Source organism: Brucella sp. GW823-FHT04E01 (assembly GCF_058796175.1).
Map to the genome: position 1 here is coordinate 1 of NZ_JBXAIK010000006.1, position 57224 is coordinate 57224.

Sequence of the window (57224 nt, forward strand, 5' to 3'; positions counted from 1 at the left end):
CTCTCCTTCTCCCAGATAAGGGATCATAAGTGGAAAATTCCAGTTCTGAATGGCCTAATTTATTGGGAGCACGTCACCTGTCCGCGTGGGACGGACATCAGGTATCGCCCGAAGATGTAAAGGAAATGACGCCAGCAACTGCCACGCAAATCTATCAGGCGCAATTCTGGAACAAGATCGACGGAGACAACCTGCCTTCGGGTCTCGACTACGCCCTGTTCGACTTTTCTGTCAATTCAGGTCCCGCACGCGCGGCAAGGATGCTGCAAGGTATTCTGGGCTTGCCCGAAGATGGAATAATTGGAGCCCAGACGGTTGCGGCCGCCAATATGCGATCTACCGACGAGGTCATCAATGCTTTGTGTGATGCACGCGCATCCTGGCTGGAAAGGTTGTCTACAGCCTCGACCTTCGGGAAAGGCTGGCTCGCCCGTGTCGAACGGGTGCGTTCTCGCGCTCTGGCGCTCGCTGCCAACGCGCCCATCATCCATGCCGCAGGACCGACGAATGATATCTCACCCAAGGCCCGTCAGGGCGATATGGCCGTCACATCTGTTTTGAAGCACCCGGAAGCTTTGGGGGCAATGGGGAGCGTGACATCAGGCCTCGTGGCAATTGCATCGGGGAATGGCCCGGTGCAATACGCACTGGCAATTGTGATGATCGCCTGTGCTGTGGTTGGTCTTTGGTATTTTGTGAGACGCGTCAGAAACGAACCCTAGCCCAGTTGTAATAACTCAGTTTTGAGAATATTTCCAAAATTAGAGTTTGTCTTTATGTTGCGCTTCGCATGTTACGCGCCTTATATGCGGTTTTGAAAGCTCGGTGACTATGAAAGTAATATGACTTTCCCTGTCACCGGAAAAACGCTAGACACGCGCAAACAGTCAGATGCGTGCCAACTGTGGCACCGCCATGAATAAAGGAATCGAAACTTGTCCTCTACTTTTGACAAAGTCGCCGACATCATCGCCGAAACCAGTGAAATCGACCGTGACACCATCACGCCAGATAGCCACACCATCGACGATCTGGGCATCGACAGCCTCGACTTCCTCGACATCGTCTTCGCCATCGACAAGGCTTTCGGCATCAAGATTCCGCTTGAGCAGTGGACCCAGGAAGTGAACGAAGGCAAGGTTCCGACCGAAGAATATTTCGTTCTCAAGAACCTCTGCGCAAAAATCGATGAGCTGGTTGCAGCCAAAAAAGGCTGATCCGGCACATAATATGGCGGTATTGAGGGGTGAACAGAAATGTTCGCCCTGATTCCGTTTCTGGTAGCGCGAATTTTTCGCGTGTCAGAGCAGTCTCAGCATCGACGGACAAACGGGACCCATGCAGAACAATAAAGTCGTCATCACAGGTATCGGCATCATCTCCTCGCTCGGCGAAGGGGTCGATGTGCATTGGAACGCTTTCTCGAAGGCTGGCACTGAGCCGCGCCTCGAAAAGGAAGCCTTTGCGCCTTACACTGTTCATCCATTGGGTGAAGTGGACTGGAGCCTGCAGATTCCAAAGCGTGGCGATCAGCGCCAGATGGAAACCTGGCAGCGCCTTGGCACCTATGCCGCAGGGCTTGCTCTGCAGGATGCTGGCATGAAGGACGACGAGGCGCTTTGCGCGACCATGGATATGGTCGTGGGTGCCGGTGGCGGCGAACGCGACATCACCGTCGATATGCAGATTCTGGATGAAGGCCGCACCCGCAACGATCGCGGCGTCATGCTGAACGAGAAACTCTCGACCGAACTGCGCCCGACCCTGTTTCTGGCGCAGCTTTCCAACCTGCTCGCAGGCAATATTTCGATCGTCCACAAGGTGACCGGTTCTTCGCGTACCTTCATGGGCGAGGAAGGTTCCGGCCTTTCGGCTATCGAAACCGCAGCCGCGCGCATTCGCACGGGTCAGAGCACTCATGCGCTGGTTGGCGGTTCCTACAATGCCGAACATTTCGACATGATTCTCGGTCACGAGCTTGGCGGACTGCTCAAGCATGATGGCTGGGCACCGCTCTGGCAGCGTGACGGTTCGGCTGGCGGCGGCATGATTTCCGGTTCCGGCGGCGTGTTCCTTGTTCTGGAAAGCGCTGACCACGCAGCCAAGCGCGGTGCACGCGCTTATGCGGAAGTTGCCGGCATCGAAAGTGCACAAATCCGACGCGACAGCGCAGACCTCACAAACACCATCCGCGAACTCATCCTTGCAGCCAATGGCGGCAAGGATCCCTCCTATGTTGTTTCCGCTGCTTCCGGCGCCCATGAAGCGACCGGCGCGGAGAAAACCGCATTGGACGCTCTGTCAGCCACTTATCGCGGCATTTCCGGCCTGACCGGTCATTTGCGCGAAGCGCAGTTCCCGCTGGCGCTGGCACTTGCGGCCATATCCGTCTGGAAAGGCGAGGCTTTTGCACCGCTGGATGCATCCGAAAAGGATGCCAGTGGTCCAATCAGCGAAGCAATTGTCACCGCAGTCGGAGCGACTCGTGCCGAAGGCGCAGCAAAGCTGGTGAGAGTATAAGATGACGAAATATACAGACCATCTCGGCCGTCCCATTGTCGCCATTACCGGAGCAGGTGTGGTTTCCTCGCTCGGTCAGGGCAAGGAAGACAACTGGGCTGCATTGACCGGCGGAAAATCGGGTATCCATGCCATCACCCGCTTTCCAACCGACAACCTCAATACACGCTTCTCCGGAACGGTTGATTTCCTGGCCGAAAGCGATGTGGGCGCATCGGCGCTCTCCGAAGCGCTGGCCCGGCTCGCAGGTGAGGAAGCTCTTGCCCAGTCCGGTCTTTCGTCTACCGATTTCGGCGGTCCGCTTTTTCTGGCAGCTCCTCCGGTCGAACTGGACTGGAAAAGCCGGTTTGCACTTGATGCGACCGTGAAGAATGAAGGTCCGGCAAGCTATCAGCTCCTGCTGGAAGCATGCCGCCGCGCCCGTCAGAATGACCTCTTCAATACGACCCAGTTCGGCTATATCGCTGAACGCCTGTCGGAAGCTTTTGGCACGCGCGGCCTGCCGATCACGCTTTCGACCGCATGTGCCTCGGGTGCGACTGCGATCCAGCTTGGTGTCGAAGCCATCCGTCGTGGCGAAAGTGATCGGGTTCTTTCCATCGGAACTGACGGCTCCGTCTCTGCCGAAGCCCTGATCCGCTTCTCGCTGCTTTCGGCCCTTTCCACCCAGAACGACAAGCCGGAAAAGGCTTCCAAGCCTTTCTCCAAGGATCGTGATGGTTTTGCCATGTCGGAAGGTTCCGGCGCGCTGGTGATGGAATCACTCGAAAGCGCTGTTGCACGCGGCGCCAAGGTTCTGGGCATTCTGGCCGGTTGCGGCGAAAAGGCCGATGATTTCCACCGCACCCGTTCCAAGCCGGATGCTTCACCTGCCATTGGCACGGTGCGCGCCGCATTGGCCGATGCCGGTCTGACCGAAGAGCAGATTTCCTATATCAACGCCCACGGCACCTCGACGCCGGAAAACGACAAGATGGAATATCTGGCGCTTTCGACCGTATTCGGCGACAAGCTTGCCTCAATCCCGGTTTCCTCCAACAAGTCGATGATCGGCCATACGCTGACCGCTGCGGGTGCAATCGAGGCAGTCTTCTCGCTGCTGACGATCCAGACGGGTACCCTGCCCCCGACCATCAATTATGACAATCCGGACCCGGCTATTCCGCTTGATGTCGTGCCGAATGTAAAGCGTCAGGCGGAAGTTTCTGCCGTGCTTTCCAACTCGTTCGGTTTCGGCGGACAGAATACGAGCCTTGTTTTGGCGGCAAATCCGAATTAATCGGTCCGACAAATACGAATTTTCCCATGATCCCGGACGGTTCGCCGTTTCCGGGATTATGTCTTGAAAAGGATTACTTCATGCGCGCCTTGCAGCTTCTCGACGATCGCCGCCTTGAAATCACCGATATCGCACCGCCGCCTGCCCCCGGCATTGGCGAGGTAACCGTGAAGATCAAGGCCGTTGCGCTCAACCACATCGACGTGTGGGGCTGGCGCGGCATGGCGTTTGCCAAGCGCAAGATGCCGCTGGTTATCGGTGCGGAAGCTTCAGGCGTTGTGGATGCTGTCGGCCCCGGCGTTTCCAATCTCCTGCCCGGTCAGCTCGTCTCGATCTATGGTGCGCGCACCTGTGGTCTTTGCCGCGCCTGCCGCGAAGGCCGTGACAATCTGTGCGAACATGTCGGCGGCGTGCATGGTTTCCATCTCGACGGCTTTGCGTGCGAGGCAGTGAACCTGCCTGCCCGTCTTCTCGTTCCGGCACCTCCCGGTGTGGATGCCATCGGCGCCGCCGTCGCCCCTGTAACCTTCGGTACGGTCGAGCATATGCTGTTCGACAATGCCAAGCTTGAGCCCGGCGAAACCGTACTCGTACAGGCTGGCGGTTCCGGCATCGGTTCAGCCGCCATCCAGCTTGCCAAGAAGATGGGCTGCACGGTCATCACGACAGTCGGTTCCGACGACAAGATCGAGAAGGCCAAGGCACTCGGCGCCGATCACGTCATCAACTACCGGGAAGACCGCTTCGAGGGCGTGGTGCGCAAGCTCACCAAGAAGAAGGGTGTGGACGTGGTGTTCGAGCATGTCGGCGCGGATACCTGGGCCGGTTCGATGCTTTGCATGAAGCGCGGTGCACGTCTCGTCACCTGCGGCTCGACCTCCGGCGTCTCGACCAATATGAACCTGATGCAGCTCTTCCAGCAGCAGCTCAAGATTCTGGGTTCGTTTGGCTGCCGCATGGAAAACATGGCAGACGCCATGCAGAAAATGGCGCGCGGCATCGTGCATCCGGTCATCGACACCGTGGTCGGCTTCAACGATATCGATACGGCGCTGAAGCGCATGGAAGGCCGCGACGTCTTCGGCAAGATCATTCTCGAGATCGACTGAGTCGCCCACGTCCATGATGTTCAAGCTGAAACTTCTGCTCTTCCGCTGGACCCGCAAGCTGAAGCAGTTCAACTACTGGCTCTGGGCGCAGGCCGTCTTTCTGCTGCTTGGCCTGTTGCGCCTTTTTCCGGCGAAGGCTGCAATCAGCTTTTCAGCCAAGGTGGCCCGTCTGATCGGGCCGCTGACGCCGCGCCACAAGGTTGCCACCGATAATCTGCGTCAGGCTTATCCTGAGAAAAGCGACGCGGAAATCGAGGAAATCGCCCGCGAAATGTGGGATTCGATGGCGCGCCTCTTCGCGGAATATATCTTCCTCGATGCTGTTTTCGATTTCGATCCCCATTCGACGAAACCGGGACTGGTCGAAGTGGAAGGCATTCCGATTTTTGAACGCCTGCGCGACGAGAAGAAGCCGCATATCTTCTTTACCGCCCATACCGGCAATTTCGAACTTCTACCAATCTGCGCCGCCACCTTCGGTCTGAACGTTACGGCGCTCTTCCGCCCGCCAAACAATCCCTATATCGCCAACAAGGTTCTGAAAGCCCGTCGCACCAATATGGGCCATCTGGTGCCGTCGAAAGCCGGGGCCGCGTGGTCGCTTGCGCATATCCTCGATGAAGGCGGCAATGTCGGTATGCTGGTGGACCAGAAATTCCGCCGCGGTGTGCCTTCCACCTTCTTCAACCGCCCGGTGAAGACCAATCCACTGTTGGCCAAGCTTGCGCGGCAATATGATTGCGACGTCTATCCGGCACGCTGTATCCGCCTTCCCGGTGGACGCTATCGTCTCGAACTTTATGAGCGCATGGAATTGCCGCGCGACGACAAGGGCGAGATCGATGTTGCCGCAACCGCACAGCTGTTGAACGATACCGTTGAGACGTGGGTGCGCGAATATCCTGGCCAGTGGATGTGGTTCCACAAGCGCTGGGGATAGGATTCTTGCCCCTCATGTGCTAGGGGCTGGCCAAAGTTACGGAGATCACATATGCGCCCCATCGCCATCGCCCCGTCCATTCTTTCCGCCGATTTCGCCCGTCTTGGCGAAGAAGTCGATGCCGTGCTGGAAGCCGGTGCCGACTGGGTGCATATCGACGTCATGGACGGGCATTTTGTACCGAATATTACTTTCGGCCCGCAGGTGGTGAAGGCGATCCGCCCGCGCACCAAGGCATTGTTCGATGCGCATCTGATGATTGCGCCCTGCGACCCGTATCTGGCACCGTTTGCCGATGCTGGCTGCGATCTCATCACAATTCACGCCGAAGCCGGTCCGCACACGCACCGTTCTCTGCAGTCGATCCGCGCTCTGGGCAAGAAAGCCGGTCTGGCGCTTAACCCGGCAACGCCCGCCGAAGCGCTGACGAACGTCATCGATGATGTCGATCTCGTCCTCGTCATGACTGTCAATCCCGGTTTTGGCGGCCAGAAGTTCATCACGCCGATGCTCGACAAGATCAAGCGCGTCCGCGAAATGGTTGGCGACCGCCCTATCGATATCGAAGTTGACGGCGGTATTACACCGGAAACCGCAGGCTCGGTCGTTGCAGCAGGCGCCAACATTCTCGTGGCCGGTTCTGCCGTTTACAAGGGCAACTCCGTCGAGAGCTACCGCGCCAATATCGACGCCATTCGTGCTGCGGCTGAAGCTGCCCGCAATCGTTAAACTCCCACTTTCTACAGGATGCACCCATGATCCCGCGCTATTCCCGGCCTGAAATGGTCGCCATCTGGTCGCCCGAAACGAAGTTCCGCATCTGGTTCGAGATCGAAGCCTATGCCTGCGAGGCGCTGGCGCAACTCGGCGTCATCCCGAAGGAAGCGGCCAAGACCATCTGGGAAAAGGGTAGCGTGGCGAAGTTCGACGTCGCCCGTATCGACGAAATCGAAGCCGTCACCAAGCATGACGTCATCGCCTTCCTGACCCATCTGGCGGAATTCATCGGCCCGGACAGCCGCTTCGTGCATCAGGGCATGACCTCTTCGGACGTGCTCGACACCACGCTCAACGTCCAGCTCGTACGCGCTGCCGATCTGCTGCTTGCCGACATGGACCGCGTTCTGGAAGCCCTGAAGAAGCGTGCTTTTGAACACAAGGATACGGTCCGCATCGGCCGCAGCCACGGCATCCATGCCGAACCGACGACCATGGGCCTTACCTTTGCGCGTTTCTATGCCGAAATGGCGCGTGGCCGTGCCCGCCTCGTTGCGGCGCGCGAAGAAATCGCAACCGGTGCCATTTCCGGCGCTGTTGGCACGTTCGCCAATATCGACCCACGTGTGGAAGAATATGTCTGCGCCAAGCTCGGCCTCGAAGCAGAGCCGGTTTCGACGCAGGTGATCCCGCGTGACCGCCATGCAATGTTCTTTGCAACGCTCGGCGTCATCGCCTCTTCGATGGAAAACATCGCCATCGAAATCCGCCATATGCAGCGCACGGAAGTTCTGGAAGCGGAAGAATTCTTCTCGCCGGGCCAGAAGGGTTCGTCGGCCATGCCGCACAAGCGCAACCCGGTTCTGACCGAAAACCTGACCGGCCTCGCCCGTCTGGTTCGCATGTCGGTAACGCCTGCGATGGAAAACGTGGCTCTCTGGCACGAACGCGATATTTCGCATTCGAGCGTCGAACGTGCCATTGGCCCGGACACCACCATCACGCTCGACTTCGCGCTCAACCGTCTGGCTGGCGTGATCGAAAAGCTGGTCATCTACCCGGATAACATGCTGAAAAACATGAACAAGTTCCGCGGTCTGGTGCATTCTCAGCGCGTACTGCTGGCGCTGACACAGGCTGGCGTATCACGCGAAGACGCCTATCGTCTCGTGCAGCGCAACGCCATGAAGGTCTGGGAACAGGGTGCCGACTTCCTCGAAGAACTGCTCTCCGACGCGGAAGTACGCGCGGCCCTTTCCGAAGAACAGATCCGCGAAAAGTTCGATCTCGGCTACCACACCAAGCATGTAGATACGATTTTCAAGCGCGTCTTCGGTTGAGATTTCGGCTCTGACGGCCTGCAAATCGCGTCTTACTGCGCTTCCGGTGCTCACGTAGTTATTCTATTCGCATGATCTTGTCCGAAAAGTCTGCAACTTTTCGGGACCATGCGTGAAGCACACTGCGCTCCGGTTCTCGCAAGCCACGATTTTCGGCACGTCATAACCAAAATCTGCGCCCCCCTTTAGAGCGCGTTTCGATCTGATTGAATCAGATCGAAACGCGCTCTAAGTTATTATATTTCAAGCATAATCTTATCGATCCTCGTTTCACTCCGGTCGGATTATGCTCTAATTGGTTCATAATTTGAATCCGAAAAAAGCCCCATGTTTATGAAAACATGGGGTTTTTTACATTCTGGAGATGGGCTGGTTACGCCTTGGTCTTGATCGTATTGACCACGTTGCCCCATGGATCCACGAAGGTGCTGTTGTTACCGCCACGCGTGTCTTCCAGCTCAACCCAGCCGAGGCCGGTCCGATCTTCGTCACGCTTGCCCGCACCGGCACTCTGCCAGGCATTGGCAGCGATATGGTGATGGTAGCGCCCGGTGGACATGAACACAGCCCGGTCACCATAGGTTTGAACGGTTTCAAGGCCGAGTTCGTTATGCCAGAAGGTTTCGGCTTCATGGGCATTGCCGACGCGCAGATGAACGTGACCAACCACGGTGTTTTGCGGTGCGCCGTCCCATTCTCCGCCCTCGCGCTTGATGACATCGAGCAGATTGCTGACATCGAGCGGATCGGTGCTCATGGCAACACGGTCGCCATTCCATTGCCACTCATTATTCGGACGATCTGAATAGATTTCGATACCGTTGCCCTCGGGATCGGTCAGATAGATGGCTTCGCTTACCTTGTGATCCGATGCACCGCTGACCGGCAATTGCTTGTCGATGGCGCGGCGCGACCAGCGCGCAAGGTCGCCACGTGTCGGCAGCAGGAACGCGGTGTGATACAGACCGGCGCTGCGCGGATCGTCCGGCCTGGCCGCCGAAAACTGTTCAATTTCCATCAGTTCGCGGTCGCCGGCGCCGAGTACAATCGACGCGCCGCGACGCGTCATCTCACGCAAGCCGACGACATCGCGATAATATTCAGCCAGTGTTTCGGCATCGCGCGCCTTCAGGCCAACGCGAGCCACACGCATTGGCGTGGTCATTGCGAATGGAAGCGGAGCAACCGTACGTTCGGTTTCGACTGCGGTTGCTCTCAAATGCTGTGTCATGTCGCCCTCCTTCGACGGCATTTCTGCGCGAACAGGAAGAATGTTGGCCATGACAGCAGTCCCGGCAGCGCCGAGGATATTACGTCTGCTGATTGTCATGCCAGTCTCTCCGTCGTGTTTCAAATCTTGCCTAAACATCACCATTTGGGACATGTTTCACAAGATCACGATCAGCGAACAGGCTGTTCATCATTCGCATGCCTTCTATACCAAGCATACAACAAGCACGGCTTGAAGAAGTTACAAAGCCTCTCTAAATGGGAAGCCATGAAAGTCAAAGACGCAGATATCCTCATCATCCCCGGCTATACCAATTCCGGCCCCGACCACTGGCAGACCCGTTGGGAGAGCAAACTCTCGACGGCGCGGCGCGTCGAGCAGGCCGAGTGGACCAAACCTGTTCGCGAAGACTGGATTGGTGAAGTGGTAAAGGCCGCCAATGCGGCGACCAGGCCGATTGTTCTCGTCGCGCATTCGCTCGGCGTTGCAACTGCAGTTCATGCCTTGCCGCATTTTCAGCACAAGGTGGCTGGAGCCTTTTTCGTGGCGCCTCCGGATGTTTCCAACGACAAGATCCGCCCCAAGCATCTGATGACGTTCGGCCCCTACCCGCGTGAACGTCTGCCATTCCCCACGATCACCGTGGTCAGCCGCAACGATCCCTTCTCCAGCTTTGAAGCTGCCGAAGATGTCGTGAAGGACTGGGGTGCAATGCTGATCGATGCTGGCGAATCCGGGCATATCAACTCGGAATCCGGGCATGGACCGTGGCCGGAAGGCTCGATGGTGTTCGCCGAGTTCATGACGCAACTACAGGCGCCCAAGCATCACTGATGTTTATTCATACAGCATGAAAAAGGCGGGGCATTAGCCCGCCTTTTCTTGTTCAATATCTTGCAATGGAATTAGTCGCGAACCGCTTTGGTCAGCGTTTCTGCTGCGAGCCGGATATAACCGCCATCGTTGCTGAGTGTCAGGAAGCGGAAACCAAGCGGAATGTAGCGACGCGCAAACTCCGGCGAAGGTGAATAAATACCGGCGATCTTTCCTGCCGCAGCGGCCTTGCGGGCAATATTGCCGATAGGTTCCACAATCGCATCCGAATTCGGATTGGCCTCACGCCCGTTGCTCCACGCAATGGAGAAATCCGCAGGGCCGACGAAAACGCCGTCGATGCCGCGAACATCCAGAATGGCATCCAGCGCATCGTAGGCATCGCGCGTTTCAATCATCGCGAAGGCAAGCGTATCGTGATTGGCGGTGGTCAGATAATCGTTGGAACCCGGTGCGCCGTAATCCGCATTGGCCCGGAATACGCCCCATGAGCGTTCGCCCACCGGCGGATATTTCATGGCGGCTGCAAACCTGCGGGCATCCTCGACGGAATTGATCATCGGAGCGATGACCGCCTGCGCACCAAAATCCAGCGCACGGCTTGCCATGTCGAAGCGTCCGACAGGAACGCGCACGACCGGCGGCTTGCCAGCGTTCAGGATAAGGCCAAGAGAGCGAAGAACACTCGCCTCGTCGTGGCCGCCATGCTGCATGTCCAGCGTTACGGCATCGAAGGCGCTATGGGCGAGAATTTCGACCGTCAGGGGTTCGGGAAGGGAGGACCATGCAGAAAGCACTGTTTCCCCGGCGCGAAGGCGCGAAGACAACGACATTCGAATTTCCTTCATTTCAAAAGGATCAGGGCGGAAGTGCTATCTATCCTTCCGCCCCGAACCATCCATCAATCCTGCTTTACCTGGCGGATTGCCTCTTCAAGGAAAGCAAACATCTTCTCACGAATAACTTCGTCTGCAACGCTTACACTTGCGGCATCGAAGTCGGCGCGCACCTTGCGAAAAACATCCTCATCGCCAGCTTCTTCAAAGTCGGCGGCAACGACTTCCTTGGCATAGGCTTCGGCATCCGCATCTTTCTTGCCAAGCTGGTCTGCGGCCCAGAGTCCCAGAAGCTTGTTGCGGCGTGCCTCCGCCTTGAAGCGCAGTTCCGCATCAAGCGCGAATTTCTTTTCAAAAGCGTCGCGGCGATCATCCATGCCAGTGGTCATTCATAAAGCTCCCAGACTTACAAGTTAGAAGAGATCGTCATCCGTTCTCTTGCCTAAAGCTGGCAAGGGGAGCAAGATTATACAAGAGCTAAAGACTACTTTCTTGCGACTCATGCATAAACTTGCATCAGAAACAGCGAAAACGGGGGAACGGGCACAAAGCAGGATTGTTAAAAGCCCACAATTGCTATAGGTAGCCCGCGAGAATAGCGGCTTAGAGCCGATCACCATAAATATGGAAATCCGAGAAAAGCCATGAACCGTCGCCGCCGTATTTACGAGGGCAAGGCCAAGATTCTTTATGAAGGCCCTGAACCCGGTACGCTCGTCCAATTTTTCAAAGATGATGCAACCGCTTTCAATGCAAAGAAGCATGAAGTCATCGACGGAAAAGGCGTGCTGAACAACCGCATTTCCGAGCATATTTTCACCCAGCTTAACCGCATTGGCATTCCAACGCACTTCATCCGCCGCCTCAACATGCGTGAGCAGCTGATCAAGGAAGTGGAAATCATTCCGCTTGAAGTGGTTGTGCGCAATGTCGCTGCCGGTTCGCTGGCAAAGCGCCTTGGCCTTGAAGAAGGCACCGTGCTGCCGCGCTCGATCATCGAGTTCTATTACAAGGCCGACGCACTCGACGACCCAATGGTCACCGAAGAGCATATCACGGCTTTCGGCTGGGCAAGCCCGCCGGAAATCGACGACATCATGGCGCTCGCCATTCGCGTCAACGACTTCCTGACCGGCCTGTTCCTCGGCATCGGCATCCAGCTTGTCGATTTCAAGATGGAATGCGGTCGCCTGTGGGAAGGCGACATGATGCGCATCGTCGTCGCCGACGAAATTTCTCCGGACTCTGCGCGTCTTTGGGATATCACCACCAACGACAAGCTCGACAAGGACCGTTTCCGCCGCGACATGGGCGGACTGGTTGAGGCCTATCAGGAAGTGGCTCGCCGTCTCGGCATCATGAACGAGAACGACACGCCGCGCCCGGCTGGCCCTACGCTTGTAAAGTAAAATGATCCGCCCAGCCCGGAAGGGCACGATCCCGGAAAGTCGACACGGTTTTCGGGATCATGCCAAGTTAAGCCTTCCGGGCTGTTTCATTCGTTCTAAAATTGCAGGAACTACAGAGTGATCAAGGCACGCGTCACCGTTACACTGAAAAACGGCGTTCTCGACCCGCAGGGCAAGGCAATCGTCGGCGCGCTCGGCAGCCTCGGTTTTGACGGCGTCAACTCGGCCCGTCAGGGCAAGGTTTTCGACCTCGAACTGAATGGCTCCGACAAGAGCAAGGCCGAAGCCGACCTGAAGGCCATGTGCGAAAAGCTGCTCGCCAACACGGTGATCGAAGACTATTCCATCGCCATCGGCTGATCAGGCAAAGGACAGAGACGCTCATGAAATCCGCAGTCATTCTCCTTCCCGGTCTCAATCGCGATCGCGACATGATCGCAGCACTCACCAAGATCACCGGACAGGCACCGGTGACCGTCTGGCAGACCGATACGAGCATTCCCGACGATGTGGACCTGATCCTGATTCCGGGCGGCTTTTCCTACGGTGACTATCTGCGCTGCGGTGCGATTGCAGCCCGTATGCCGGTGATGCAGGCCGTTCGCGAGAAGGCCGATAAGGGCGTCATGGTCATGGGTGTCTGCAACGGCTTCCAGATCCTCGTCGAAGCCGGGCTTCTGCCGGGCGCATTGATGCGCAATGCTTCGCTGAAGTTCGTCTGCCGCGAAGTAAAGCTCGAAGTAACCAACGCCAACACGTCGTTCACGCGCGGCTACAAGCCGGGCCAGATCATCCGCTGCCCGGTCGCGCATCATGACGGCAATTATTTCGCCGATGCCGAAACGCTGAAGCGTCTCGAAGGCGAAGGCCAGGTTGTGTTCCGCTATGCCGAAGGCACCAATCCGAACGGATCGGTCAACGACATTGCCGGTATCGTCAACGCACACGGCAATGTGCTCGGCATGATGCCGCATCCTGAAAACCTGATCGAAGCCGCGCATGGCGGTGATGACGGTCGGGCGCTCTTCGCAGGCGCGCTGGGCCTCGCTGCATAAGCTGGCACACAGATAAACGGAAAAGGCGGCTCGATTGAAGCCGCCTTTTTTATTGCGCCTGCTCTGACGCCTCAGCTGCAAAACTGCACTGGCAAAGCGTCTATTTTCGTGGCAGCTTGACTTCGGGAGGGTCCTGATCAGGAGGAATCGTCGGGATCGCCCCATATTTGTTTCATGCGCTATCCAGGCAGGAGCGTTCACACTTTTGCTGGAAATGCCTCGCACATTTTAGCGATAACGAATCAGGGGAACTTCATTCATGCAGCTTTATTCCAGACCTCTTTCCCCTTACTCGGCCTTTGTCCGCGGGGTTCTTTACCTGAAGGACCTGTCGTTCAAGCCGATGAACATGCCCTACCCGTTCCCAGCCGATTTCGGCAATATCACACCGCTCCGCCGCGTTCCCGTGCTGATTACCAGTTCCGGAGAAACGCTGTACGAAGGGACGGTGCTCGCCGAATATCTCGAAGATCATTTTCCGGAAATATCCGTGCTGCCCGGAACGCCGCGCGAGCGCGCACTTATTCGCCTCCTTGCCCGCGTGACGGAACTGGACGTGCTTGGACCCGCGATGAAGCTTTTCATCCTTTTGAGCAAGCCCGAGCGCGACAATGCAAGCATCGAACGCCTGTTCGAAAAGATGCATACCGGGCTGAAAGTGGTCGAAAGCCGTCTCTCGGACAAAGCCTATGCCGCCGGAGACGAGCCGACTCTTGCGGATTGCTGGCTGTTGCCGGTGCGTTTCCTGATGGAACCGTTGAAGAAACTCTCGGGCAAAGCGGATTTGCTGGACGAATTCCCGAAATTCGATGCATATGCAGCCAAGGCAAAACAGCATCCGGTTTTTGAGCGCATCTGGAACGAGATGGATGACGGACTGAAAGCTTTCATGCCGCAACTAGTGGATTGAATTTGACGTTTGAATGCCTACTGAATGAGATGCTGTTTCAAACGTCAAATTCGAAAAATCCACTAGATACATAAAGTTGCTAGTGGTCTTTGCGATTCCGACATTTGCTCGGCGCCTGTATCAGAGGGACGCAAATGTCGGAATCAGACCACTAGCCTGACACTGTTTACCCCCACCTCTCATGCGTGCCCTTTGAAGGCACGCACCATCGGAGCCCCTCCTTGAAGACCAAGACTTTCGCTCTTCTGGCCCTCCCGGCCGTTGCATTGCTTGCAGCCTGCACTTCCAGCAAACCCACGGGGCCCATCGCCGTCGACGCCAGCAAGGCGGCACTGCCAACCATGGAGCGCATCGCGCTGGCAGCAAATAGCTGCTGGTTCAAATCCAAGGACAAGGATTTCCGCGGTTACTCACTCGCGCCGGAACTGAATTCCTTCACCGGACGTCCGCGCATTCTGGTCGTGCCCGCCCGCAATCCGGCATTACGTCCGCTGCTCGTCGTGCAGGCGCAAGGCAATCCTGCACGCGTCGAGGCTTTCGGTCCCATGATGCAGGAAAGCCATGGCGGCAGGATCGCCGCCGACGTCAACCGCTGGGCTTCAGGCCAGAGCGGTTGCCAGTAATCAAGCTGTCGCGGAAAGCTGCTTTCCGCGACATGCTTCAACGCAAGTGAAAACGCACCTTACGCGCTTCGCGCTCTGCTTCGTCGCGCTGTAGTCCGATATCGCGCAACTGATCGTCGGTCAGTTCGCCGAGGGCGATCCGACTGCGCCGCAGCATCATTCGATAAGACATCCAATCCAGAGCCTTTCCAGCAAAAGTGCGAAGCGTCTTCGCAGGGAAATCAGTCCGCTGGACTGATTTCTTTTCCAGCTTCGATGCGTCGGACAATGCGTAAGAACAAAAAGAGACAACGCGCCGTACATATCCGATCTGCGGTTGGGACGCCGCCATCAGATTGACCTGCAAAGCTTTTGGCAAATCCGTAATGCTATCAGCCACGGGCACAGGAAGAATTGTATCTATTGTCTCGGTCTGCGGTCTAAAGTAAAACATTGGCTCGGTCCATTTCATTGCCAGTTGGGCCAGTTGGGAGCTGGGAAGCAGTCGAGACAAACCTTATGTTTAGCTCGATGTCTGCATTGTCACCAAGTAGCGACGAATTGACTCTACAATTGACTTGGCAATAGGTACAATTTATAAGTTGTCACCATGACAAATTGGATTCCAGACCTTGCCGGTAAATCCGGTCCATTTTACCTGCAGCTCGCCGATGCCATCGAAGAAGCCATCGGGAATGGTGGATTGCCAGCGGGTATCAAACTTCCGCCACAGCGCAATCTCGCATTCGACTTGAAGGTGACAATCGGCACAATCGGTCGCGCCTATGCGCTGGCCCATGAACGCGGTCTCGTGACGGGCGAAGTCGGTCGAGGAACTTACGTTCTGGGCGAAGAACCGGCAGACAACGCGCTGACCGCCTCTGGCATTGCCGGTACAAAGCCTGCTGATGTCCCTTCCGGGAAAATACGTTTCGACACGACTGCGGCGCCGGATGTCGGCCAGCATGAAGTTCTGGCCAAAATCAATGCCGACATTCATCGGGATTTTCCGCAGGATATTGCGAGCTATTCGCGCTATTTTCCGCAGCACTGGCTGGAAGCCGGGCAGAAATGGCTTTCGCGGGCTGACTGGCGACCAGATCTTGACAGCATTGTCGTTACCAATGGGGCGCAGGCTGCGAGCATCGCCATCATCACGGCCTTCACGAATCCGGGCGATCGCATCCTGTTCGAAAATCTGACCTATGCGCAGATCAGCCGCTCCGTGCGCCTTCTCGGGCGCCGTACCATTCAGGCCGGTCTGGATGAATACGGTCTGATCCCGGAAGAATTCGAACGAGCCTGCCGCCAGCAGCATCCGACCCTCGCCTTTTTGATGCCGACGCTGCACAATCCTACCCTGTCCGTCATGCCGGAAGAACGCCGTCGTGCAATCGCCGACATCGCAAGGCGTTACAATGTCTGGCTTATCGAAGACGATATCTATGGCATCATGTGCGACAGCCAGATTCCACCCTTGGCAAGCTTTGCGCCTGAACGAACATTCGTCGTCTCCGGTTTGTCAAAGGCCGTTGCCGCAGGCATACGCAGCGGATGGGTCGCCTGCCCTGCGCATTGCGCCCAACGCGTGAAGGTAACGCACAAGATGGTCACAGGCGGCGCAGCATTCCTGCTCGCTGAAACCGGCGCTCAGCTGGTGTTGTCCGGCGAGGCAGACGCCATTCACAGCAAATGCCGCGAAGAAACGGGCATTCGCCAAAAGATGGCGCGAGAAATCTTCGACGGTTTCGATTTCGTATCCCGTCCGACAGTTCCATTCCTGTGGATGGGACTGCCCGAGCCGTGGCTTTCGGGCACGTTCAAGGCCGCCGCCTATGAAAGCGGAATCCTGATCGACGACGAAGATGAGTTCAAGGCCGGACGTGTCGATCAGATCTATCACCGGGTCCGCGTTGCCTTCTCGTCTCCGGCTGATCGCAGTGTCGTCGAAAGCAGTTTTCTGACACTCCGTCGCCTGCTCGAAAACGAACAGGCGGGATATGAAGGGAGTGTCTGACCGCGTGCGCTTGCGTGCGATTATTATGGATATTCGATGAAGGGCTGGAAAAGCGGTATTTTCCTGTCGCACTTCGTGAAAACATAGGTTAAAGAGGCGCCTTGAAACCTTAGGCGACCGTCCCTTAGGCACAGGGCGTCGGACGCCGCAGCCTGCGACGGGGTTCCCCATTTCCATGACTATTTCCAATACGCGAGACATCACGCCGGAATTGATCGAAGCGCATGGTCTTAAGCCGGACGAGTATCAGCGCATTCTTGATCTGATCGGACGCGAGCCCACCTTCACAGAGCTCGGGATTTTCTCGGCGATGTGGAACGAGCATTGCTCCTACAAGTCCTCCAAGAAATGGCTTCGCACGCTTCCGACAACCGGACCGCGCGTTATTCAGGGCCCTGGCGAAAACGCAGGCGTGGTGGACATCGGCGATGGCGATTGCGTCGTCTTCAAGATGGAAAGCCACAACCATCCGTCCTACATCGAGCCCTATCAGGGTGCAGCGACCGGCGTTGGCGGCATTTTGCGCGACGTGTTCACCATGGGCGCGCGTCCCGTCGCGGCAATGAATGCGCTCCGCTTTGGCGAACCGGATCATCCGAAGACCCGCCATCTGGTATCTGGCGTCGTGTCGGGCGTCGGCGGCTATGGAAATGCCTTCGGCGTGCCGACCGTTGGTGGCGAAGTGAACTTCGACAAGCGCTATAACGGCAATATCCTCGTCAATGCCTTTGCTGCCGGTCTTGCCAAGCATGATGGCATCTTCCTGTCGGAAGCCAAGGGCGTCGGCCTGCCGGTTGTCTATCTGGGTGCCAAGACGGGCCGCGACGGTGTCGGCGGCGCGACCATGGCATCGGCTGAATTCGACGAGTCGATTGAAGAAAAGCGCCCCACCGTTCAGGTCGGCGATCCATTTACCGAAAAGTGCCTGCTCGAAGCCTGCCTTGAGCTGATGGCCTCCGGCGCGGTTATCGCCATTCAGGATATGGGTGCGGCTGGCCTCACCTGTTCGGCTGTCGAAATGGGCGCCAAGGGTGACCTCGGTATCGAACTCATTCTCGATCATGTTCCGGTGCGCGAAGAGAACATGACGGCCTACGAAATGATGCTGTCGGAAAGCCAGGAGCGCATGCTCATGGTTCTGAAGCCGGAAAAGGAAGCCGAAGCGCAGGCGATCTTCCGCAAGTGGGGTCTCGACTTCGCTATCGTTGGCAAGACGACTGACGATCTTCGTTTCCGCGTCATTCATCAGGGTGAGGAAGTCGCCAATCTGCCGATCAAGGATCTGGGCGATGAAGCACCGGAATATGATCGTCCGTGGATGGAGCCAGGCAAGCACGCGCCGCTTCCCGCGAGCAATGTGCCGCAAGTGGAAGATTACTCCACTGCCCTTCTCAAGCTGATTGGCTCGCCGGATCTTTCATCCCGTCGCTGGGTCTATGAACAGTACGATACGCTCATTCAGGGCAACTCGTTGCAGGTTCCGGGCGGCGATGCCGGTGTGATCCGCGTCGAGGGCCATGACACCAAAGCTCTCGCCTTCTCATCCGACGTGACCCCGCGCTATTGCGAAGCCGATCCATTCGAGGGTGGCAAGCAGGCCGTGGCCGAATGCTGGCGCAACATCACTGCGACTGGCGCTGAGCCGCTGGCATCGACCGACAACCTGAACTTCGGCAATCCTGAAAAGCCGGAAATCATGGGTCAGCTCGTCAAGGCCATCGAAGGCATCGGTGAAGCCTGCCGTGCGCTGGATTTCCCGATCGTTTCGGGCAATGTCTCTCTCTATAACGAAACCAACGGTCAGGCCATTCTGCCGACGCCGACCATTGCCGGCGTAGGCCTCATCCCTGACTGGACACAAACCGCCAAGATCGGTGGCATGCAGGATGGTGACACGCTGGTTCTGCTTGGTGGCGATGGCACACATCTCGGCCAGTCCATTTACCTGCGCGATCTGTTTGATCGTGCCGATGGTCCTGCCCCGACCGTCGATCTTGCGCTTGAAAAGCGTAACGGCGAGTTCGTCCGCTCGGCCATCCGCAACGGTCAGGTCACGGCATGTCATGACCTCTCCGATGGCGGCCTGGCGATTGCCGTCGCGGAAATGGCGATCAAGTCCGGTAAGGGTGCAGAGCTCGATGCCGGTGACGGTCTGCCGCACGCAGTTCTTTTCGGTGAAGATCAGGCGCGCTATGTCGTCGCGGCTACGGCGGAAATGGCAAAGCTCATTGCCCTCAATGCTGAAGGCGCAGGCGTTCCGTTCCGCGTGCTCGGCACGGTTGGCGGCGACAGCCTGAAGATTGGCAACGTCGTCGATGTCAGTGTTGCCGATCTGACTGACGCCTTTGAAGGCTGGTTCCCGGGCTTCATGAGTGGCGAACCGGTCAGCGATAACTGATCGTATTTCTTACACCTGAACTCTTTGTTTTACGCATTATCCGACGCAAAGCCGCTTCGCATTTTTGCTGGAAATGCTCTAATTGCCGCCCGGATGGAACCCCTGTCCGGGCGGTTTGCTTGTCGGCTGTTTAAGCGTTAGACAGATGTTAGTTGACGTTCCACGATGGTGCGTTACGATTCGATAAAATGAGAAGAAGAAGCCGGAAACGGCGGGAGATTTTGCATGGCTATGGACGCACATGAGATCGAAAAACTGATACGCGAGGGGATTCCCGACGCAAAGGTGACGATCCGCGACCTTGCCGGAGACGGAGACCATTATGCCGCCGAGGTTGTCGCGGAAAGTTTCCGCGGCAAGTCCCGCGTGCAGCAGCACCAGATGGTCTATGATGCGCTGAAGGGTAATATGGGCGGTGTGCTGCACGCACTCGCCCTGCAGACCAGCGTACCGGAATAACGGAAGGCCGTTCTGGGGGAGCCCCATCTCGAGGAGCAAATCCTGCTGCGGCAAGATGCAGCTCCCCTTGATACGGATTTCTTGAGCATTTGACTTGCATTCGCCCCAACGGGGTGGTTACCAGCATTCAAATGACTATATTGGGAAAGACCTCCCTGTTTGCGTCGAAATTTGCCTCGACGTATTTGTTTAGCGCATAATCCTGTCCGAAAAGTCAGGCGACTTTTCGGGGTTATGCTTGGAAAGGACCGCAAATGACCGGCATCAACGATTTCATCGCGAATGAAGTGAAGACCAACGACGTCGTGCTTTTCATGAAGGGCACGCCGGGTTTCCCGCAGTGCGGTTTCTCCGGTCAGGTCGTGCAGATCCTCGACTATCTCGGTGTGGAGTATAAGGGCGTCAACGTTCTGTCTTCGGATGAACTGCGTCAGGGCATCAAGGAATATTCGAGCTGGCCAACCATTCCTCAGCTTTATGTAAAGGGCGAATTCGTCGGCGGCTGCGATATCATACGCGAAATGTTCCAATCGAGCGAGTTGCAGGCACTTTTTACCGATAAGGGTATTGCCACAAAGGCAGCTTGAGGATTAATTGCCGGTTATACGGCTTCAGCCTCACCTTTTTCCAAAGGCGCCGTTCTACGGCGCCTTTTGCATTTGCTAGAGCGGTTCCAGTTAAAACGGAGTCGCTGGAATCGCTCTAAGTATTTTTCCGTCGCATTATCCTACGCAAAACCGCTTCGCACTTTTGCTGGAAATGCTCTAGATGCTGCAACGACAGATTTTCATCTGTCTGCTTCTGCTTTCTAAATTTTGTCTTTCGTATCGTGTCTCGCGACGCGATGCGCCACTTTGCCAAGGAATGCCAGTCATGCCGCTCGACATCAAGAACGGTTCGTCGGACCAGAAGACTTCCATGCGTGGACGCGGCGAATTCATCGCGCTCATCGCGGCGATCATGGCCATCAATGCGCTGGCGGTCGACATCATGCTGCCCGGCCTGCCGCAGATCGGTGCAAGCCTCGGCGTTCAGTCGGAAAACCACGTCCAGTTCGTGATCACTGCCTATCTGCTCGGGTTTGGCGTTTCGCAGCTCTTCTACGGCCCCTTGAGCGACCGCTTCGGCCGCAGGCTGCCGCTGTTCGCCGGGCTCGTCATTTATATTCTGGCAGCTCTGGGAGCGGCCATCGTCACCGATTTCACGACGCTTATCATCCTGCGTGTCTTGCAGGGGCTTGGCGCTGCTGCCACGCGCGTGATCGCCGTATCCGTCGTTCGCGACAAGTTCGCCGGGCGTCAGATGGCCGAGGTCATGTCGCTCGTCATGATGGTTTTCATGATCCTGCCCGTTGTTGCGCCCGCAACCGGCCAGCTCATCATGCTTTTCGGCGAATGGCACCTGATCTTTCTGTCAATGGCTTTCATGGCATTTGTCATCGGTATCTGGGCGTTTCTTCGCCTGCCCGAGACCCTGCCTGCTACCAACCGGCGCCCGCTGACGGTCAAGAGCGTGATTGGCGGTTTCGGCATCGTTCTTTCGAACCGCGTCGCCCTGTTTTATATGCTCGGCACCTCGTTCATTCTCGGCGCGCTGTTCGGCTATATCAACTCGGCTCAGCAGATTTTCGTCGACATCTACAAGCTCGGCGCCTTGTTCCCATTGGCTTTCGCTGCCGTCGCCATGACGCTGGCGCTCGCCTCGTTCATGAACTCGCGCCTGGTCGGTCGTTACGGTATGCGGCGAATTTCCCAGACCATGTTGCTGGTCTTCACCAGCTTCAGCCTTTTGTGGATGGTACTTTCGGTCACGATGGAAGGCCCTGTTCCCTTCCCGATCCTGATGGCGATCTACATGACCATCATGTTCTCGTTCAGCCTCGTGACCGCCAATTTCAACGCACTGGCGATGGAGCCTCTCGGCGAAGTAGCCGGAACAGCCTCGTCCGTTCTGGGCTTTGCTCAAACGGTGATCGGTGCAGCATTGGGCGCGATTATCGGTCAGGCCTTTGACGGCACCACAACGCCGGTTGCAACCGGCTATTGCGTGCTCGGATTCGTCGCGCTCGGCTGCGTTTTGATAGCCGAACGCGGACGGTTGTTCAGGGTGCAAAACCCGCCCGCAGAACACGTGATCTGATCGATTTCGCGATGCCAAAACAATGAAGGCCCGCCGATGTAGCGGGCCTTTCGTATTGGATAATACTCTGACGGTTTTATTCTTCCCAGAGCGCGGCGTGAATGGATTGCCAGCTGTCCTTGCTGGGCGCAGCCAGAATGCCGCCGCCGGTATGTGACGGCAGATAATCGCTTCCATCCCAGCGCGCGAGATAGCCACCGGCTTCCTGATGGATCAGCGCACCGGGCAGATGATCCCACGGCATCAGCTTGTTGTAGACCACGAAATGCGCGCCGCCTGTGGCGAGGATGCGATATTCGTGCGCTGCACAGCGATAGCCGATCTGGGACAGAAATTTCGTATGATTACGCGCCAGACGCGACCGTGTCGGCTCAGCCGTATACTGCCAGGAAATCGAACCGGTCATCTGGTTGATAGAAGTCGGTTCGGCAACGCCGACCTTGCTCACATCTCCATTGGCGTGGCGGATGTAGCTTCCGCCTCCCTTTGAAGCCATGATCCAGTCATTACCGACGGGGTCATGAATGATACCCGCAACGGTTTCGCCTTTCGACACCACCGCAAGCATGACACCAAAGAGCGGAACACCAGATGCAAAGTTGAAAGTGCCATCGACCGGATCGATTGTGAAGGCAAGCTCCGCATCATCGAGGCCGGTCAGCAAAGCCGGATTGTCCGAGCAGGCTTCCTCACCGACGATCACCGCATCGGCAAAGCGTTCCTTGAGCTTGGCAGTGATGAACCGTTCAGCATTGACATCCGCTTCCGTCACCAGATCGGCGGGTGACGTCTTCTGCCGGATATCACCGACGTCCAGCCTGCGAAACCGGGGCATGATTTCCTGACGCGCCGCATCTGCCAGCAAATCGGCCAGCCAGTCCATCTGTCCTTCGTCAAACCGCATGGTCACCCTCTCCCTCGCCATTCAGCATCAGTCCTGCAAAATCGAACAGTTTGCGATCCAGCAAATGGCTCGGACGCACATTCGTCATGGCACGGATCATCGTGTCCTTGCGCCCCGGCATACGCTTTTCGATGTCGGTCAGCATGGCTTTCATCGCATTGCGCTGCAGCCCTTCCTGACTGCCGCACAGGTCGCATGGAATGATCGGAAACTGCATGGCCGTCGCAAATTTCTCCAGATCGTCCTCCGCCGCATAAGCCAGCGGACGGAACACCATCAGGTCTCCTTCGTCGTTCAACAGCTTCGGCGGCATCGCAGCCAGACGCCCGCCGTGAAACAGGTTCATGAAGAAGGTTTCGAGAATATCTTCCCGGTGATGGCCAAGAACAATCGCCGAACAGCCCTCTTCACGCGCGATGCGATAGAGATTCCCCCGGCGCAAACGCGAGCAGAGCGAGCAATAGGTGCTGGTTTCAGGCAGCTTATCGGTCACAATCGAATAGGTATCCTGATATTCGATACGGTGTTCGATTTCATAACGATTGAGGAAATCCGGCAGAATGTGCTTGGGAAAGTTCGGCTGCCCCTGATCCAGATTGACCGCCAGCAGCTCAACCGGCAGCAGGCCGCGCCATTTGAGATCGAGCAGCAGCGCAAGCAGGCCATAGGAATCCTTGCCACCCGAAAGGCAGACCATCCAGCGCTCGCCGGGCTTCACCATCGAGAAATCCTCGATAGCCTGCCGCGTCAAACGCAAAAGACGTTTACGCAGCTTGTTGAACTCGACCGTGGTCGGCACATCGCGGAATAGCGGGTGACAGCCATCGCTGCCCGCGTCTTCTGCAATATCTGGATCGAAAGCGTTCATGGTGCTTCCCGGAAAAACGATTGAAGATGTTGAAGGCTTAATAGCGAAAACTGGCTGTCGGGAAAACCGTCAAACAAGATTTCTTTATGATTGCGTGCATCAGCACACGTCGACCACCGTTTGCCAGCAAAAATGTATGAGTGTTTGCAGCTGCCTTTTGCTCTAGAACTCATGCAGGCATTCACGGATGAGATATCTATGGCTCAGTATGTTGGTTCTATAAGTGCTCTTCGGCGAAAGCCGCACATCATCGCGCTCCGAAAACTGTCCTTACTGTTATTCATTGGAGCATTGTTGTCGGCCTGCGCCACATATCATTCCGACCGGCAGATTGACGATACGCTCGGCCCTCCTGGCCCCATCGCCAAAGTGCCGGGATAAAAGCAAAGAAAAAGCCGCGCTGCAGTACAGCGCGGCTTTTCGATTTCGGCACATATCCAGCGCGCCAGAGCGCGCCTGGAATTAACGCGAATAGAATTCGACGACCAGGTTCGGTTCCATCTGGACAGCGTAAGGCACATCCGTCAGGGTCGGAACGCGGGAGTACGTCGCAACCAGCTTGTTGTGGTCGACTTCGATGTAATCCGGAACATCACGTTCTGCGAGCTGAACAGCTTCGAGAACGATAACCAGCTGCTTCGACTTTTCGCGAACTTCAACAACGTCACCGGTCTTCAGGCGGTAGGACTGAACGTTGACGCGGCGACCATTCACATTCACGTGGCCGTGATTGATGAACTGGCGGGCAGCAAAGATCGTCGGAACGAACTTGGCGCGATACACAACTGCGTCAAGACGCGATTCCAGCAGACCGATCAGGTTTTCACCGGTGTCGCCCTTGCGGCGAGCGGCTTCTTCGTAGGTCTTGCGGAACTGCTTTTCGGAGATATCGCCGTAGAAGCCCTTGAGCTTCTGCTTTGCGCGGAGCTGTACACCGAAGTCCGACAGCTTGCCCTTGCGGCGCTGGCCGTGCTGGCCCGGGCCATATTCACGGCGGTTTACAGGGGACTTCGGACGGCCCCAGATGTTTTCGCCAAGACGGCGATCAATTTTGTACTTAGCGGATTCGCGCTTGCTCATCGCATTTCCTTCAAAAGGTTATAGCGCCCGGAGGCGCTGGAGGAAACGCGCCCTCCTCTGCCCTCCGTTTGAGAGGACTGACAGGATGAAGCGCGCGAGCGCAATCTTCATCCACGGGACACGTCAAATGAAACGCCGGTGCGAGAACGCGCCAGCGATGGGCGGCTTTTAGTCATGCAGCTGTTATCTTGTCAAGCTCAAGCAGTCGAAAAAGCCTGAAAAACCGGACCGCTGAGGGTGTTTCCTACCATTTGCTACGACCTGCCATCAAGCGTGAAGGAACGCCATCGCCTGTTTCATCATTAGTCATGACGGATCCGCAATTCATGAGGCATCAATGGCTTTGTCTTTTTTCCTGCCCGGCAAGGGTGCATTCACCGCTCTGATTGCCTTGGGCCTTGTTGCGATGCCGTGTTTTTTAGGCATCGATTCCAATCAAGCACAGGCGCAAACTTTCATCGAACGCATCCTGAAACAGGACGCCCAAAAGGCAAAACAGCATCGCAAACGCCCGGCGGTAAAGCGCAGCCAAAAGAAACCGGCTTCGAAACAGCAAACGGCAACGCAATCTGAAAGCGCTCCGGCAAAAGCCGAAACCAAACCTGCTCCCATGATACCCGTTCCGACGCCTGCCCCTCGCCCGGAAAATACAGCAACCAAGGGGGCAGAACCGGAAACTCCACCCATTCCAACGGAAAAGCCGGAGGCAGAACCCCAAAATCAACCGCTGGCCAAGCCTGCTCCTACAACCCCGACCCAGGCAGACCCGCCAAAACCGGCTGATGATCCGAAGCCGATGGACGAAAAACTGCAAGAAACGAAACCCGCCCCCGATCAACAGCCAAAGCCGGAAAAGGACGAGCGCGTCTATCAGGTATCCTGCCCGGCGCTGATATCCGGCGATGTAGAGGGCAAGCTGCTGCCTCCGATCAAGGATGGCGAACAATGCGGCGCTCACTCTCCGTTGTCACTGACCGCCATTGGCAAGGACGCCCCTTTGAAATTTGCCAATGCCGTCACCACAAATTGCGCAATGGCAGTCACGCTGGCGCAGTGGAGCAGCGAGGTGACCAAGGCAGCCAAAGATGTTTATGGACCGGATTCGAAAATCGCTGAAATCGGCACCGGCTCGGACTACCAGTGCCGGAAGGTCAACGGCGCGTCCACAGGACGCGTTTCCGAACACGCCTTTGCCAACGCGCTCGACATCATGTCGTTCAAGTTTTCGGATGGCAGCAAGACGGAACTGGAAAGCGGCTGGAACGGCACCGACAAGGAGAAGGCTTTCTGGCGCGCCGTGCATAGCGCGAGCTGCAAGCTTTTCATGACGGTAATCGGCCCGGACGGTGATGCCGCACATCGCACCAACATGCATCTCGACCAAGGCTGCCACGGCAAATCCTGTCTTGCACGCATCTGCCAATAAGATATCGTCGTAACCGTTGGAAATTCATAAAAAAATCAGAATCGCGTCTGTAATCTCTATTTCATTATCGATTCAATTCCGCCGCCCGCCACCGAGCGACGGGTTTCCAGAAGGACATGGGCATGAAATCGACCAAGTTTATAATTTCTGCAATTTTAGCACTGGGCTTCACCACCGCCGCGAACGCAGATTCCGTCCCGAAAAGATCGAAGGATTTTACGGGCAACTATCAGACACTCGTGAAGGATCAGCAAGCGGCTCCACAGGTCGCGGATTGCGTTGCCAGCGCTTATGATTACGTCAAGAAAAGTAAAAAATATGATCGTCTCGGCTTCACCAAAGATGACATCTCTTCGGCAGAAACCAATGATAAGTCTGCGAAATTTAGCACCAGCGACCCACGCAAGGTTTCGGCTGTCATCTCGGTTCCCGGTGAAGCACGAACCAAAGGCGCATCAACAAAATGGGATAGCGTCACGCTGCGCTGCGGCATTACCGATGGCAAGCTGAAAGCAATCGAGCTGGCTCCGAACAAATCTGGCAAGTAACCATCTGGCCAATGCGGCGAGTGCCCGACGGCGCTCGCCAATCCTCTTCAGTGTTTTTTCTTGTCATCTACGTGTTCCGGCAAGCCTTTGCGCTTTGTTTCGGCAAATTCCTCCAGTTCCTTCTCGGTCATCGATTCATACATTTCCTTCGACGCACCGAAGAGTTCGCTTTTCTTGATTTCACCGCGTTTGGCAGCAAGCGCAGCGCCAGCGGCTTTCTGTTGGGCCTGGGATTTCGCGGGCATCAGACTTCTCCTGTTTGAAAGACAAACGCAAACGGACCAAGGCCGGTTCCTTTTTATTCAACGCTTCCATCAAAACGTGAGCGGGCGTCGCGAAGAAAATCGCGGTTCCTGACGGCCCATTGCCCCAGCACGTCGATAGGCACAGCAAGAGAATGTCCAAGTTCAGTCAGCGAATATTCCACTTCGGGCGGAGAAGTCGGGCGCACACGTCGAGACACGAGGCCATCCCGCTCCAGCGATCGTAGCGTAACGGTCAGCATGCGCTGTGAAATACCCTCAATGGTCCGTCGCAACGCATTGAAACGCATCGAGCCTTCCTGAAGATTGAAAATGACGAGAATGCTCCACGTGTCGCCAACCCGATCCAGCACTTCACGGATCGGGCAAGAACCGTCACCATCGTTCTCGAAGGCAGGTGTCGACGAAAGCAAAGGTGTTTTCCCGTCTGGGCGTGTCGGTATTGTCATCTTTTTCTCCACAAAAACCGGTCGGCAGACCGGCGTTTTCTCCATCGGTTAAGTTAGAGAGTTTTCACTGAAATACGCATCAGCCACGCGTCATAACATGCGTAAAAACAATTAGTTATAGCAGCTTCATCGTTCTGTTTCGACCGGAGCATCTCTGAACACTTGCCTTTGAAGCGGTTACTTCGGTGTATCCTGCTCATGTAAAAGTGCGTTCTTCACAAGCATGATGGCATCACATATGTAGTTATCAGAAATAACCTGATTATGAAACATACCTTAATTCGTTTGATACGAGAAGGTCGAAAAAAGGAGAATGCCATGACCAAGATCGCACTGATCGGCGCAACGGGTTTCGTAGGCGCTGCAATCCTCAAGGAAGCTGCGGCACGCGACGACGAGGTTACCGCACTCGTTCGTCATCCGGAGAAAGTCGAAAAACTGCCCGATGTGACGGCGGTAAAGGCCGACGTGTTCGATACCGACGCGCTTGCAAAGCAGCTTGCAGGGCATGACATCGTGATTTCCGCCTACAATCCGGGCTGGAGCGACAAGGACATCCGCGAAAAGCACATCAACGGCAGCCGTTCCATCACGGAAGCCACCAAAAAAGCAGGCATCAAGCGTCTTATAGCAGTCGGCGGCGCAGGTAGCCTTTCGATCAATGGTAACCAGTTGGTCGACTCGCCGGAATTCCCTGCCGAATGGAAGGAAGGCGCGCTCGGCGCCCGTCAGGCGCTCGACGACCTGCGCGGTGAGAAAGAACTGGAATGGTCATTCGTGTCACCGGCGATCATTCTTCAGCCGGGCGAACGCACCGGAAAGTATCGTCTCGGCGGCGACGAACCGGTTTTCGACGACAAGGGTGAAAGCAAGATTTCAGTTGCTGATCTGGCCGTCGCCATTCTGGATGAGGCTGAAAAGAGCCAGCACATTCGCAAGCGTTTCACAGCCGCCTACTGATGCCAATCACAAAAACGCCATGTTTTCGACAGGCGTTCGCCGCAAAATCGGTGGTGAAATACGCACAACACCACCGGTTTTTCGCGCAAAAAGACCGCAGAACGGTTCTACCGTTGCTTTGCCTTAATTGGAGCGCGCATCTTTCCGAAAAACCGTTTCACACTTTTCGGGATGCGCTCTCACTCACACCAGTTCCACATCCACGACGCCCTGAATGGCTTTCATGGCGCTGGCGATCTGCGGACTGACGCGATAGCGATGCGGCAGCTCGATCTCGACTTCACGCTGACCGTTATCCTTGATGACGATGAGGCTCACCTGCCCGTCGCCGCGCGTGTTGAAATGCGGTGCGATATGACGAACCGCATCGGCCGAGCGCAGGTAAAGCCGCAACGCCTTCTGCATACGGCAGGCCTCATCTTCAAGCGACTGGACCGTCTGGATACGCAAGCCTATACCTTCAGGACGGTTTTCCGCCTGAACCGTGATCACCACCGACTTGCCGCTCTCCAGAAGGTCGCGATATTGCGCCAGCCCTTCTGAAAACAGCACCGCTTCGAACTGGCCGCTGGCATCGGACAATTGCACGATACCCATCTTGTTGCCGGTGCGTGTCTTGCGCTCCTGCCGAGCAGTCACGGTGCCCGCGAGACGACCGGCATTGGCGCCGCGTTTCACGGCTGCTGAAAAATCTGCCCAGCTTTGAACACGCATGCGGTTCAGCACATCGCGATATTCATCGAGCGGGTGGGCTGACAGATAGAAGCCGACCGCCTGAAACTCCCGATGCAGCATTTCCGATGGCAGCCAGGGAGCCGCCTGCGGCAGGATAAGCGTTTCCTTCGGAGCGCCTGACAAACCAAAAATATCGGACTGACCGCTTGCGGCATTTTCCTGCGTGCGCTGGGCAAAGCCCATGATGCGGTCCATGCCCGCACTCATGGCCGGGCGCTCACGACCGAAACAATCCATCGCACCGGCATTGATGAGACTTTCCAGCACGCGCCGGTTGACGATGCGCGGATCGACCCGCTCGCAGAAATCCTCAAGGCTTTCAAAAGGTTTCTCGGCGCGCACATCGACAATATGATCGACGGCGGCCTCGCCGACGCCCTTGATGGCGGAAAGCGAATAAAAAATCTGCTTTTCGCCGACTTCAAACGGACGGAAGGACGTCATCACCGAAGGCGGCACGACCTCAATGCCCAAACGGTTTGCCTCGCGGCGGAAATCGTTGAGCTTGTCGGTGTTCGACATATCGTAGGTCATCGACGCGGCGATGAACTCGACTGGATAATGGGCCTTCATATAGGCCGTCTGGTAGGACACGATGGCATAGGCGGCGGCGTGCGACTTGTTGAAGCCGTAGTCAGCGAACTTGGCCAGCAGATCGAAGATCATGTTGGCCTGCGCCTTGTCGACACCGCCCTCAATCGCGCCATCCACGAAGCGGACGCGCTGCTTGTCCATTTCCTCGCGGATCTTCTTGCCCATGGCGCGACGCAAAAGGTCAGCTTCCCCGAGCGAATAGCCGGAAAGCACCTGTGCGATCTGCATCACCTGTTCCTGATAGACGATAACGCCCTGCGTTTCCTTGATCAGGTGATCGATCTTCGGGTGAATGGAGGCAATCTCCTCCTCACCGTTCTTGCGCGCATTATAGGTCGGGATGTTCTCCATCGGACCAGGACGATAAAGCGCCACAAGCGCGATGATATCTTCGATCCGGTCCGGGCGCATACCGAGCAGCGCCTTGCGCATACCCGCACTTTCCACCTGGAACACGCCGACGGTTTCGCCGCGCGACAACATCTCATAGGTCAGTTCGTCGTCGAGCGGCACATGGGATAGGTCAATCTCAACGCCCTTCCGCGCCACCAGTTTGACGGCCGTTTCAAGGACGGTCAGCGTCTTGAGACCAAGAAAATCGAACTTGACCAGTCCCGCCTGCTCCACCCATTTCATGTTGAACTGGGTGACGGGCATGTCGGAACGCGGATCGCGATACATGGGGACCAGTTCCGACAGCGGACGGTCACCGATCACGATACCGGCGGCATGGGTCGAGGCGTGGCGGTAAAGCCCTTCAAGCTTGAGAGCCATATCCAGCAGCCGTCCGACCACCGGCTCTTTCTCACGCTCCTCATTGATCTTCGGTTCTGTGTCGATGGCTTGTGCCAGTGACACTGGATTGGCCGGGTTTTGCGGCACCAGCTTGCAGAGACGATCGACCTGCCCGTAAGGCATTTCCAGAACGCGACCGACATCGCGCAGCACAGCGCGTGCCTGCAGGGTTCCGAACGTGATGATCTGGGCTACCTGATCTCGCCCGTACTTTCCCTGCACATAGCGGATCACCTCTTCACGGCGGTCCTGACAGAAGTCGATATCGAAGTCGGGCATCGAAACGCGATCCGGGTTGAGGAAGCGTTCGAAAAGCAGCGAGAACCGCAAAGGATCGACGTCAGTAATCGTCAGCGCATAGGCGACGAGCGAACCGGCACCCGAGCCACGGCCCGGCCCGACCGGAATGCCATGGGCTTTCGCCCATTTGATAAAGTCCGCAACGATCAGGAAGTAGCCCGGGAACTTCATGCGGGTGATGATGCCGATCTCGTATTCGAGACGTTCGGCATATTGCTCCGTCGTATAGCCTTCTGCGAGACCGACGGTCTCCAGGCGCATCTTCAGGCCTTCGCGGGCCTGCCGCGCCAGCTCGTCGGCTTCCTCCTGAACGGCGGCCTCCGCATCATCGGATTCGCCAGTAAACCGCGGCAGGATCGGTGCACGGGTCTGCGTGTACCAGCTGCAACGCTCTGCAATTTCGACGGTGTTGTCGAGCGCTTCCGGCAGATCGGCAAAAAGCGCAGCCATTTCCGCACGGCTTTTCATGTGATGGTCCGGCGTCAGGCGGCGGCGATCATCGTTTGAGAGAATCTGGCCTTCCGCGATGGCAAGAAGCGCATCGTGGGCCTCGAAGTCTTCTGCCTTGAGAAAGAATGCCTCATTGGTGGCTACGAGAGGCAGATCCATCTCATAGGCAAGCGCGACGGTCTTTGCTTCCAGCGCACGGTCGTAACCTGCCTGACGCTGCAATTCGACATAAAGCCGATCGCCAAATGCTTCACGCAGGAAAGCAAGCCGTGTCTCTGCCCTGTCGGGACGGTCGGCGGCAAAAGCGCGACCGATTGGTCCCAATGCGCCGCCGGAAAGAACAATGACGTCTTTCGACAATGGTGGCAGCCAGCTTGCTTCGACATGCACCGGATCACCTGCCGGTGTTTCCAGAAACGCGCGACTGACGAGCCGCACGATATTCGCATAGCCCTCTTCCGTTGCCGCCAGCAGCACAACTGGAGCGAGGTCCAGCGCGACACGGCGATTGACGCTGCGGCCATTATCATTGTGATCGCCGAAGGCTATATCGACCTGACAACCGATGATGGGTTGCAGCCCGTCTTTCGATGCCTTCTGCGCAAATTCAAGCGCACCGAACAGATTGTTGGTGTCGGTGACTGCGATAGCCGGCGCCTCGTCGGCAATCGCCTGTTTGATGATCTTGCCGAGCGGCAATGCGCCTTCCAGCAAGGAATAGGCCGAGTGTACCCGCAGGTGCACAAAACGTGGCGTCAAAGCACCGTCTTTTGCTGCATTGCCTGCTGCTGCATCACTCATTCCATCGACCCCGATCATCTGCCGAGCCGCCCGGATGGACATACATCCGGCGCTCTAAATCCACGCATCGCGCTTTCCGAAAACCGATTCAGATCTTCGGGCCGATGCAGTAGCCGCCTGATAGCACATTGCTTGCAAGATGGGCCACACGCATGGCCCATCGCGGCTGGCGACTCTGTCGCCTGATAGCATCAGTTTCGGGGAATGATATGGCGATGTCCAGTAAGACTATCGCCACCTTGCAGCGGGTTCACAAGAACCAGCCAGAGCATCTCCAATTTTTCCGGGGTCATCGGAAATGCCCTATCGTTTTCACGCATGTCTATATCCCAAAACCGGTTCCCACTTTTGGGAGACATGCTCTATTTCCTTCAGATCGCACTCACCCAGATGGCGAAAGTTGCAATAAACAGGCTTACCGAAATGAAAGACAGAACGTCGTGGACGAGATCGGTCATGTTGGAAACTCCTCTGTGTTCACGTATGTTTATTTTTTGTTCTATTTTTGTTCCAAAGTCAACACCCGTTCTAGCCCGCCATTCATTTTAGGGTTTACGAATAGTGAATATACAACCGCAGACGCTGGCTGCGTGAGCGGGGAACGAAAGCGCCATATTCAGGCGGAGACGCACATCGCCCTTCGAGACGCCGCCTGCGGCGGCTCCTCGGGATGAGGTGCTGCTGTGACCTGAAAGGCTTACAGATCGACGACCTTGCCGTCCTTCAGCGTGACGCGCCGGTCCATGCGGCGGGCAAGTTCGTGATTATGGGTCGCGATCAGAGCCGCAAGCCCCGATTGACGCACGAGAGCCTCAAGAGCTCCGAAGACGTAAGACGATGTCGTTGGATCGAGGTTGCCGGTCGGTTCATCCGCCAGAAGAACGAGCGGCGCGTTGGCAACGGCGCGGGCAATAGCGACGCGCTGTTGCTCGCCGCCGGAAAGTTCCGACGGGCGATGCGAAGCGCGCTTGCCGATCTTCATATATTCAAGAAGCTGCTGCGCACGCTCTGCTGCGGCCTTCCTGGACAGGCCGCGGATCATCTGCGGCATCATCACATTCTCCAGCGCGGAAAATTCCGGCAGAAGATGGTGGAACTGATAAACGAAACCGACGTCGTTGCGGCGCACAGCCGTGCGCTCATCATCGGACAATTTGCTGCAGGAACGGCCATCCAAGAAAACGTCTCCGTTGTCGGGACGCTCCAGCAGGCCTGCCGTGTGCAGCAATGTCGACTTGCCCGCGCCCGATGGCGCGACAAGCGCAACCATTTCGCCACGACGAAGTGTGAAATCGGCATCCTTCAGAATGACCAGTTCGCGGTCGGCTTCCTTATAGGCGCGGCCGACACGCTCCAGCCGCATGATGATTTCAGCCGCCATTTATTCGTACCTCAATGCTTCGACCGGATCGAGCTTGGCAGCGCGCCAGGCCGGGAAAATGGTGGCAATGAACGAAAGCACCAGAGCCATGACGATAACGGAAATCGTTTCGCCGGGGTCCATCTTCGCAGGCAACTGGCTCAGGAAGTAAAGTTCCGGGTTGAAGAGCGTGGTTCCCGAGAGCCACGAGAAGAACTCCCGCAGGCGCTCGACATTGAGGCAGACGACAACGCCCAGAACAACACCGGCTATGGTGCCGGTGACGCCGATGGCAGCACCCGTCATCAGGAATATGCGCATTACGGCGCCACGGGTTGCGCCCATGGTTCGCAGGATTGCGATATCGTGCCCCTTGTCCTTCACCAGCATGATAAGGCCGGAAATGATGTTCAGCGCCGCCACGAGCACGATCAGCGTCAGGATCATGAACATGACATTGCGCTCGACTTCCAGCGCCGAGAAGAAAGTCTGATTGCGCTGGCGCCAGTCGACAAGCGAGAGCTGACGTCCCGCTGCCTCTTCCACCGGCGCGCGCATCGCATCCACCTTGTCGGGATTATCGACAAAGATTTCAAGCGATTGCACCTTGCCTTCCTGATTGAAGAAAAGCTGCGCCTCGGACAGCGGCATCATGACAATCGACGAGTCGTATTCCGACATGCCGATCTCGAAGATCGCGACAATCGGATAGGCCTTCACGCGCGGATTGACGCCGAACGGGGTCACATCGCCATCCGGCGAAATCACCCGTAGCGTATCGCCGATTGAAAGGCCGAGATTTTCGGCCATGCGGGTTCCGATGGCGACGCCGCCGCCCTGATCGAAGCCCTGAAGCGTGCCCTGGCGAATATTGCCTGAAACGAGCTTGAGCTTGTCGAGATCCTCTTCACGAAGACCGCGCACCAGTGCACCCGTTCCTGCGCCGATATTCCCCTGGACGAGCGCCTGCCCTTCCACCACGGGAATGGCGAACCTGATGCCGGAAATACCGTCGATCCGCTTGATGAGATCGGCATAATCATCCAGCGGACGGTCAATCGGCTGCATGATGAGATGGCCATTGATGCCGAGAATTCGCGAAAGAAGCTCGGCACGGAAACCGTTCATCACCGCCATGACGATGATGAGGGTCGCCACGCCCAGCATGATGCCGGTGAACGAAAAACCGGCAATGACCGAGATAAAAGTCTCGCGGCGGCGCGCGCGCAGATATCGCCAAGCGATCATCCGTTCGAAAACCGAGAATGGACCTGACTTTGGAGCCTTTTGAGCTGCCTTTGCCTGATCCCCGGATTTTGCTGCCGCCGCGCTGCTCATGCTTCTGCCGTCAACAGATTGATCGCAGCTTCAACGCTCAGGCTCTGGCGTTCACCGGTCTTGCGATCCTTGATCTCGACTTCACCGGCGGCAACGCCACGCGGGCCAACGATCACCTGCGTCGGCAGGCCGATCAGGTCCATCGTGGCGAACTTTGCACCCGGACGGTCATCCGTGTCGTCCAGCAGAGGATCGACGCCTGCATTGGTCAGCGCTTCGTAGATCTTCTCGCTTACAGCGTCGCAGCCTTCGTCGCCCGGCTTCATGTTGACGATACCGGCACCGAACGGCGCGATGGCTTTCGGCCAGATGATGCCCGCATCGTCGTGGAAGGCTTCAATGGCTGCCGCAACAAGGCGCGACGGACCGATGCCGTAGGAACCCATGGAAACCAGATGTTCCTTGCCATCCGGGCCCTGCACTTTCGCGCCCATCGGTTCGGAATATTTCGTGCCGAAATGGAAGATGTGCCCCACTTCGATGCCACGTGCCGAGACCTGATCTTCCGGCTTCACCTTGGACCAGTCGGCCTCGTCGTGCATTTCGTCGGTTGCCGCATAAGGCGTCGTCCAGCGATTGACGATATCGGTCAGCTGCGCATCGTTGCGGAAATCGGTGTCCGCGCCCGGAACGGCGAGATCAAGATAGGCTTTGTCGCAGAAAACCTGGCTTTCGCCCGTTTCCGCCAAAATGATGAATTCGTGGCTGAGGTCGCCGCCAATCGGTCCCGTATCGGCGCGCATCGGGATGGCCTGCAGGCCAACACGTGCAAAAGTGCGCAGATAAGACACGAACATGCGGTAGTAAGCCATTTTCGCGCCCTCATAATCGAGGTCGAACGAATAGGCGTCCTTCATCAGAAATTCGCGCGAACGCATGACGCCGAAACGCGGGCGCACTTCGTCGCGGAACTTCCACTGGATGTGGTAGAGATTGAGCGGCAGATCCTTGTAGGAGCGCACATAGGAGCGGAAAATGTCGGTGACCATTTCCTCATTGGTCGGACCGAAGAGCATATCGCGCTCCTGACGGTCCTGAATGCGCAGCATTTCCTTGCCATAGGCATCGTAACGACCGCTTTCGCGCCACAGGTCTGCGGACTGGATGGTCGGCATCAGGATTTCATTGGCGCCCGCGCGGTTCTGCTCTTCACGAATGATATCGCAGACCTTGTTGAGAACCTTCAGACCGATCGGCAGCCAGGAATAGATGCCGGCCGACTGTTGACGGATCATGCCCGAGCGCAGCATCAGCCTGTGGGAGACGATTTCCGCCTCCTTGGGGTTTTCCTTCAGAATAGGCAAAAAATACCGCGACAGACGCATCGTAACCACCAATCAAGAGGGACTGCCTGAGTGCTTCAAGAATCAGGCAAAAATTAAGCATATTTGTCGGTTTCTTACCGGGTTATACACCGGTTGGAAACCCGCCTGAAAAAGCTTTCGCGATAGCGGATTTCCCCATCCACAACCATGATCGCCTGTCGAAAGAACCAGAGACGCGAAATGCGGCCTCCGGATTCACATTCAAATTCAATATATTACAGATATATCACTCTCATTCGGGAAAATTTGCGAAAGAAATATGACGCCATAGAAGATTTTTCGTGACAAAAGCTGTGCAGTTCGCTATTTTTTTCAGCATAAGAGCAACAACGGAATAAAACCGTTGGTTTCACGCGGTCAAAGTCTTGGGAGGATGGATCCAGGCGCGACTTTCGCAGCCGCCAGTCAAATGGAAACGGATCGAACGCGTATTTGATTAGCAAGGCGAAAGCCTTGCTTTTTTTTTGAACTTGCAGCACCTCCATGCTTTCCGCAGTTTCCCTATTTTATAGCTTGCAATAACACATTGATTTTGTGGGATTTATCGCAGCGTCCTCTGCGCATTCAAGTATTAAATTTCACTTAAGTATAAATCGATTTATATGAAGAACATTGCTCAGGGAGCGCTATCGCTGTCACAAATGACGCCGGGTTGTGCTGTGTCGTAAATTCAATACGTTACGCCAACAAGCTCGATATCTGACGCAACCCATGGTAGGCGCGTCCACTTTTCTTTATACAAAAGAAAGGCTGCCTATAATTTAGGCAGCCTCAAAAATTCATGTCGGAACGTGAACGAATGCTCAGGTCAGATCCGGAAAGAAATGCGGGATATCGTCGAGGCCGAAACCGCTGATCTGCGTCACATAATAATAGAGCAGGAAGATGAGTGTTGCGACGATGGTCGTCCGCAGAAAGGCACGACCGATGCGTGGTTTTGCCGGAGCGCTGGCCACCGTGCCCAAAGTCACTTCGTTTTCTTCAGCCTGCGTGCGCAAGCCAACCGGCAGCAGCGCGAACAGCGTCGTCCACCAGATGATGAAGTAAATCGCGATTCCTGAAACCAGAGACATGATTACACCTCTTCCAGTTCGATCAGTGTGCCGTTGAAATCCTTGGGATGCAGGAACAGAACCGGCTTGCCATGGGCGCCGGTCTTCGGCTCGCCATCTCCAAGAATACGCGCACCTTCCGCCTTGAGGCGGTCGCGAGCGGCAATTATGTCCGCAACCTCATAGCACAGATGGTGCATCCCGCCGGAAGGATTCTTTTCCAGAAATGCCGCAATGGGCGACCCCTCACCCAACGGTTCCAGCAATTCGATCTTGGTGTTGCCGACGTCGATGAAAACCACGGTTACGCCATGTTCAGGCAGTGCCTGCGGCTCGGTGACTTTCGCACCGAGCTTGCCGCGATAAAGCGCTGCCGCGGCATCGATATCCGGAACGGCAATCGCCACGTGGTTCAAGCGTTCGAGCATCAGCACCTCCCATGCCGGTCATTTTGCAATCCGTATGACTACCGTATCCTATTCACGAATACGGTCACTACCGGCTTTTTGCCCCATGCTTCATTTGCCGCAGCGCGAACGGCACGGCGCACGGACTCCCGGACAAGCTCGATATCCTTGCGGCGAACGCGCGGAATGCTGTCGATGGCCTCGATGGCTGCATCCAGCAGGATGTCTTCCAACAGATCGCCCTGTGCGTTTTCCTCCGGCACCCCGAAAGTCACAAGGTCGGGCTCATCGATGATCTTGTGTTCACGGTCCAGCAGCACCGAAACGGCGACATGACCGACATAAGCGAGCTTGCGACGCTCGACCATGCCGATTTCTTCCTCGTCACCGATCAGCTTGCCGTCCTTGTAAATCCGGCCAACCGGCGCTTCATCGATAATTTCGGCCTTGCCGGGTGCCAGACGCAGCATGTCGCCGTCACGCACCTGCGCGATCTGCTCGATGCCCTCCATCGCGCCAAGAGAACCTTGCGCGACCAGATGAGCGGCTTCGCCATGCACCGGCACCAGAATTTGCGGACGAACCCAGGAATACATGCGACGCAATTCGCTGCGCCGTGGATGGCCCGACACATGGACCAATGCATCCTCATCACCGATGATCTTGATACCGCGATCAATCAGGCGGTTCTTGATATCGAGAATGGACTTTTCATTGCCCGGAATGGCGCGCGATGAATAGATGACCGTATCGCCCGCCGTCAGCGCGAGGCTGCGCATTTCGTCACGCGCCAGTTTGGCGAGTGCCGCACGCGGTTCGCCCTGACTGCCGGTAAGGATCATCACCACGTTTTCGCGTGGAATATAGCCGTAATCCTCTTCGCTGAGATATTCCGGCAAGCCTTCCATATAGCCAAGTTCTGTGGCGACGGAGATGGCGCGCTTCATCGAACGCCCAACCACCAGCACCTGACGGCCCGCATCGCGTGCTGCTTCGGTAATCGACCGGATACGACCGACATTGGAAGAGAAAGTGGTGATGGCCACACGACCGCGCGCATTTTCAATCAACTCGCGCAGGCTCTCGCCCACCTGACGTTCCGAAGGAGACTCGCCCTCGCGCAAAGCATTGGTGGAATCGCAGATCAGCGCCAGAACGCCTGCATCACCGATAGCGCGGAAACGCGCCTCGTCGATAACCGGTCCGAGCGATGGTTCCGGGTCCATCTTCCAGTCACCCGTATGCACGACCGTGCCGAGCGGTGTCGTAATAGCCAGCGAAACCGGCTCGGGAATGGAGTGGGTTACTGCGACAGCTTCAAGCTTGAAAGGCCCGACTTCGAATTTCTCGCCTGCCTTGTAGATCGTGATTGGAATTTCGGGCGCGCCGTGTTCCGACTGTCGCTTGGCTTCAAGCAGACCGGCGGTGAATGGCGTCGCATAAACCGGAACCTTCAGGCGCGGCCACAGATCGAGCAAAGCACCGAAATGGTCTTCATGCGCATGGGTGATAACGATGCCGCGCAGATTGTGCTTTTCAGCCTCGAGATATCGGATATCCGGCAGGATGAGATCCGCACCCGGCTGTTCAGGCCCCGCAAAGCTCACCCCCATATCCACGACAAGCCATTCACGGTTATCCGCAGGACCGAAGCCATACATGGCCAAATTCATGCCGATTTCGCCTACGCCGCCAAGCGGCAGAAAGACGAGTTCAGTAGTATTGGATCGGGCCATGAAATTTCCTCTGTGATTAATCCCGCCTTGCGGCATCAACTGGACCTAAAGTTGTCCTGTTGCAACCCTAGCAAGACAAAACAAAACAATTATTTGCGTATTGTAGCAGCAGTTCCGAAATAGACATCGCCAGCCGTTACCGCAACTCGCGAACCTTCGTCCTCGCGAATAACAAAACGGCATGCCTCATCGATTGTCTCAAAACGACCTTCGATGATACGGCCTTCAACCTGCATGGTTACATTCTGGCCAAGGCCATGCGCGCGCTGCAGCCAGCGCTTGCGAATATCGTCGAGACCGCGCCCTTCATTCCAGACGCGATAGTTGACCGACCAGGCATCCGACAAGGCTGCAAACAAAGTCTCGGCATCGCATTTGCTGCCGAGAGCCTGCAACGACGTTGCTGCATAAGGCAGATCCTCGGGAAAGGCGACCACATTGGTCCCGATACCGATGGCAACGGCGAACAAATTCTTCGCCAGAATGGACGATTCAAGCAGGATGCCGGTGAGTTTCGCGCCATTGACCAGCACGTCATTCGGCCATTTCAGGCCGATTGTCGGCGGCACGGCAGGCCCCGTCGCAGCGAATACCGCATCAAGTGCATCGGCAAGCGACAAGCCGGCAACAAAACCAAGCGTCGCAGCCGTCTTCATTTCATAGGATTCAACAAGAAGCAGCGTGGAGGCAAGATTGCCTTCCGGCGTAGACCAGGCACGGCCCCGTCTTCCGCGACCGCTTTCCTGTTTCTTCGTAACAAGCCAGAGCTTGCCCGGATCACCGCTGGCTGCCCGTTCCAGAGCAACCGCATTGGTGGAACCTACCGTCTCGAAAGTTTCGAGACGGTAGCCCTCATTTGCCGCAACAGGCGAAAGCGCAAAACTCATTTATGCTTCCGCCTTTTGCTCTCTCATTATATTCCTACGCATGTCTTCATCCCAAAACCGGTTCCCACTTTTGGGAGACATGCTTTAGAAAAACGTCTTGGCTGCGGCTTCGGCAAATCCGCCGATCGGACCAGCAAGGAAGACGTAGAAGAGCACGAAGGCACCCGTTACGCCGAGAACGAGACGAAGCTCGCCTGCGACCGGAACGAAACCACCCGTCGGCTCATCGAACCACATGATCTTGATCATGCGCAGGTAATAGAACGCGCCCACGACCGAAGCCACGATACCGATGATGGCAAGCGGATAGAGGCCTGCTTCAACGGCGGCAAGGAAGGTGTACCACTTTCCGAAGAAACCGGCGAGCGGCGGGATACCGGCGAGCGAGAACAGGAAGATGGTCATGATCGTTGCCAGCACCGGATTGGTGCGGGACAGACCGGCCAGATCCTCAATGCTCTCCACATTGCCATCCTTGGTGCGCATTGCGAGAATGAACGCGAAGGTGCCGAGCGTCATAGCAAGGTAGATTGCCATGTAGATCATCACGCCCTTCACGCCGATCACCGTTCCGGCGGCCAGACCAACGAGCGCATAGCCCATATGGCTGATCGAAGAATAAGCCATCAGGCGCTTGATGTTACGCTGGCCGATGGCGGCAAACGCACCGAGGACCATCGAGGCAAGCGCGATGAAAATCACGACCTGCTGCCAGTCATGGGTGACCGGAGCAAAGGCTTCGGAGACGACGCGGATGATGAGCGCCATGGCAGCCATCTTCGGGGCGGCGGCAAAAAATGCCGTTACCGGGGTCGGCGCGCCTTCATAGACATCCGGCGTCCACATGTGGAACGGAACGGCAGAAATCTTGAATGCCAGACCGGCCAGAATGAAGACGAGACCGAAAACCAGACCGAGTTCACGCTGACCGCCGGAGACGGCCTGGGCGATTTCGGTAAAGCCGATGTGGCCGGTGTAACCGTAGACGAGCGAAATGCCGTAAAGCAGCATGCCCGAGGAAAGCGAACCGAGAACGAAGTATTTCAGACCAGCTTCCGTCGAACGGACGCTATCGCGGTTGAATGCTGCCAGAACGTAGAGCGCCAGCGATTGCAGTTCGAGACCGAGATAGAGCGACAGCATGTTGGATGCTGAAACCATCAGCAACATGCCGAGCGTGGAAATCACGATCAGGACCGGGAACTCGAACTTGTCGAACTTCTCCGCCTTGGCGAAGCCGACCGACATGATCAGCGTCACGATGGAGCCGATCAGCGTCAGCACCTTCATGAAGCGGCTGAAGCTGTCATTGACGATGGCACCGCCGAATGCGGCGCCGTTCGTTGGGAAAAGGACCACCAGAGCCAGCGCTGCAATAAGCACCGCGACGGATAATCCGTTGACGAGCGTGGTCGCCCGTTCGCCGGAAAACACGCCAATCATGAGCAGTGCCAAGGCGCCTACAGCAAGGAGAACCTCCGGTGCTGCAAGGGTCAGATGAGCTATCAGATCAGTCTGCATGACCTACGCCTTTATTTCTTACTGTGCCAGCACGGCGCTCGCGGTGCCCGCGAGTGCTGCGTCGTAATGTTGGACCAGGGCGTTCACGGCACCGGCGGTCACGTCGAAGACCGGGGTCGGATACACACCGAAGAAGATGGTGAGCGCCACAAGCGGGTAGAGAATGATCTTCTCACGCGGGCTCAAGTCGAGGAGCGCCTTCAGGCTTTCCTTCGTCAATGCGCCGAAGACTACCTGACGGTAGAGCCAGAGCGCATAAGCCGCCGAGAGGATGACACCCGTGGTTGCGAACAGTGCCACCCAGGTATTGACCCGAAACACACCGAACAGCGTCAGGAATTCACCGATGAAGCCCGAAGTACCCGGCAGGCCCACATTCGCCATCGTGAAGATGAGGAAGGCCACCGCATATTTCGGCATGTTGTTCACCAGACCGCCGAACGCCGCAATTTCACGGGTATGCATGCGATCATAGATCACGCCGACGCAGAGGAAGAGCGCGCCCGACACGATACCGTGCGACAGCATCTGGAAGATGGCGCCCTGAATGCCCTGCTCGTTCGCGGCAAAGATACCCATGGTCACATAGGCCATGTGGGCAACCGACGAATAGGCGATCAGCTTCTTGATGTCTTCCTGAACCAGAGCGACCAGGGACGTGTAGATGATGGCTATGACCGACAGCGTGAAGATCAGCGGAGCGAAATCGGCGGACGCCAGCGGGAACATCGGCAGCGAGAAGCGCAGGAAGCCGTAACCGCCGAGCTTCAGCAGGATACCCGCCAGAATGACCGAGCCTGCCGTCGGCGCTTCAACGTGCGCATCCGGCAACCAGGTATGGACCGGCCACATCGGCATCTTCACGGCAAAGGACGCGAAGAAGGCGAGCCATAACCATGTCTGCATCCCAGCAGAGAAGCTGTACTTCTGCAGTTCCACGATGTTCATCGTGCCAGCCTGCCAGTACATGGCCATGATGGCGATGAGCATCAGAACCGAGCCCAGAAGCGTGTAGAGGAAGAACTTCAAGCTCGCATAGACGCGACGCTTGCCGCCCCACACGCCGATGATGATGAACATCGGGATAAGGCTTGCTTCGAAGAACACGTAGAACAGGAACAGGTCGAGCGCGCAGAACACGCCGATCATCAGCGTTTCCAGAATGAGGAACGCGATCATGTATTCCTTGACGCGCTTTTCCACCGATATCCAGCTTGCGAGAATGCAGAAGGGCATGAGGAAAGCCGACAGCACCACGAACAGGACGGAGATACCGTCCACGCCCATGTGGTAGCTGATGCCGCCACCCATCCAGTCGATCTGTTCGACCATCTGGAAGCCGGGGTTCGAATTATCGAACCCTGCCCAGATGACGAGCGACAGGATGAAGACGAATATCGTCGTCAGCAGCGCGACATTGCGGATATTTCGACGCGAAGCCTCGCTGTCGTCCTTGATCAGAAGGATCAGTAACGCGCCGACAAGCGGCAGAAACGTGACCGTTGAGAGAATTGGCCAGTCGGTCATCAGAAAGAGCTCCCGAGCATCATCCAAGTGACGAGCGCGGCGACGCCGATCAGCATCGCGAATGCGTAGTGATAAAGGTATCCGGACTGCATCTTGACGACGCGGTTGGTGACATCGAGCACGCGAGCCGAGATGCCATCCGGGCCGAAGCCGTCAATAAGCCAGCCGTCGCCACCCTTCCAGAACAAGCGGCCAAGCCAGCGAGCCGGACGTACGAAGAGGAAATCGTACAGTTCGTCGAAGTACCACTTGTTGAGAAGGAACTGGTAGAGGCCACGATGACGGGCAGCCAGCGCCTTCGGCGTTTCCGGCGAGCGGATGTAGAAGATCCAGGCGACGATGAAGCCGAGAACCATCGAGATGAACGGCGACAGCTTAACCCACAGAGGAACATGGTGGTATTCCTCAAGGATCTGGTTGGCAGCCGAAGTGAACAGCGCGCCCTTCCAGAATTCGGCATATTCGTGACCGAAGAAGAGTTCCTTGAACACGACACCGGCAAAGAGTGCACCGACGCCGAGGATCAGCAGCGGAACGAACATGACGGCTGGCGATTCATGGACATGATGCATGACTTCCGCCGAAGCGCGCGGCTTGCCGTGGAAGGTCATGAAAATCAGACGCCATGAATAGAAGCTCGTGAAGAGCGCTGCAACGATGAGAAGCGTCGAAGCGTAGCCGCTGGCAGCACTGTGCGAAGCGAAGACGGATTCGATGATCGCATCCTTGGAGAAGAAACCGGCGGTGCCGATGATCGTGCCCGGAATACCGAGGCCCGTAATGGCAACCGTACCGATGACCATCATCCAGTAGGTGATGGGGATCAGCTTGCGCAGGCCGCCCATGCGACGCATGTCCTGCTCTTCCGAAACGGCATGGATAACCGAACCGGCGCAAAGGAACAAAAGCGCCTTGAAGAAAGCGTGCGTGAACAGGTGGAACACGGCGGCGCCATAGGCACCTACACCGAGCGCTGCGAACATATAGCCGAGCTGCGAACAGGTCGAATAGGCGATCACGCGCTTGATGTCGTTCTGCACGAGAGCGACCGTTGCCGCAAAGAAGGCAGTGGTGGCGCCGATGATGGTCACGACCAGAAGTGCGGTCTGCGACAGTTCAAAGATCGGCGACATGCGGGCGACCATGAACACGCCCGCGGTAACCATGGTAGCGGCGTGAATGAGAGCCGAAACCGGGGTCGGGCCTTCCATGGCGTCCGGAAGCCAGGTGTGCAGCAGGAACTGCGCCGACTTGCCCATCGCGCCCATGAAGAGCAGCAGACAGGTGATCGTGATCGCGCCCTGCTTGTCGAGCTGATAGCCGAGGAAGTTCAGAACGACCTGATTGGCATCGGCAGCGCCTTCAGCCGGCAGATAATTGGCTGCGGCAGCGAAGATCGTGTTGTAGTCGACCGACTGGAACAGCGCGAACACGCCGAAGATGCCGAGCAGGAAGCCGAAGTCGCCGACGCGGTTGACGACGAACGCCTTCATGGCGGCGGCATTGGCCGAAGGCTTCTGGAACCAGAAACCGATCAGGAGGTAAGAAGCCAGCCCCACGCCTTCCCAGCCGAAGAACATCTGGACCAGATTGTCCGACGTGACCAGCATGAGCATGGCGAAAGTGAAGAGCGACAGATAGGCGAAGAAGCGCGGACGATGCGGATCGTGGTGCATATATCCAATGGAATAGATATGCACGAGAGCCGACACCGAGTTCACCACGACCAGCATGACGCCGGTGAGCGTATCGACGCGCAGTGACCAGTCAAAGGAAAGCGCGCCCGATGTCACCCAGTGAAGAACCGGGATGCGGACGGTTTCTGCATCGTGGCCAAGCGGAATCTGGAAGAAGACGACCCAGGACAGGATCGCGACGATGACCATGAAACCGGAAGTGATGTATTCGCTCGCCTTGGCTCCGATCTGATTGCCGAAAAGACCGGCAATCAGGAAGCCGAGAAGCGGAAGGAAGACGATCGCGTAATAGAGCATTTGCCCGTCAACCTTTCATAACATTGACGTCTTCCACCGCGATGGAGCCGCGATTACGGAAGAAAACAACGAGAATTGCCAGACCGATGGCTGCTTCGGCAGCAGCAACAGTCAGAACGAAAAGGGCGAAGACCTGCCCGACCATGTCGCCGAGCTGGCTGGAGAACGCCACGAAATTGAGATTGACCGACAAAAGGATCAATTCGATCGACATCAGGATGACGATGACGTTCTTGCGGTTCAGAAAAATGCCGAAGACGCCAAGCGTAAACAGGATGGCCGAAACGGTGAGATAGTGGGCGATACCGATTTCCATATGCTTATCCTCAGATGCCTTTGCCCGTTTCGACCTTCTTGATCTCGATCGCCGTTTCGGGCGTGCGAGCTACCTGGGTCGGGATGGACTGGCGCTTGACATTCGGCTTGTGCCGCAGCGTCAGAACAATGGCGCCGATCATCGCGACCAGAAGGACGAGACCAGCAACCTGGAAGTAGAAGACGAAGTCGGTGTAGAGAATGTCGCCCAGAGCAGCGGTATTGCTCCGCTCGGCGATATTCGGGATCGGCACGGAACCCTGCCCCAGCTTCGGCGCAAACATGTTGCTTGCGAACACGAAGATCAGTTCGCCGAGCAAGATTAGACCGACCAGAGCGCCGACCGGTGCATATTGCAATGCGCCGCGCTTCAGTTCGGCGAAGTCCACATCCAGCATCATGACGACGAAGAGGAAGAGAACCGCCACTGCACCGACGTAAACGACGAGCAGGATCATGGCGAGGAACTCGGCCCCGGTCAGCAGAAACAGAGCTGCCGCATTGAAGAACGTGAGGATCAGAAACAGCACCGAATGCACGGGGTTGCGTGCCGCAATCACCATGAACGCGCTTGCGATCATGATGAAAGCGAACAGATAGAAAAACGCTGCCGCAATACCTGTCAGCATGGGGATCCCCCAACACCTTTCCGTGAGCAAAGCCTTATTGCCTCGCTCGCTTTAGTCTTTGTTTGCCGCGAATATTCGCGAAACTTAAATTCCAGCAACAAGATGGGCCGCCCCTTCCTGTTGCCGCTTTTCAAACCGGATGCCGAAACGAGGTTTCAGCAAAACCAATCAGCGATATGGCGCATCCATCGCGATATTCCGCGCGATTTCGCGTTCCCAACGGTCGCCATTGGCAAGGAGCTTGTCCTTGTCATAGTAGAGTTCTTCGCGGGTTTCGGTCGCGAATTCGAAATTCGGACCTTCCACGATGGCATCCACCGGGCATGCTTCCTGGCAGAAACCGCAATAGATGCACTTCACCATATCGATGTCGTAACGCACCGTGCGGCGGGTCCCGTCGTTGCGGCGCGGACCGGCCTCGATGGTGATGGCCTGCGCCGGGCAGATCGCTTCGCAAAGCTTGCAGGCGATGCAGCGTTCTTCACCGTTCGGGTAACGGCGCAGCGCGTGCTCTCCACGGAAACGCGGAGAGACCGGACCCTTTTCATGCGGGTAGTTCAACGTCGCTTTGGGCGCAAAGAACTGGCGCATGGAAAGAAAGAACGCGCCGACGAATTCCTTGAGAAGGAGCGATTTGGCTGCTTGAGCGAATGAAGCCATAGTTATTACTCCTTACGCCAGACCGAAGACTTTGAGGAAGGTCGCGGTTGCGACAACCATGAAGAGCGAGATCGGCAGGAACACTTTCCAGCCAAGGCGCATCAGCTGGTCGTAGCGGTAACGCGGAACGAAAGCCTTCACCATTGCGAAGAGGAAGAAGCAGAAGCAGAGCTTCAGCATGAACCAGATGATGCCCGGAACCCAGTTGAGGAACCACACGTCCACCGGAGGCAGCCAGCCGCCGAGGAAGAGCGTCGTCATCAGGGCGCACATCAGCGTGATCGCCACATACTCGCCAAGGAAGAACAGAAGGAACGGCGTGGACGAATATTCGATCATGTGACCGGCCACGAGTTCGGATTCAGCTTCGACGAGGTCGAATGGCGGACGGTTCGTTTCGGCAAGTGCCGAAATGAAGAAGATCACGAACATCGGGAACAGAGCCAGCCAGTTCCAGTCGAGGAACGAAGCCGGAAGGCCAAGCATGGTTCCAAGGCCCGTATTCTGCGAAAGCACGATGTCGGTGAGGTTGAGCGAGCCAACCGTCAGCAGAACCGTGACAATCACGAAGCCGATGGAAACTTCGTAGGAAACCATCTGTGCAGCCGAACGAAGCGCACCGAGGAACGGATACTTCGAGTTCGATGCCCAGCCACCCATGATCACGCCGTAAACTTCGAGCGAAGAAATGGCGAAGATATAGAGAATGCCGACATTGATATTGGCGATGGCCCAGCCTTCATTGACCGGAATGACCGCCCAGGTTGCCATTGCAAGCACGGCAGAAACGAAAGGCGCAAGGAGGAAGACACCCTTGTTTGCGCCAGACGGAATGATTGGTTCCTTGAAGACGAACTTCAACAAGTCGGCGAAAGCCTGGAACAGACCCCAGGGACCGACAACGTTCGGACCGCGGCGAAGCTGTACCGCTGCCCAGATCTTGCGATCTGCGTAAAGCAGGTAAGCGACGACGATCAGCAATACGACGAGCAGAACGACCGACTTCAGCGCTATGATAAGCGCGGGCAAGACGTAAGCTGCAAAAATACCTTCCATTGTTCCGTCTCTCTCTCGCTTACTCGGCAGCCTGCTGGAAGCCGCCAGCCGCGAGCGCCGAGCATTCGGCCATGACGGCGGAAGCGCGCGCAATTGGGTTCGTCAGGTAGAAGTCCTTGACCGGGGAAACGAACGCAGCGCCGCCGCCCGGATTGGATGCTTTCGCTGCCAGCGCCACGAGATCGTCGGCGGAAGCAGGCGTGATGGTGTCGATGGCCAGCATATGCGGATAATCCGCATAGAGCTTGGCGCGAAGCTGCTGCATCGAATCGAACGGCAGGCGCTTGCCAAGGCTGTCGGAAAGAGCGCGCAGGATTGCCCAGTCTTCCTTTGCCTCGCCCGGTGCGAAACCGGCGCGGCTGCCGAGCTGCACGCGACCTTCGGTGTTGAGCCAGGTGCCCGACTTTTCCGTGTAGGCTGCGCCCGGCAGAATAACGTCGGCAGCGTGTGCGCCGGCATCGCCGTGCGTACCGATGTAAACGACGAAGCTCGAACCCTTTTTGGTCATGTCGAGTTCGTCTGCACCGAGCAGGAACACGACATCAAGATTACCCAGCATGTCGCCAGCCACCTTGCCGCCCTCACCCGGCACGAAGCCGAGATCCAGAGCACCAACGCGCGAAGCGGCAGTGTGCAGAACGGAGAAGCCGTTCCACTCGTCCTTGATCGCGCCAACATCCTGAGCAAGCTTGGCGGCGGAAGACAAAACGGCCTGACCGTTTTCGCCGGTGAGCGCGCCCTGACCGATGATGATCAGCGGACGCTCGGCCTTGGCCAGCACGTCGCGGAATGCGTTCTTGCCGGAAGCGACTGCTGCGAGCGTTTCAGCACCAGCACCCAGATATTCGTAATCGTAACGCAGTTCAGCCTGTTCGCCGATCAGAGCGACCGGGAAATGACCCATGCGCTGACGCTTGCGGATGCGGGCGTTCAGAACAGCAGCCTCAATGCGGGGATTGGAACCGATAATGAGCAAAGCATCAGCGTTTTCAATGCCTTCGATTGTTGCGTTAAAGAGATAGCTTGCACGACCCAGTGCCGGATCGAGAGCAGCGCCATCCTGACGGCTATCGATATTGGCGGAGCCGAGCGAAGCCATCAGGCCCTTCAGCGCATAGATTTCTTCAACCGAAGCCAGATCGCCAGCGACTGCGCCAATCTTGTCGGCGGAGGTTGCGGAAACCTTGGCAGCAATAGCGGAGAAGGCTTCCGGCCAGCTTGCGGCGACCAGACGGCCATCCTTGCGAACATAAGGGCGGTCGAGGCGCTGGGTGCGCAGGCCATCCCAGATGAAGCGGGTCTTGTCGGAAATCCACTCTTCGTTCACCGCTTCATTGACACGCGGCATGACGCGCATCACTTCGCGGCCACGAGTGTCGACGCGGATGTTCGAACCGACCGCATCCATCACGTCGATGGTTTCTGTCTTGTTCAGTTCCCACGGACGGGCCTGGAACGCGTAAGGACGCGAGGTCAGAGCGCCAACCGGGCAAAGATCGATGACGTTGCCCTGCAGTTCCGACGTCATGGCGCGTTCGAGATAGGTGGTGATCTCGGCATCTTCGCCACGACCGATGAGGCCCAGTTCAGAAATGCCAGCCACTTCCGTCGTGAAGCGGACGCAGCGCGTGCAGTGAATGCAGCGCGTCATCACCGTCTTGACGAGCGGACCGATATATTTGTTTTCAACGGCACGTTTGTTCTCGCGATAGCGCGAACCGTCGGTGCCGAAAGCCATTGCCTGATCCTGCAGATCGCACTCACCGCCCTGATCGCAGATCGGGCAATCCAGCGGGTGGTTGATGAGCAAGAATTCCATCACGCCTTCGCGGGCCTTCTTGACCATCGGCGTGTTGGTGAAGATTTCAGGCGCTTCGCCATTCGGGCCGGGACGCAGATCGCGCACGCCCATGGCGCAGGATGCCGCCGGCTTCGGCGGTCCGCCCTTTACTTCAACAAGGCACATGCGGCAGTTTCCGGCGATGGAAAGCCGTTCGTGGAAACAAAAACGCGGGACTTCAGCCCCCGCGGCTTCGGCAGCCTGAAGGAGCGTATAGTGATCGGGTACTTCGATCTCTGTGCCGTCAACCTTAATATTTGCCATCGCTTATCCAAACCTGCGGCTTATGCCGCATCTTCCAGATCTCAAACTTTCGAGCGGTCTTCTTCAAACCGCATGCAACTCGTTAAGCCTTATTCCGCTGCTTCCAGACGGATATTGCGGCTCTGAACGGCGTTGCGGGTATAATCGTCAATGCGCTTTTCAATTTCCGGACGGAAATTGCGGATCAGGCCCTGAATAGGCCATGCAGCAGCATCACCGAGAGCGCAGATCGTGTGACCTTCAATCTGCTTGGTCACATCGAACAACATGTCGATTTCACGCTTCTGCGCGTTACCCTTGACCATGCGTTCCATCACGCGCCACATCCAGCCGGTGCCTTCGCGGCAAGGCGTGCACTGGCCACAGCTCTCGTGCTTGAAGAACGCTGCCAGACGGGCAATCGCCTTGATGATGTCGGTGGACTTGTCCATGACGATCAGGCCGCCGGTGCCGAACGACGATTTCTTGTCGCGCATGCCGTCAAAGTCCATGATGGCATCCATCATGTCTTCGCCCTTGATGACCGGGCACGATGCACCGCCAGGAATAACCGCCAGCAGATTGTCCCAGCCGCCACGAATGCCGCCGCCGTGCTTTTCAATCAGATCACGAAACGGAATGCCGAGGCCTTCTTCGATGACGCAAGGCGTGTTCACATGACCCGAAATCTGGAACAGCTTGGTGCCGACGTTGTTCGGGCGTCCGATGGACGAGAACCAGGCCGCGCCACGACGCAGGATCGTCGGCGCAACGGCAATCGATTCCACGTTGTTCACGGTCGTCGGGCAGCCATAAAGGCCCATATTTGCCGGGAATGGAGGCTTCAGACGCGGCTGGCCCTTCTTGCCTTCAAGGCTTTCGAGCAGAGCCGTTTCTTCGCCACAGATGTAAGCACCGGCGCCGTGGGATACGAGAACATCCATATCCCAGCCGCACTTGTTGCCCTTGCCGAGCAGACCGGCTTCGTAGCACTCGTCGATAGCGGCCTGCAGCGCTTCACGCTCACGCATGAACTCGCCGCGAATATAAATATAGGCGGTGTGTGCGCCCATGGCGCAACCGGCGATTACGCAGCCTTCGATCAGCGTATGCGGATCGTGGCGCAGAATTTCGCGGTCCTTGCAGGTGCCCGGTTCGGATTCGTCGGCATTGACGACCAGATAATGCGGGCGACCGTCGCTCTGCTTCGGCATGAACGACCACTTGAGACCTGTCGGGAAGCCAGCGCCGCCACGGCCACGCAGGCCCGACGCTTTCATCTCGTCGATGATCCAGTCACGGCCCTTTTCGATCAGGCCCTTGGTGTTGTCCCAATGGCCGCGCGCCATGGCACCCTTCAGGGACTGATCCTTGAAGCCGTAAATATTGGTGAAGATGCGATCTTTATCAGCCAGCATGTCTCACCTGTTTCCGTTCGTGTTTGCCAATATCGAAGTCATCATACCGGCTTCTTTCCGAATACCTTGATGTATTCCTCGACGCCGCCCTTGGCCAAAGCCTTGGCCTGCTTTACCCAGTCTTCACGCTCGATGCGACCGTGGAAGCTGAGATAGCCGTCGACCCACTCGCGCTCGGCCTTCTTCCAGGAAGCGACCTGCTTGAAGGTGAAGATGCCCAGCTCATGCAGGGTTTCCTCAATCTTCGGGCCAACGCCGGAAATCAGCTTCAGATCGTCAACAGCTTCCGGACGCTCCATGGCAACCGGACGGTTCTTGTCATCAAGCTTGAATGCCTGCTTGCTGTCGACCGACGCGGCCTTTTCGGCAGCCTTCGACACCTTGACATCCGAAGGCGTCTTGAGCGCCGGATCGGTTTCAGGTGCATTGGTTACCGGCTTTGCAGCATTCGACGGAGCGACGTTCTTCGCTTCGTCGGCAGCTTTTGCAGCGGCTTCCGCCTTGGCCTTCTCTTCAGCTTCGGCCTTCGCCTTGGCTGCGGCGGCATCGGATGCCTTGCGGGTCTCAAGACCGACCTTCTTGTAGTCGAGATCTTCGGTCAGAGCGGTCAGGCCGTTGATCGGCTCGGACGTCACACGTCCATCCTGTGGACCCGGCTTGACGGTGTCGCCCTTGCCAGCTTCGAAAGCATCGATGATTTCGGCAAGGCGTTCCGGCGTCAGATCTTCATAGGCGTCCTTGAAGATCATGACCATCGGTGCGTTGGCGCAGGCGCCCTGGCATTCCACTTCTTCCCACGACAGCGTTCCGTCGGCATTGAGCTCGAACGGGTCGTGGTTGATCTTGTGACGGCAGACATCCATCAGCGCTTCCGAACCACGCAGCATGCATGGCGTGGTGCCGCAAACCTGAATGTGAGCGCGTGTGCCAACCGGCTTCAGCTGGAACTGCGTATAGAAAGTCGCGACTTCCAGAACGCGGATCAGCGGCATTTCGAGCATGCCTGCAACATGTTCGATAGCGGCTTTCGTGACCCAGCCGTCCTGCTCCTGCGCACGCATGAGCAACGGAATAACAGCCGACTGCTGACGGCCTTCGGGGAATTTTGCGATCGTCTTGTGCGCCCATGCCTGATTTTCCGCGTTGAACGCGAAAGCGGCTGGCTGGACGGCATCATCTGCGAGACGGCGAACGGACATCAGCGGTCAACCTCACCAAACACGATATCGAGCGAGCCAAGAATTGCCGACACGTCAGCCAGCATATGGCCGCGGCACAGGAAATCCATGGCTTGAAGATGGGCAAAGCCCGGAGCGCGCAGCTTGCAGCGATAAGGCTTGTTGGAGCCGTCCGACACGAGGAAGACGCCAAATTCACCCTTCGGTGCTTCAACTGCTGCGTAAACTTCACCGGCAGGCACGTGATAGCCTTCCGTGTAAAGCTTGAAGTGATGGATAAGCGCTTCCATCGAGCGCTTCATCTCGCCGCGCTTAGGCGGCACGATCTTGTTGTCGGCATTGGAAACCGGACCGACGCGCTCCTTGCCGAGCAGAAGATCAACGCACTGGCGCATGATGCGTGCCGACTGGCGCATTTCTTCCATACGGATCAGGTAGCGATCATAGCAGTCGCCATTCTTGCCGATCGGAATGTCGAATTCCATCTCGTTGTAGCACTCGTAAGGCTGCGACTTGCGCAGATCCCATGCCGCGCCTGAACCACGCACCATGACGCCCGAGAAGCCCCATGCCCATGCATCTTCCAGCTTCACGACGCCGATATCGACGTTACGCTGCTTGAAAATACGGTTCGGCGTGATGAGATCATCAAGATTGTTGAGCGTATTGAAGAACGGATCGATCCATTTGCCGATGTCTTCAACGAGCTGATCCGGCAGGTCCTGATGGACGCCACCCGGACGGAAATAGGCTGCGTGCATACGTGCGCCACAAGCGCGTTCGTAGAACACCATCAGCTTTTCGCGCTCTTCGAAGCCCCAGAGCGGCGGCGTCAACGCACCGACGTCCATGGCCTGCGTGGTCACGTTCAGAAGATGGTTCAGAATACGGCCGATTTCCGAATAGAGAACGCGGATCAGCTGGCCACGCTTCGGCACATCGATGCCCAGAAGGCGTTCGACGGCGAGTGCATAGGCGTGCTCCTGGTTCATCGGCGCCACGTAATCGAGGCGGTCGAGATAAGGCAGAGCCTGAAGATAGGTCTTGGCTTCCATCAGCTTTTCGGTGCCGCGATGCAGCAGACCGATATGCGGATCGACGCGCTCGACGACTTCACCGTCGAGTTCAAGCACCAGACGCAGCACGCCGTGCGCGGCAGGGTGCTGCGGACCGAAGTTGATATTGAAATTGCGGACCTGAGTCTCAGCCATGTTCAGCTTCCTGTTTGGCTGCAAGAGCCGCCAAGAACTCCTCGCCGGTCATCCGGTGGGTGTCATTGGCAAAATCGTAATTCGCAGGCTTGTTATCGATGAAGATTTCTTCGGCGAAATGAAAACGTTCCGGCTCGGCAAAGGCCTGCATCGAAACAACCGTCATTCCATCATGGACACCGCGCCAGAACAGCGACGAACCGCACTTCGAGCAGAAGCGGCGTTCGCCCCATTCCGAAGAAGAGTAAGTCGCCAGGGCAGCTTCGTTTTCGATTTCAACCGAAGTGCCGCAATTGACGGCCATGAAAGCACCCCCCGACCAACGCCGGCACATGCTGCAATGGCAGACATCCATTTCCATCTTCACCGGAGAAGCAGTGAACTTCACCTCTCCGCAAAGACATTGACCGTTCAATCTTTCGCCTGCGCCCATGAGTATGCCCTCAGTTCGCCTTGGCTTTCTCGTCGCCCGGCAGAACGTAATCCGTTCCTTCCCAAGGCGAGAGGAAGTCGAAGTTGCGGAATTCCTGACGCAGCTGGACAGGCTCGTACACGACACGCTTCAGCTCGTCGTTATAACGAACTTCAACGAAGCCGGTGAGCGGGAAGTCCTTGCGCAGCGGATGGCCTTCAAAACCATAGTCGGTCAGGATGCGGCGCAAATCCGGATGGCCGGAGAAGAGAACGCCGTACATGTCGTAGGTTTCGCGCTCGAACCATTCGGCACCAACGAAGACCGGCACTGCGGAAGGCACCAGCGTATCTTCGTCAGCCTGAACCTTGACGCGGATGCGCTGGTTCTGGCGCGGAGACATCAGCTGATAAACGACATCGAAGCGCTTGGCGCGCTGCGGATAGTCGACGCCTGAAATATCCGTCAGGTTGACGAACTGGCACTGCACGTCGTCACGCAGGAAGGTCAGAACGCTGATGATGCTCGCGGCCGGAACCGAAAGCGTCAACTCGCCATAGGCAAGTTTCGCCTCTTCGATCGCGTCGCCGAGGCGTTCCTTGATATAGCCGGAAAGTTCACCGAGAGCTTCTTCGCTCATTTTCCTAACTTCCTTCTTTAGAACTCACACCGCACTTGCCTTTTGGGAGGCCCTTTTCAGGGGATGGCAGGCAGTCGAACCCTAACAAAACTTGTCTTGCGCAAACCGGTCGATAACCGGCTCAGCGCTCAATCGTACCCGTGCGACGGATCTTTTTCTGAAGCATCAGAATGCCGTAGAGCAGTGCTTCAGCGGTCGGAGGGCAACCCGGAACATAAATATCGACCGGAACCACGCGATCGCAGCCACGCACCACCGAATAGGAATAGTGGTAGTAGCCGCCGCCATTGGCGCAGGAACCCATCGAGATAACGTAACGCGGCTCCGGCATCTGGTCGTAGACCTTGCGGAGAGCGGGTGCCATCTTGTTGGTCAGCGTGCCGGCAACGATCATCACGTCGGACTGACGCGGTGATGCGCGCGGAGCGATACCGAAGCGCTCGGCGTCGTAGCGCGGCATGGAAATGTGCATCATTTCCACGGCGCAGCAGGCGAGACCGAAGGTCATCCACATCAGCGAACCGGTACGCGCCCAGGTAATCAGAGCGTCAGCGGATGTGACAATGAACCCCTTGTCGGACAGTTCGCTGTTCAGATCGTTGAAGAATGCATCGTCGGAACCGACAGGTTTGCCCGTGCGCGGGTCAAGAATGCCCTTCGGCTGCGGAGCCACGAGCGTTGTGTTGGCTGTGGTCAATCCCATTCCAGCGCTCCCTTCTTCCATTCATAAATGAAACCGATGGTCAGAACGCCAAGGAACACCATCATCGATGCAAAGCCGAACCAGCCAATTTCGCCAAAGGACACAGCCCATGGGAAAAGGAAGGCGACTTCCAGATCGAAGATGATGAAAAGAATCGACACCAGATAGAAACGGATGTCGAACTTCATACGGGCGTCATCGAAGGCATTGAAGCCGCACTCGTAAGCAGAAAGCTTTTCGGGGTCGGGCTGTCTATAGGCGACAAGAAACGGCGCAACCAGGAGGGCTACACCAATTACCATCGCAATGCCGAGAAAGATGACGATCGGCAGGTAGGAACTTAAAAGCTCGTTCATGGTCCTTTATCCGGCTTGAATACGAGGCTGCGCCGCCTGTCATAAGCTTTTTGGAGCTGACGACCATGCGACACATTGCATCTGTTGCAACCTCGTCGCCCAAGCAGCTTCAAAAGGCATGCCGTGCGAACTAAGCGCTTTTCGCCGGGACGGTTATCGCAGCGCGTTCGCAAGCGCAACCCCTCCGGCATGATCTATTGGGCAAAGACGAGCCAAGATGCTTAACAAGCCATGGCATCAAGCCCGCATATCCCACTGAAAACCCGTATAACATGAAAAGATCATAATTTCGTGAGGAAAAGTCGCACGGACTGGTCGGCTTAGCAATCGCCAGGAGAATCAATTGCCTGCAACTTGGGAATGAAAGTTGGGGGTTTCAGCTCTCGCTTTAAAATGAACTCATGGAGCAGCAGAAGCCGTTGCCCCGACCAGCCTACCGGGCAGATAAAGCACAAGCGATGCAGCTCCCTTGATTGCAGAGGCACCGTCTGCCAGCACCGCCTGCCCCGTTGTCTGCTTCTCCCGCCCGTTCAGAGCATCCAGCGAAAGGCTGCCATCACTGACCAGAGCCATGAGCGATGGCGACGATGCAAAGACATTATGTTCGCCTCCATCCAAATCGGTAGCGTCGATCACCGCGATTCCATATTTCTGGAGCGTCGGAATACTGGTGCCGTCCCCTACTCGCGCATGGCCGCCCGTAATAAAGGATGAGACCCCGAGCGCGCGATCGCTGCGCGATGTCATCACCGCCGTTGGGCGCGGCATGGGATCGATATCCTTGATCTGCTTTTCGAACACGTCGAGATCGATGTCCGGTGCGGCGAGCAACAGCGCATTGATGCGACGCAGCACATTCTTTTCGCCACGGAGCGACAAGGTTCTCAGAGCCTCCATAGTCACGAAGCTGCCCATGGAGTGCCCGACGAGAACAATACGCTCCGCCTTGCTGCGGGCGACGAGTTCCAGCAATCGCGCCAGACCGTCACGTGCGAAGTCCGCGCTATCACGATCATAGACATAAAGCCCAAGATCGCCGCCCGACGGCCAGGCATATTCGACCGCCACCGACTTCATTTTGTAATCATGGACAAATTGCGCAGTGCGGAATGTGCTGTCGGCAAAATTATTGTTGTAGCCATGCACGAAGATCAGGATTTCCTTGTCCTTCGGTCCCTGCTTCGCCAGGGCGGCATTCAATTGCGCGAGAAACTGCTCGGCATTGTCGTAAGGCTGGAATGCCGTGGCAGCGAAATTTTTGGCGGGATCAGGCTTGTAGCCGGTAGACTCAACCTGTCCTTTGACGTGAGCTGCCGGAATCCCGACATCAACCTGCGCAAAATTCAGCGTTTCCGAGCGCTTTGAATTGTAAGGCTGCGAGAAATTATCCGAGCGCTGGCGGCTCGTCGCAACATAAATAGGAACTACCGCCGCCGGTTTTGCAGGCT

The 57224-nt window shown here is 56.8% G+C and carries 54 protein-coding genes and 1 pseudogene (1 of these 55 running past the window's edge); 22 read left to right on the top strand and 33 right to left on the bottom strand.

Annotated features, from left to right (window positions below):
• Positions 1–77: 77 nt before the first annotated feature.
• The 8 genes and pseudogenes from AC1RHM_RS20885 to purB all read left to right on the top strand — a co-directional run.
• Positions 78–722, top strand: a pseudogene (locus AC1RHM_RS20885) (glycoside hydrolase family 108 protein); the annotation flags it as partial.
• Between the two features lie 213 nt (positions 723–935).
• Positions 936–1217 (top strand): acyl carrier protein, encoded by a 282-nt coding sequence (locus tag AC1RHM_RS20890; RefSeq protein WP_006466638.1) that lies wholly within the window; start codon positions 936–938, stop codon positions 1215–1217.
• 121 nt (positions 1218–1338) lie between these two features.
• Positions 1339–2520 carry a beta-ketoacyl-ACP synthase gene (locus tag AC1RHM_RS20895; RefSeq protein WP_029924992.1) on the top strand — a complete coding sequence of 394 codons (1182 nt, stop codon included), beginning with the start codon at positions 1339–1341 and terminating at the stop codon, positions 2518–2520.
• Between the two features lies 1 nt (position 2521).
• The gene (locus tag AC1RHM_RS20900) at positions 2522–3799 is read left to right on the top strand and encodes a beta-ketoacyl-ACP synthase (protein WP_010661218.1); all 1278 of its coding nucleotides are present in this window, start codon (positions 2522–2524) and stop codon (positions 3797–3799) included.
• 80 nt (positions 3800–3879) lie between these two features.
• Positions 3880–4908 (top strand): zinc-binding dehydrogenase, encoded by a 1029-nt coding sequence (locus AC1RHM_RS20905; RefSeq protein ID WP_010661217.1) that lies wholly within the window; start codon positions 3880–3882, stop codon positions 4906–4908.
• Positions 4909–4921: 13 nt separating this feature from the next.
• Positions 4922–5848: a lipid A biosynthesis lauroyl acyltransferase gene (locus AC1RHM_RS20910; protein ID WP_029924994.1), complete on the top strand. Its 927-nt coding sequence runs from the start codon at positions 4922–4924 to the stop codon at positions 5846–5848.
• 51 nt (positions 5849–5899) lie between these two features.
• Positions 5900–6577: a ribulose-phosphate 3-epimerase gene (rpe, locus tag AC1RHM_RS20915; protein ID WP_029924996.1), complete on the top strand. Its 678-nt coding sequence runs from the start codon at positions 5900–5902 to the stop codon at positions 6575–6577.
• Between the two features lie 26 nt (positions 6578–6603).
• A complete protein-coding gene (purB, locus tag AC1RHM_RS20920) occupies positions 6604–7905 on the top strand; it encodes an adenylosuccinate lyase (protein WP_122241982.1) in 1302 nt (433 codons plus the stop codon).
• A gap of 373 nt (positions 7906–8278) precedes the next feature.
• On the opposite strand, the gene AC1RHM_RS20925 is transcribed toward purB, so the two are convergent.
• Positions 8279–9235 (bottom strand): VOC family protein, encoded by a 957-nt coding sequence (locus AC1RHM_RS20925; protein WP_012092236.1) that lies wholly within the window; start codon positions 9233–9235, stop codon positions 8279–8281.
• A 168-nt stretch (positions 9236–9403) separates the two neighbouring features.
• On the opposite strand from AC1RHM_RS20925, the gene AC1RHM_RS20930 reads away from it, so the two are divergent.
• On the top strand, positions 9404–9970 hold the full coding sequence (locus tag AC1RHM_RS20930; protein ID WP_010661212.1) for an alpha/beta hydrolase: 567 nt from the start codon (positions 9404–9406) through the stop codon (positions 9968–9970).
• 71 nt (positions 9971–10041) lie between these two features.
• Here AC1RHM_RS20930 and AC1RHM_RS20935 read toward each other — a convergent pair whose 3' ends face one another.
• Positions 10042–10809: an HpcH/HpaI aldolase family protein gene (locus tag AC1RHM_RS20935; protein ID WP_029376246.1), complete on the bottom strand. Its 768-nt coding sequence runs from the start codon at positions 10807–10809 to the stop codon at positions 10042–10044.
• Between the two features lie 62 nt (positions 10810–10871).
• Complete coding sequence (locus tag AC1RHM_RS20940) at positions 10872–11195, bottom strand: DUF1476 domain-containing protein (RefSeq protein WP_010661210.1); 324 nt, start codon at positions 11193–11195, stop codon at positions 10872–10874.
• A gap of 255 nt (positions 11196–11450) precedes the next feature.
• On the opposite strand from AC1RHM_RS20940, the gene purC reads away from it, so the two are divergent.
• The 5 genes from purC to AC1RHM_RS20965 all read left to right on the top strand — a co-directional run bounded on the left by purC (position 11451) and on the right by AC1RHM_RS20965 (position 14803).
• On the top strand, positions 11451–12215 hold the full coding sequence (gene purC / locus AC1RHM_RS20945; protein WP_010661209.1) for a phosphoribosylaminoimidazolesuccinocarboxamide synthase: 765 nt from the start codon (positions 11451–11453) through the stop codon (positions 12213–12215).
• Between the two features lie 117 nt (positions 12216–12332).
• Positions 12333–12575: a phosphoribosylformylglycinamidine synthase subunit PurS gene (gene purS, locus AC1RHM_RS20950; RefSeq protein WP_010661208.1), complete on the top strand. Its 243-nt coding sequence runs from the start codon at positions 12333–12335 to the stop codon at positions 12573–12575.
• A 23-nt stretch (positions 12576–12598) separates the two neighbouring features.
• Positions 12599–13270, top strand: a complete 672-nt coding sequence (purQ, locus tag AC1RHM_RS20955) for a phosphoribosylformylglycinamidine synthase subunit PurQ (protein ID WP_029925003.1) — start codon at positions 12599–12601, stop codon at positions 13268–13270.
• Between the two features lie 259 nt (positions 13271–13529).
• A complete protein-coding gene (locus tag AC1RHM_RS20960) occupies positions 13530–14180 on the top strand; it encodes a glutathione S-transferase family protein (RefSeq protein WP_122241983.1) in 651 nt (216 codons plus the stop codon).
• Positions 14181–14401: 221 nt separating this feature from the next.
• Positions 14402–14803 carry a hypothetical protein gene (locus tag AC1RHM_RS20965; protein WP_010661205.1) on the top strand — a complete coding sequence of 134 codons (402 nt, stop codon included), beginning with the start codon at positions 14402–14404 and terminating at the stop codon, positions 14801–14803.
• A gap of 37 nt (positions 14804–14840) precedes the next feature.
• On the opposite strand, the gene AC1RHM_RS20970 is transcribed toward AC1RHM_RS20965, so the two are convergent.
• Positions 14841–15254, bottom strand: a complete 414-nt coding sequence (locus tag AC1RHM_RS20970) for a DUF1127 domain-containing protein (RefSeq protein WP_029376245.1) — start codon at positions 15252–15254, stop codon at positions 14841–14843.
• Positions 15255–15392: 138 nt separating this feature from the next.
• On the opposite strand from AC1RHM_RS20970, the gene AC1RHM_RS20975 reads away from it, so the two are divergent.
• The 5 genes from AC1RHM_RS20975 to AC1RHM_RS20995 all read left to right on the top strand — a co-directional run bounded on the left by AC1RHM_RS20975 (position 15393) and on the right by AC1RHM_RS20995 (position 21795).
• Entirely contained in the window at positions 15393–16799 is a 1407-nt protein-coding gene (locus AC1RHM_RS20975; protein WP_122241984.1) for an aminotransferase-like domain-containing protein, read from the top strand.
• Positions 16800–16974: 175 nt separating this feature from the next.
• Positions 16975–19197: a phosphoribosylformylglycinamidine synthase subunit PurL gene (gene purL, locus AC1RHM_RS20980; RefSeq protein WP_010661202.1), complete on the top strand. Its 2223-nt coding sequence runs from the start codon at positions 16975–16977 to the stop codon at positions 19195–19197.
• A 225-nt stretch (positions 19198–19422) separates the two neighbouring features.
• Positions 19423–19656, top strand: a complete 234-nt coding sequence (locus AC1RHM_RS20985) for a BolA/IbaG family iron-sulfur metabolism protein (RefSeq protein WP_006466620.1) — start codon at positions 19423–19425, stop codon at positions 19654–19656.
• Between the two features lie 254 nt (positions 19657–19910).
• A complete protein-coding gene (gene grxD, locus AC1RHM_RS20990; protein ID WP_010661201.1) occupies positions 19911–20243 on the top strand; it encodes a Grx4 family monothiol glutaredoxin in 333 nt (110 codons plus the stop codon).
• A gap of 286 nt (positions 20244–20529) precedes the next feature.
• Complete coding sequence (locus tag AC1RHM_RS20995) at positions 20530–21795, top strand: multidrug effflux MFS transporter (RefSeq protein WP_010661200.1); 1266 nt, start codon at positions 20530–20532, stop codon at positions 21793–21795.
• Positions 21796–21871: 76 nt separating this feature from the next.
• Here AC1RHM_RS20995 and AC1RHM_RS21000 read toward each other — a convergent pair whose 3' ends face one another.
• From AC1RHM_RS21000 to rpsD, 3 genes are all read right to left on the bottom strand, one after another.
• On the bottom strand, positions 21872–22699 hold the full coding sequence (locus AC1RHM_RS21000) for an inositol monophosphatase family protein (RefSeq protein ID WP_010661199.1): 828 nt from the start codon (positions 22697–22699) through the stop codon (positions 21872–21874).
• Positions 22689–23567 (bottom strand): tRNA 2-thiocytidine(32) synthetase TtcA, encoded by an 879-nt coding sequence (gene ttcA, locus AC1RHM_RS21005; protein WP_012092244.1) that lies wholly within the window; start codon positions 23565–23567, stop codon positions 22689–22691. The genes AC1RHM_RS21000 and ttcA overlap by 11 nt, the downstream gene beginning before the upstream one ends.
• A 462-nt stretch (positions 23568–24029) precedes the next feature.
• Positions 24030–24647, bottom strand: coding sequence for a 30S ribosomal protein S4 (gene rpsD / locus AC1RHM_RS21010; RefSeq protein WP_010661196.1), 618 nt, complete (start codon positions 24645–24647; stop codon positions 24030–24032).
• Between the two features lie 406 nt (positions 24648–25053).
• Here rpsD and AC1RHM_RS21015 point away from each other — a divergent pair, with 406 nt between their 5' ends.
• Positions 25054–26073 carry an extensin-like domain-containing protein gene (locus tag AC1RHM_RS21015; protein WP_235907511.1) on the top strand — a complete coding sequence of 340 codons (1020 nt, stop codon included), beginning with the start codon at positions 25054–25056 and terminating at the stop codon, positions 26071–26073.
• A gap of 122 nt (positions 26074–26195) precedes the next feature.
• Entirely contained in the window at positions 26196–26621 is a 426-nt protein-coding gene (gene bspC / locus AC1RHM_RS21020; protein WP_010661194.1) for a type IV secretion system effector BspC, read from the top strand.
• 47 nt (positions 26622–26668) lie between these two features.
• Here bspC and AC1RHM_RS21025 read toward each other — a convergent pair whose 3' ends face one another.
• Positions 26669–26866, bottom strand: coding sequence for a DUF3008 family protein (locus AC1RHM_RS21025; protein WP_029925012.1), 198 nt, complete (start codon positions 26864–26866; stop codon positions 26669–26671).
• Between the two features lie 53 nt (positions 26867–26919).
• The gene (locus AC1RHM_RS21030) at positions 26920–27333 is read right to left on the bottom strand and encodes a winged helix-turn-helix transcriptional regulator (protein ID WP_029925014.1); all 414 of its coding nucleotides are present in this window, start codon (positions 27331–27333) and stop codon (positions 26920–26922) included.
• Positions 27334–27651: 318 nt separating this feature from the next.
• Here AC1RHM_RS21030 and AC1RHM_RS21035 point away from each other — a divergent pair, with 318 nt between their 5' ends.
• Positions 27652–28293: an NAD(P)-dependent oxidoreductase gene (locus AC1RHM_RS21035; RefSeq protein ID WP_029925016.1), complete on the top strand. Its 642-nt coding sequence runs from the start codon at positions 27652–27654 to the stop codon at positions 28291–28293.
• A gap of 183 nt (positions 28294–28476) precedes the next feature.
• On the opposite strand, the gene dnaE is transcribed toward AC1RHM_RS21035, so the two are convergent.
• From dnaE to AC1RHM_RS21155, 24 genes are all read right to left on the bottom strand, one after another.
• Positions 28477–31968, bottom strand: coding sequence for a DNA polymerase III subunit alpha (gene dnaE, locus AC1RHM_RS21040; protein ID WP_029925019.1), 3492 nt, complete (start codon positions 31966–31968; stop codon positions 28477–28479).
• A 697-nt stretch (positions 31969–32665) separates the two neighbouring features.
• Positions 32666–33349, bottom strand: coding sequence for an ABC transporter ATP-binding protein (locus AC1RHM_RS21045; RefSeq protein ID WP_010661189.1), 684 nt, complete (start codon positions 33347–33349; stop codon positions 32666–32668).
• A complete protein-coding gene (locus tag AC1RHM_RS21050) occupies positions 33350–34666 on the bottom strand; it encodes a lipoprotein-releasing ABC transporter permease subunit (protein ID WP_151577011.1) in 1317 nt (438 codons plus the stop codon).
• The gene (gene proS / locus AC1RHM_RS21055) at positions 34663–35991 is read right to left on the bottom strand and encodes a proline--tRNA ligase (RefSeq protein ID WP_012092253.1); all 1329 of its coding nucleotides are present in this window, start codon (positions 35989–35991) and stop codon (positions 34663–34665) included. Before proS ends, AC1RHM_RS21050 begins: the two co-directional genes overlap by 4 nt.
• An 803-nt stretch (positions 35992–36794) precedes the next feature.
• A complete protein-coding gene (locus AC1RHM_RS21060; protein ID WP_012092254.1) occupies positions 36795–37064 on the bottom strand; it encodes a DUF1467 family protein in 270 nt (89 codons plus the stop codon).
• Between the two features lie 2 nt (positions 37065–37066).
• On the bottom strand, positions 37067–37471 hold the full coding sequence (gene mce, locus AC1RHM_RS21065; RefSeq protein ID WP_006471802.1) for a methylmalonyl-CoA epimerase: 405 nt from the start codon (positions 37469–37471) through the stop codon (positions 37067–37069).
• 38 nt (positions 37472–37509) lie between these two features.
• Positions 37510–39186 carry a ribonuclease J gene (locus tag AC1RHM_RS21070; protein ID WP_029925022.1) on the bottom strand — a complete coding sequence of 559 codons (1677 nt, stop codon included), beginning with the start codon at positions 39184–39186 and terminating at the stop codon, positions 37510–37512.
• Between the two features lie 89 nt (positions 39187–39275).
• Entirely contained in the window at positions 39276–40073 is a 798-nt protein-coding gene (locus AC1RHM_RS21075) for a biotin--[acetyl-CoA-carboxylase] ligase (RefSeq protein WP_151577010.1), read from the bottom strand.
• A gap of 84 nt (positions 40074–40157) precedes the next feature.
• On the bottom strand, positions 40158–41594 hold the full coding sequence (gene nuoN, locus AC1RHM_RS21080) for an NADH-quinone oxidoreductase subunit NuoN (protein WP_010661183.1): 1437 nt from the start codon (positions 41592–41594) through the stop codon (positions 40158–40160).
• 18 nt (positions 41595–41612) lie between these two features.
• Positions 41613–43121: an NADH-quinone oxidoreductase subunit M gene (locus AC1RHM_RS21085; RefSeq protein ID WP_122241988.1), complete on the bottom strand. Its 1509-nt coding sequence runs from the start codon at positions 43119–43121 to the stop codon at positions 41613–41615.
• Positions 43121–45115, bottom strand: a complete 1995-nt coding sequence (gene nuoL, locus AC1RHM_RS21090) for an NADH-quinone oxidoreductase subunit L (RefSeq protein WP_012092258.1) — start codon at positions 45113–45115, stop codon at positions 43121–43123. Before nuoL ends, AC1RHM_RS21085 begins: the two co-directional genes overlap by 1 nt.
• A gap of 7 nt (positions 45116–45122) precedes the next feature.
• The gene (gene nuoK / locus AC1RHM_RS21095) at positions 45123–45431 is read right to left on the bottom strand and encodes an NADH-quinone oxidoreductase subunit NuoK (protein WP_006466598.1); all 309 of its coding nucleotides are present in this window, start codon (positions 45429–45431) and stop codon (positions 45123–45125) included.
• Positions 45432–45441: 10 nt separating this feature from the next.
• Positions 45442–46059 (bottom strand): NADH-quinone oxidoreductase subunit J, encoded by a 618-nt coding sequence (locus tag AC1RHM_RS21100; protein ID WP_122241989.1) that lies wholly within the window; start codon positions 46057–46059, stop codon positions 45442–45444.
• A gap of 168 nt (positions 46060–46227) precedes the next feature.
• Positions 46228–46719, bottom strand: a complete 492-nt coding sequence (gene nuoI, locus AC1RHM_RS21105; RefSeq protein ID WP_007874549.1) for an NADH-quinone oxidoreductase subunit NuoI — start codon at positions 46717–46719, stop codon at positions 46228–46230.
• Positions 46720–46731: 12 nt separating this feature from the next.
• Positions 46732–47775, bottom strand: a complete 1044-nt coding sequence (gene nuoH / locus AC1RHM_RS21110) for an NADH-quinone oxidoreductase subunit NuoH (protein ID WP_010661179.1) — start codon at positions 47773–47775, stop codon at positions 46732–46734.
• A gap of 19 nt (positions 47776–47794) precedes the next feature.
• Entirely contained in the window at positions 47795–49879 is a 2085-nt protein-coding gene (gene nuoG / locus AC1RHM_RS21115; protein WP_029925024.1) for an NADH-quinone oxidoreductase subunit NuoG, read from the bottom strand.
• Between the two features lie 89 nt (positions 49880–49968).
• Positions 49969–51276, bottom strand: coding sequence for an NADH-quinone oxidoreductase subunit NuoF (gene nuoF / locus AC1RHM_RS21120; RefSeq protein WP_010661177.1), 1308 nt, complete (start codon positions 51274–51276; stop codon positions 49969–49971).
• Between the two features lie 41 nt (positions 51277–51317).
• Complete coding sequence (locus AC1RHM_RS21125) at positions 51318–52475, bottom strand: NADH-quinone oxidoreductase subunit E (RefSeq protein WP_010661176.1); 1158 nt, start codon at positions 52473–52475, stop codon at positions 51318–51320.
• Positions 52475–53665, bottom strand: a complete 1191-nt coding sequence (locus AC1RHM_RS21130) for an NADH-quinone oxidoreductase subunit D (protein ID WP_010661175.1) — start codon at positions 53663–53665, stop codon at positions 52475–52477. Before AC1RHM_RS21130 ends, AC1RHM_RS21125 begins: the two co-directional genes overlap by 1 nt.
• Complete coding sequence (locus AC1RHM_RS21135; protein WP_010661174.1) at positions 53658–54098, bottom strand: GFA family protein; 441 nt, start codon at positions 54096–54098, stop codon at positions 53658–53660. The genes AC1RHM_RS21130 and AC1RHM_RS21135 overlap by 8 nt, the downstream gene beginning before the upstream one ends.
• A gap of 10 nt (positions 54099–54108) precedes the next feature.
• Positions 54109–54717: an NADH-quinone oxidoreductase subunit C gene (locus AC1RHM_RS21140; protein WP_010661173.1), complete on the bottom strand. Its 609-nt coding sequence runs from the start codon at positions 54715–54717 to the stop codon at positions 54109–54111.
• 121 nt (positions 54718–54838) lie between these two features.
• Complete coding sequence (locus AC1RHM_RS21145) at positions 54839–55420, bottom strand: NuoB/complex I 20 kDa subunit family protein (protein ID WP_010661172.1); 582 nt, start codon at positions 55418–55420, stop codon at positions 54839–54841.
• Positions 55411–55776 carry an NADH-quinone oxidoreductase subunit A gene (locus AC1RHM_RS21150; protein ID WP_006466588.1) on the bottom strand — a complete coding sequence of 122 codons (366 nt, stop codon included), beginning with the start codon at positions 55774–55776 and terminating at the stop codon, positions 55411–55413. Before AC1RHM_RS21150 ends, AC1RHM_RS21145 begins: the two co-directional genes overlap by 10 nt.
• Positions 55777–56175: 399 nt before the next feature.
• A protein-coding gene (locus tag AC1RHM_RS21155; RefSeq protein WP_029925027.1) for an alpha/beta hydrolase crosses the window boundary here: on the bottom strand, positions 56176–57224 show its 3' portion. 136 nt of this gene lie beyond the right edge of the window; 1049 of the gene's 1185 nt are visible here — the last part of the coding sequence; its start codon lies beyond the right edge, outside the window — the gene reads right to left on this strand; the stop codon is at positions 56176–56178.

Excerpts from the sequence above, each read along its gene's own strand:
- AC1RHM_RS20895 (WP_029924992.1), top strand. The coding sequence starts at position 1,339 with ATGCAGAACAATAAAGTCGTCATCACAGGTATCGGCATCATCTCCTCG.
- AC1RHM_RS20900 (WP_010661218.1), top strand. The coding sequence starts at position 2,522 with ATGACGAAATATACAGACCATCTCGGCCGTCCCATTGTCGCCATTACC.
- AC1RHM_RS20905 (WP_010661217.1), top strand. The coding sequence starts at position 3,880 with ATGCGCGCCTTGCAGCTTCTCGACGATCGCCGCCTTGAAATCACCGAT.
- AC1RHM_RS20910 (WP_029924994.1), top strand. The coding sequence starts at position 4,922 with ATGATGTTCAAGCTGAAACTTCTGCTCTTCCGCTGGACCCGCAAGCTG.
- rpe (WP_029924996.1), top strand. The coding sequence starts at position 5,900 with ATGCGCCCCATCGCCATCGCCCCGTCCATTCTTTCCGCCGATTTCGCC.
- purB (WP_122241982.1), top strand. The coding sequence starts at position 6,604 with ATGATCCCGCGCTATTCCCGGCCTGAAATGGTCGCCATCTGGTCGCCC.
- AC1RHM_RS20925 (WP_012092236.1), bottom strand. The coding sequence starts at position 9,235 with ATGACAATCAGCAGACGTAATATCCTCGGCGCTGCCGGGACTGCTGTC.
- AC1RHM_RS20930 (WP_010661212.1), top strand. The coding sequence starts at position 9,404 with ATGAAAGTCAAAGACGCAGATATCCTCATCATCCCCGGCTATACCAAT.
- AC1RHM_RS20940 (WP_010661210.1), bottom strand. The coding sequence starts at position 11,195 with ATGACCACTGGCATGGATGATCGCCGCGACGCTTTTGAAAAGAAATTC.
- purC (WP_010661209.1), top strand. The coding sequence starts at position 11,451 with ATGAACCGTCGCCGCCGTATTTACGAGGGCAAGGCCAAGATTCTTTAT.
- purQ (WP_029925003.1), top strand. The coding sequence starts at position 12,599 with ATGAAATCCGCAGTCATTCTCCTTCCCGGTCTCAATCGCGATCGCGAC.
- AC1RHM_RS20960 (WP_122241983.1), top strand. The coding sequence starts at position 13,530 with ATGCAGCTTTATTCCAGACCTCTTTCCCCTTACTCGGCCTTTGTCCGC.
- AC1RHM_RS20970 (WP_029376245.1), bottom strand. The coding sequence starts at position 15,254 with ATGAAATGGACCGAGCCAATGTTTTACTTTAGACCGCAGACCGAGACA.
- AC1RHM_RS20975 (WP_122241984.1), top strand. The coding sequence starts at position 15,393 with ATGACAAATTGGATTCCAGACCTTGCCGGTAAATCCGGTCCATTTTAC.
- purL (WP_010661202.1), top strand. The coding sequence starts at position 16,975 with ATGACTATTTCCAATACGCGAGACATCACGCCGGAATTGATCGAAGCG.
- AC1RHM_RS20985 (WP_006466620.1), top strand. The coding sequence starts at position 19,423 with ATGGCTATGGACGCACATGAGATCGAAAAACTGATACGCGAGGGGATT.
- grxD (WP_010661201.1), top strand. The coding sequence starts at position 19,911 with ATGACCGGCATCAACGATTTCATCGCGAATGAAGTGAAGACCAACGAC.
- AC1RHM_RS20995 (WP_010661200.1), top strand. The coding sequence starts at position 20,530 with ATGCCGCTCGACATCAAGAACGGTTCGTCGGACCAGAAGACTTCCATG.
- AC1RHM_RS21000 (WP_010661199.1), bottom strand. The coding sequence starts at position 22,699 with ATGCGGTTTGACGAAGGACAGATGGACTGGCTGGCCGATTTGCTGGCA.
- ttcA (WP_012092244.1), bottom strand. The coding sequence starts at position 23,567 with ATGAACGCTTTCGATCCAGATATTGCAGAAGACGCGGGCAGCGATGGC.
- rpsD (WP_010661196.1), bottom strand. The coding sequence starts at position 24,647 with ATGAGCAAGCGCGAATCCGCTAAGTACAAAATTGATCGCCGTCTTGGC.
- AC1RHM_RS21015 (WP_235907511.1), top strand. The coding sequence starts at position 25,054 with ATGCCGTGTTTTTTAGGCATCGATTCCAATCAAGCACAGGCGCAAACT.
- bspC (WP_010661194.1), top strand. The coding sequence starts at position 26,196 with ATGAAATCGACCAAGTTTATAATTTCTGCAATTTTAGCACTGGGCTTC.
- AC1RHM_RS21025 (WP_029925012.1), bottom strand. The coding sequence starts at position 26,866 with ATGCCCGCGAAATCCCAGGCCCAACAGAAAGCCGCTGGCGCTGCGCTT.
- AC1RHM_RS21030 (WP_029925014.1), bottom strand. The coding sequence starts at position 27,333 with ATGACAATACCGACACGCCCAGACGGGAAAACACCTTTGCTTTCGTCG.
- AC1RHM_RS21035 (WP_029925016.1), top strand. The coding sequence starts at position 27,652 with ATGACCAAGATCGCACTGATCGGCGCAACGGGTTTCGTAGGCGCTGCA.
- dnaE (WP_029925019.1), bottom strand. The coding sequence starts at position 31,968 with ATGAGTGATGCAGCAGCAGGCAATGCAGCAAAAGACGGTGCTTTGACG.
- AC1RHM_RS21045 (WP_010661189.1), bottom strand. The coding sequence starts at position 33,349 with ATGGCGGCTGAAATCATCATGCGGCTGGAGCGTGTCGGCCGCGCCTAT.
- AC1RHM_RS21050 (WP_151577011.1), bottom strand. The coding sequence starts at position 34,666 with ATGAGCAGCGCGGCGGCAGCAAAATCCGGGGATCAGGCAAAGGCAGCT.
- proS (WP_012092253.1), bottom strand. The coding sequence starts at position 35,991 with ATGCGTCTGTCGCGGTATTTTTTGCCTATTCTGAAGGAAAACCCCAAG.
- AC1RHM_RS21060 (WP_012092254.1), bottom strand. The coding sequence starts at position 37,064 with ATGTCTCTGGTTTCAGGAATCGCGATTTACTTCATCATCTGGTGGACG.
- mce (WP_006471802.1), bottom strand. The coding sequence starts at position 37,471 with ATGCTCGAACGCTTGAACCACGTGGCGATTGCCGTTCCGGATATCGAT.
- AC1RHM_RS21070 (WP_029925022.1), bottom strand. The coding sequence starts at position 39,186 with ATGGCCCGATCCAATACTACTGAACTCGTCTTTCTGCCGCTTGGCGGC.
- AC1RHM_RS21075 (WP_151577010.1), bottom strand. The coding sequence starts at position 40,073 with ATGAGTTTTGCGCTTTCGCCTGTTGCGGCAAATGAGGGCTACCGTCTC.
- nuoN (WP_010661183.1), bottom strand. The coding sequence starts at position 41,594 with ATGCAGACTGATCTGATAGCTCATCTGACCCTTGCAGCACCGGAGGTT.
- AC1RHM_RS21085 (WP_122241988.1), bottom strand. The coding sequence starts at position 43,121 with ATGACCGACTGGCCAATTCTCTCAACGGTCACGTTTCTGCCGCTTGTC.
- nuoL (WP_012092258.1), bottom strand. The coding sequence starts at position 45,115 with ATGCTCTATTACGCGATCGTCTTCCTTCCGCTTCTCGGCTTCCTGATT.
- nuoK (WP_006466598.1), bottom strand. The coding sequence starts at position 45,431 with ATGGAAATCGGTATCGCCCACTATCTCACCGTTTCGGCCATCCTGTTT.
- AC1RHM_RS21100 (WP_122241989.1), bottom strand. The coding sequence starts at position 46,059 with ATGCTGACAGGTATTGCGGCAGCGTTTTTCTATCTGTTCGCTTTCATC.
- nuoI (WP_007874549.1), bottom strand. The coding sequence starts at position 46,719 with ATGGCTTCATTCGCTCAAGCAGCCAAATCGCTCCTTCTCAAGGAATTC.
- nuoH (WP_010661179.1), bottom strand. The coding sequence starts at position 47,775 with ATGGAAGGTATTTTTGCAGCTTACGTCTTGCCCGCGCTTATCATAGCG.
- nuoG (WP_029925024.1), bottom strand. The coding sequence starts at position 49,879 with ATGGCAAATATTAAGGTTGACGGCACAGAGATCGAAGTACCCGATCAC.
- nuoF (WP_010661177.1), bottom strand. The coding sequence starts at position 51,276 with ATGCTGGCTGATAAAGATCGCATCTTCACCAATATTTACGGCTTCAAG.
- AC1RHM_RS21125 (WP_010661176.1), bottom strand. The coding sequence starts at position 52,475 with ATGTCCGTTCGCCGTCTCGCAGATGATGCCGTCCAGCCAGCCGCTTTC.
- AC1RHM_RS21130 (WP_010661175.1), bottom strand. The coding sequence starts at position 53,665 with ATGGCTGAGACTCAGGTCCGCAATTTCAATATCAACTTCGGTCCGCAG.
- AC1RHM_RS21135 (WP_010661174.1), bottom strand. The coding sequence starts at position 54,098 with ATGGGCGCAGGCGAAAGATTGAACGGTCAATGTCTTTGCGGAGAGGTG.
- AC1RHM_RS21140 (WP_010661173.1), bottom strand. The coding sequence starts at position 54,717 with ATGAGCGAAGAAGCTCTCGGTGAACTTTCCGGCTATATCAAGGAACGC.
- AC1RHM_RS21145 (WP_010661172.1), bottom strand. The coding sequence starts at position 55,420 with ATGGGATTGACCACAGCCAACACAACGCTCGTGGCTCCGCAGCCGAAG.
- AC1RHM_RS21150 (WP_006466588.1), bottom strand. The coding sequence starts at position 55,776 with ATGAACGAGCTTTTAAGTTCCTACCTGCCGATCGTCATCTTTCTCGGC.